Source organism: Flavobacterium sp., assembly GCF_041392005.1.
GTDB lineage: Bacteria > Bacteroidota > Bacteroidia > Flavobacteriales > Flavobacteriaceae > Flavobacterium.
Genome location: NZ_JAWKMX010000006.1, coordinates 1 through 57671, shown reverse-complemented (window position 1 = coordinate 57671; position 57671 = coordinate 1). Strand labels below are relative to the sequence as shown.

General features: G+C 32.1%; 47 protein-coding genes, 2 tRNA genes and 1 pseudogene (1 of these 50 running past the window's edge). 28 read left to right on the top strand and 22 right to left on the bottom strand.

Annotation, left to right across the window (positions count from 1 at the left end):
• Window positions 1-503: the end of a carboxypeptidase regulatory-like domain-containing protein gene (locus R2808_RS05025; protein ID WP_371269866.1), read on the top strand. The gene continues 2206 nt to the left of window position 1, outside the view; 503 of the gene's 2709 nt are visible here — the last part of the coding sequence; the start codon falls outside the window, past its left edge; the stop codon is at window positions 501-503.
• A gap of 47 nt (window positions 504-550) precedes the next feature.
• On the opposite strand, the gene R2808_RS05020 is transcribed toward R2808_RS05025, so the two are convergent.
• Together R2808_RS05020 and R2808_RS05015 are read right to left on the bottom strand one after the other, a co-directional pair.
• Window positions 551-712, bottom strand: coding sequence for a hypothetical protein (locus R2808_RS05020; protein ID WP_371269865.1), 162 nt, complete (start codon window positions 710-712; stop codon window positions 551-553).
• Window positions 709-2232 carry a GH3 auxin-responsive promoter family protein gene (locus R2808_RS05015; protein WP_371269864.1) on the bottom strand — a complete coding sequence of 508 codons (1524 nt, stop codon included), beginning with the start codon at window positions 2230-2232 and terminating at the stop codon, window positions 709-711. The genes R2808_RS05020 and R2808_RS05015 overlap by 4 nt, the downstream gene beginning before the upstream one ends.
• A 98-nt stretch (window positions 2233-2330) precedes the next feature.
• Here R2808_RS05015 and R2808_RS05010 point away from each other — a divergent pair, with 98 nt between their 5' ends.
• The gene (locus tag R2808_RS05010; RefSeq protein WP_371269863.1) at window positions 2331-3122 is read left to right on the top strand and encodes a DUF2797 domain-containing protein; all 792 of its coding nucleotides are present in this window, start codon (window positions 2331-2333) and stop codon (window positions 3120-3122) included.
• 7 nt (window positions 3123-3129) lie between these two features.
• On the opposite strand, the gene R2808_RS05005 is transcribed toward R2808_RS05010, so the two are convergent.
• From R2808_RS05005 to R2808_RS04980, 6 genes are all read right to left on the bottom strand, one after another.
• Window positions 3130-3564: an energy transducer TonB gene (locus R2808_RS05005; protein WP_371269862.1), complete on the bottom strand. Its 435-nt coding sequence runs from the start codon at window positions 3562-3564 to the stop codon at window positions 3130-3132.
• A gap of 10 nt (window positions 3565-3574) precedes the next feature.
• Complete coding sequence (locus R2808_RS05000) at window positions 3575-4399, bottom strand: thymidylate synthase (RefSeq protein ID WP_371269861.1); 825 nt, start codon at window positions 4397-4399, stop codon at window positions 3575-3577.
• Window positions 4400-4533: 134 nt separating this feature from the next.
• Complete coding sequence (locus R2808_RS04995) at window positions 4534-6204, bottom strand: NupC/NupG family nucleoside CNT transporter (protein ID WP_371269860.1); 1671 nt, start codon at window positions 6202-6204, stop codon at window positions 4534-4536.
• A gap of 12 nt (window positions 6205-6216) precedes the next feature.
• Window positions 6217-6843: a bifunctional nuclease domain-containing protein gene (locus tag R2808_RS04990; RefSeq protein ID WP_371269859.1), complete on the bottom strand. Its 627-nt coding sequence runs from the start codon at window positions 6841-6843 to the stop codon at window positions 6217-6219.
• A 119-nt stretch (window positions 6844-6962) separates the two neighbouring features.
• Complete coding sequence (locus R2808_RS04985) at window positions 6963-7931, bottom strand: electron transfer flavoprotein subunit alpha/FixB family protein (RefSeq protein WP_371269858.1); 969 nt, start codon at window positions 7929-7931, stop codon at window positions 6963-6965.
• 48 nt (window positions 7932-7979) lie between these two features.
• On the bottom strand, window positions 7980-8726 hold the full coding sequence (locus R2808_RS04980) for an electron transfer flavoprotein beta subunit/FixA family protein (protein ID WP_371269857.1): 747 nt from the start codon (window positions 8724-8726) through the stop codon (window positions 7980-7982).
• Between the two features lie 185 nt (window positions 8727-8911).
• Between R2808_RS04980 and R2808_RS04975 the strand changes: the two genes are divergently transcribed.
• The 3 genes from R2808_RS04975 (at window position 8912) to R2808_RS04965 (ending at window position 13011) form a co-directional block, all read left to right on the top strand.
• The gene (locus R2808_RS04975; RefSeq protein WP_371269856.1) at window positions 8912-9889 is read left to right on the top strand and encodes a pyruvate dehydrogenase complex E1 component subunit beta; all 978 of its coding nucleotides are present in this window, start codon (window positions 8912-8914) and stop codon (window positions 9887-9889) included.
• 66 nt (window positions 9890-9955) lie between these two features.
• Window positions 9956-12439, top strand: coding sequence for a DUF5686 family protein (locus tag R2808_RS04970; protein WP_371269855.1), 2484 nt, complete (start codon window positions 9956-9958; stop codon window positions 12437-12439).
• Window positions 12440-12480: 41 nt separating this feature from the next.
• Window positions 12481-13011 carry an inorganic diphosphatase gene (locus tag R2808_RS04965; RefSeq protein ID WP_371269854.1) on the top strand — a complete coding sequence of 177 codons (531 nt, stop codon included), beginning with the start codon at window positions 12481-12483 and terminating at the stop codon, window positions 13009-13011.
• Window positions 13012-13047: 36 nt separating this feature from the next.
• Here R2808_RS04965 and R2808_RS04960 read toward each other — a convergent pair whose 3' ends face one another.
• Window positions 13048-14829, bottom strand: coding sequence for a hypothetical protein (locus tag R2808_RS04960; protein ID WP_371269853.1), 1782 nt, complete (start codon window positions 14827-14829; stop codon window positions 13048-13050).
• Window positions 14830-14957: 128 nt separating this feature from the next.
• Here R2808_RS04960 and R2808_RS04955 point away from each other — a divergent pair, with 128 nt between their 5' ends.
• A complete protein-coding gene (locus R2808_RS04955; RefSeq protein ID WP_371269852.1) occupies window positions 14958-17522 on the top strand; it encodes a sodium-translocating pyrophosphatase in 2565 nt (854 codons plus the stop codon).
• Window positions 17523-17615: 93 nt separating this feature from the next.
• Entirely contained in the window at window positions 17616-18155 is a 540-nt protein-coding gene (locus R2808_RS04950) for an RNA methyltransferase (protein WP_371269851.1), read from the top strand.
• A gap of 20 nt (window positions 18156-18175) precedes the next feature.
• On the opposite strand, the gene R2808_RS04945 is transcribed toward R2808_RS04950, so the two are convergent.
• Window positions 18176-18343, bottom strand: a complete 168-nt coding sequence (locus R2808_RS04945; protein WP_371269850.1) for a hypothetical protein — start codon at window positions 18341-18343, stop codon at window positions 18176-18178.
• A gap of 159 nt (window positions 18344-18502) precedes the next feature.
• Entirely contained in the window at window positions 18503-19645 is a 1143-nt protein-coding gene (folK, locus tag R2808_RS04940; protein WP_371269849.1) for a 2-amino-4-hydroxy-6-hydroxymethyldihydropteridine diphosphokinase, read from the bottom strand.
• A gap of 115 nt (window positions 19646-19760) precedes the next feature.
• Here folK and sppA point away from each other — a divergent pair, with 115 nt between their 5' ends.
• Window positions 19761-21527 (top strand): signal peptide peptidase SppA, encoded by a 1767-nt coding sequence (sppA, locus tag R2808_RS04935; RefSeq protein ID WP_371269848.1) that lies wholly within the window; start codon window positions 19761-19763, stop codon window positions 21525-21527.
• A gap of 132 nt (window positions 21528-21659) precedes the next feature.
• On the top strand, window positions 21660-24278 hold the full coding sequence (locus R2808_RS04930; protein WP_371269847.1) for an AsmA-like C-terminal region-containing protein: 2619 nt from the start codon (window positions 21660-21662) through the stop codon (window positions 24276-24278).
• Between the two features lie 59 nt (window positions 24279-24337).
• On the opposite strand, the gene rsmG is transcribed toward R2808_RS04930, so the two are convergent.
• Complete coding sequence (gene rsmG / locus R2808_RS04925) at window positions 24338-24967, bottom strand: 16S rRNA (guanine(527)-N(7))-methyltransferase RsmG (RefSeq protein ID WP_371269846.1); 630 nt, start codon at window positions 24965-24967, stop codon at window positions 24338-24340.
• Between the two features lie 90 nt (window positions 24968-25057).
• Between rsmG and R2808_RS04920 the strand changes: the two genes are divergently transcribed.
• Window positions 25058-26152 carry a fatty acid desaturase gene (locus tag R2808_RS04920; protein WP_371269845.1) on the top strand — a complete coding sequence of 365 codons (1095 nt, stop codon included), beginning with the start codon at window positions 25058-25060 and terminating at the stop codon, window positions 26150-26152.
• Window positions 26153-26172: 20 nt separating this feature from the next.
• Entirely contained in the window at window positions 26173-27360 is a 1188-nt protein-coding gene (locus R2808_RS04915; protein ID WP_371269844.1) for a pyridoxal phosphate-dependent aminotransferase, read from the top strand.
• A gap of 35 nt (window positions 27361-27395) precedes the next feature.
• Here R2808_RS04915 and R2808_RS04910 read toward each other — a convergent pair.
• Window positions 27396-27468, bottom strand: a tRNA-Gly gene (locus R2808_RS04910).
• A gap of 28 nt (window positions 27469-27496) precedes the next feature.
• Window positions 27497-27569, bottom strand: a tRNA-Gly gene (locus R2808_RS04905).
• A 317-nt stretch (window positions 27570-27886) separates the two neighbouring features.
• Here R2808_RS04905 and R2808_RS04900 point away from each other — a divergent pair.
• The gene (locus tag R2808_RS04900; protein WP_371269843.1) at window positions 27887-29467 is read left to right on the top strand and encodes a murein L,D-transpeptidase; all 1581 of its coding nucleotides are present in this window, start codon (window positions 27887-27889) and stop codon (window positions 29465-29467) included.
• Here the strand turns inward: R2808_RS04900 and R2808_RS04895 are convergent.
• Window positions 29456-30211, bottom strand: a complete 756-nt coding sequence (locus R2808_RS04895; protein WP_371269842.1) for a murein L,D-transpeptidase catalytic domain family protein — start codon at window positions 30209-30211, stop codon at window positions 29456-29458. The genes R2808_RS04900 and R2808_RS04895 overlap by 12 nt on opposite strands.
• A 222-nt stretch (window positions 30212-30433) precedes the next feature.
• Between R2808_RS04895 and R2808_RS04890 the strand changes: the two genes are divergently transcribed.
• The 6 genes from R2808_RS04890 (at window position 30434) to R2808_RS04865 (ending at window position 39595) form a co-directional block, all read left to right on the top strand.
• A complete protein-coding gene (locus tag R2808_RS04890; RefSeq protein ID WP_371269841.1) occupies window positions 30434-32842 on the top strand; it encodes a DUF5916 domain-containing protein in 2409 nt (802 codons plus the stop codon).
• A 74-nt stretch (window positions 32843-32916) separates the two neighbouring features.
• Window positions 32917-34434, top strand: coding sequence for a 2,3-bisphosphoglycerate-independent phosphoglycerate mutase (gpmI, locus tag R2808_RS04885; protein WP_371269895.1), 1518 nt, complete (start codon window positions 32917-32919; stop codon window positions 34432-34434).
• Window positions 34435-34541: 107 nt separating this feature from the next.
• Window positions 34542-35213, top strand: a complete 672-nt coding sequence (locus R2808_RS04880; protein ID WP_371269840.1) for a TetR/AcrR family transcriptional regulator — start codon at window positions 34542-34544, stop codon at window positions 35211-35213.
• On the top strand, window positions 35210-36856 hold the full coding sequence (locus tag R2808_RS04875; RefSeq protein WP_371269839.1) for a peptidase domain-containing ABC transporter: 1647 nt from the start codon (window positions 35210-35212) through the stop codon (window positions 36854-36856). Before R2808_RS04880 ends, R2808_RS04875 begins: the two co-directional genes overlap by 4 nt.
• Window positions 36857-36861: 5 nt before the next feature.
• Entirely contained in the window at window positions 36862-38205 is a 1344-nt protein-coding gene (locus R2808_RS04870; RefSeq protein WP_371269838.1) for an HlyD family secretion protein, read from the top strand.
• A 4-nt stretch (window positions 38206-38209) separates the two neighbouring features.
• A complete protein-coding gene (locus tag R2808_RS04865) occupies window positions 38210-39595 on the top strand; it encodes a TolC family protein (RefSeq protein WP_371269837.1) in 1386 nt (461 codons plus the stop codon).
• Window positions 39596-39643: 48 nt separating this feature from the next.
• Here R2808_RS04865 and R2808_RS04860 read toward each other — a convergent pair whose 3' ends face one another.
• Window positions 39644-40918, bottom strand: a complete 1275-nt coding sequence (locus R2808_RS04860; protein ID WP_371269836.1) for an acetyl-CoA hydrolase/transferase family protein — start codon at window positions 40916-40918, stop codon at window positions 39644-39646.
• A gap of 112 nt (window positions 40919-41030) precedes the next feature.
• Here R2808_RS04860 and map point away from each other — a divergent pair, with 112 nt between their 5' ends.
• The 4 genes from map (at window position 41031) to R2808_RS04840 (ending at window position 43869) form a co-directional block, all read left to right on the top strand.
• Window positions 41031-41849, top strand: a complete 819-nt coding sequence (gene map / locus R2808_RS04855; RefSeq protein WP_371269835.1) for a type I methionyl aminopeptidase — start codon at window positions 41031-41033, stop codon at window positions 41847-41849.
• A 38-nt stretch (window positions 41850-41887) separates the two neighbouring features.
• Window positions 41888-42262, top strand: coding sequence for a GxxExxY protein (locus tag R2808_RS04850; protein WP_371269834.1), 375 nt, complete (start codon window positions 41888-41890; stop codon window positions 42260-42262).
• Window positions 42263-42397: 135 nt separating this feature from the next.
• A complete protein-coding gene (locus R2808_RS04845) occupies window positions 42398-43081 on the top strand; it encodes a DUF3667 domain-containing protein (protein ID WP_371269833.1) in 684 nt (227 codons plus the stop codon).
• 14 nt (window positions 43082-43095) lie between these two features.
• Window positions 43096-43869 (top strand): class I SAM-dependent methyltransferase, encoded by a 774-nt coding sequence (locus tag R2808_RS04840; RefSeq protein ID WP_371269832.1) that lies wholly within the window; start codon window positions 43096-43098, stop codon window positions 43867-43869.
• On the opposite strand, the gene R2808_RS04835 is transcribed toward R2808_RS04840, so the two are convergent.
• The 3 genes from R2808_RS04835 to R2808_RS04825 form a co-directional block, all read right to left on the bottom strand.
• Window positions 43866-44885, bottom strand: a complete 1020-nt coding sequence (locus tag R2808_RS04835) for an FAD:protein FMN transferase (protein WP_371269831.1) — start codon at window positions 44883-44885, stop codon at window positions 43866-43868. The two genes, R2808_RS04840 and R2808_RS04835, sit on opposite strands and share 4 nt — an antisense overlap.
• A complete protein-coding gene (locus tag R2808_RS04830; protein WP_371269830.1) occupies window positions 44860-45222 on the bottom strand; it encodes a Na(+)-translocating NADH-quinone reductase subunit F in 363 nt (120 codons plus the stop codon). The genes R2808_RS04835 and R2808_RS04830 overlap by 26 nt, the downstream gene beginning before the upstream one ends.
• A 91-nt stretch (window positions 45223-45313) precedes the next feature.
• Window positions 45314-47524: a T9SS sorting signal type C domain-containing protein gene (locus R2808_RS04825; protein ID WP_371269829.1), complete on the bottom strand. Its 2211-nt coding sequence runs from the start codon at window positions 47522-47524 to the stop codon at window positions 45314-45316.
• A 227-nt stretch (window positions 47525-47751) separates the two neighbouring features.
• Between R2808_RS04825 and fabD the strand changes: the two genes are divergently transcribed.
• From fabD to R2808_RS04810, 3 genes are all read left to right on the top strand, one after another.
• Entirely contained in the window at window positions 47752-48627 is an 876-nt protein-coding gene (gene fabD / locus R2808_RS04820; protein WP_371269828.1) for an ACP S-malonyltransferase, read from the top strand.
• A 73-nt stretch (window positions 48628-48700) separates the two neighbouring features.
• Window positions 48701-49678 (top strand): acyltransferase family protein, encoded by a 978-nt coding sequence (locus tag R2808_RS04815; RefSeq protein WP_371269827.1) that lies wholly within the window; start codon window positions 48701-48703, stop codon window positions 49676-49678.
• Window positions 49659-51182 (top strand): phosphoethanolamine transferase, encoded by a 1524-nt coding sequence (locus tag R2808_RS04810; protein WP_371269826.1) that lies wholly within the window; start codon window positions 49659-49661, stop codon window positions 51180-51182. The genes R2808_RS04815 and R2808_RS04810 overlap by 20 nt, the downstream gene beginning before the upstream one ends.
• Here the strand turns inward: R2808_RS04810 and galE are convergent.
• Window positions 51179-52192 (bottom strand): UDP-glucose 4-epimerase GalE, encoded by a 1014-nt coding sequence (gene galE, locus R2808_RS04805; protein ID WP_371269825.1) that lies wholly within the window; start codon window positions 52190-52192, stop codon window positions 51179-51181. The genes R2808_RS04810 and galE overlap by 4 nt on opposite strands.
• 42 nt (window positions 52193-52234) lie before the next feature.
• A complete protein-coding gene (locus tag R2808_RS04800) occupies window positions 52235-53362 on the bottom strand; it encodes a DegT/DnrJ/EryC1/StrS family aminotransferase (protein WP_371269824.1) in 1128 nt (375 codons plus the stop codon).
• Window positions 53363-53515: 153 nt separating this feature from the next.
• On the opposite strand from R2808_RS04800, the gene R2808_RS04795 reads away from it, so the two are divergent.
• The 3 genes from R2808_RS04795 (at window position 53516) to R2808_RS04785 (ending at window position 57392) form a co-directional block, all read left to right on the top strand.
• Window positions 53516-54775, top strand: a complete 1260-nt coding sequence (locus tag R2808_RS04795) for a 3-deoxy-D-manno-octulosonic acid transferase (RefSeq protein ID WP_371269823.1) — start codon at window positions 53516-53518, stop codon at window positions 54773-54775.
• A gap of 45 nt (window positions 54776-54820) precedes the next feature.
• Window positions 54821-56956 carry a S46 family peptidase gene (locus tag R2808_RS04790; protein WP_371269822.1) on the top strand — a complete coding sequence of 712 codons (2136 nt, stop codon included), beginning with the start codon at window positions 54821-54823 and terminating at the stop codon, window positions 56954-56956.
• A 169-nt stretch (window positions 56957-57125) separates the two neighbouring features.
• Entirely contained in the window at window positions 57126-57392 is a 267-nt protein-coding gene (locus R2808_RS04785; RefSeq protein ID WP_371269821.1) for a hypothetical protein, read from the top strand.
• Between the two features lie 52 nt (window positions 57393-57444).
• On the opposite strand, the pseudogene R2808_RS04780 reads toward R2808_RS04785, so the two are convergent.
• Window positions 57445-57671, bottom strand: a pseudogene (locus R2808_RS04780) (DUF1508 domain-containing protein); the annotation flags it as partial.

The following is a 57671-nucleotide window of genomic DNA, read 5'->3' as shown; positions in this document are numbered from 1 at the left end:
AGGCATCTGGCGGATTAAATTTGAACTGGAGTAAATTTAACAACATTCGTGTTTACAATACAGGAGATGAAATTCAAACAACTAAATCGTTTACGCAAAGCTACAACATAAGTTTTTCGACAAATTTTAAAGAATTGCCTAATCTTAGTTTAAAATATGCTTATACTATAAACGATAATTCTAGCGATATTTTTTATACCGATAATCCATCAATAGAATTAGAATACTACTTTTTAGATGCGTTTTCATTTGTTTCGGAGTATAGTTTTTATCATAATCAAAACAAAGCTAAAACAATCGATACCGAATACGATTTCTTATCGGCATCTTTATTGTACCAAAAGAAAGATAGCAAATGGGAATGGAAACTAGCGGGAACCAATTTATTAAATACAAAAGCATTAAATACTAACAGCTTTAATCAACTTGGTGGAACCAGTAGTTTTTCGAGCTACATTGTACAGCCTCGTTATTTAATTTTAAGTTTAAAGTATAATTTGTAAAAAGAATACGAGTAAAAAAGCTATCTTAAAATTTTAAGATAGCTTTTTTATGTTTCAGAAGTATAAATAGTACGTTTTTGAACAGCGTTTTGTTTCGTAGGTGTTTCTTTAATTTCGCATTTTCTATACGGTCCGCATTTGTATCGTCTTGGGCCACAAGAAGTAAAACCAAAACTAAAAATTAGAGCAATTATTATTATCTTTTTCATACTTGAAGTGTTTGCATTTTTAAAAGCTGTTCTAAATATAAACGGTCGTTAGACAAGCGCGGAATTTTATTTTGTCCGCCTAATTTTCCATTTTCTTTTAACCAATCGTAAAACAAATTGGTTCGAGCTACATTAATTTTTAACGGATTTAATGTCATATTATTATAACGTTTGGCTTCATAATCAGAATTTATAGCTTGTAAATTTTTATCGAGCAATGCCGAAAAAGAAGCCGTACAATGCGGAAAGGTTTTAAATTCGATTACCCATTCGTGTGCTCCTTTTTGTTTTCCCTCCATAAAAATAGGCGCAACAGTATATTCTAATACTTCGCAGGCTAACTCGCTACAGGTTTTTGCTAAAGCTTTATCGGTGTTTTCAACCATTAATTCTTCGCCAAAAACGTTTATATGGTGTTTTGTTCGTCCGCTTACTACAATTCGATACGGATTTATAGATGTAAACCGAATAGTATCACCTATTAAATAGCGCCACAATCCCGAATTAGTAGTAATCATAACAGCGTAGTTTTTATTGATTTCTACTTCGTTTAATGGAACAATTTTTTGATTAGCAGAACCAAAATTTTCCATTGGAATAAATTCGTAAAAAATGCCATAATCAAGCATTAATAATAATTCGTTAGAATTGTTTTGGTCTTGAATGGCAAAAAAGCCTTCCGAAGCATTGTAAATTTCGTAATAGCAAAAATTATCTTTTGGAAATAATTTTTTGTATTGTTCACGATAGGGTTCAAAACTTACGCCGCCGTGAAAATAAACTTCAGCATTTGGCCAAATTTCGAGTAAATTATTTTTACCCGTTGTTTCTAAAATGTTGTTAAGCAAAACCATCATCCAGCTTGGAACACCCGCTAAACTGGTTACATTTTCTTGTATGGTTTCGTTTATTATGGCAGGCAATTTGGTTTCCCAATCGCCCATAAGCGATACTTTATTACTTGGTGTAGAACTAAACTCTGCCCACAGTGGCATATTTTCGATTAATATAGCCGATAAATCGCCAAAAAAAGTGTTGTTGTTTTCGTAAAGCTGTTTGCTGCCTCCAAGCCGTAAACTTTTCCCTACAAAAAGTTGCGAGTTTTCGTTGTTGTTCAAATAGAGGCAAAGTAAATCTTTACTGGCTTTGTAATGGCAATTTTCTAAAGCTTCGTTACTTACAGGTATAAACTTGCTTTTTGCATTTGTTGTACCGCTAGATTTTGCAAACCATTTTATAGAAGAGTTCCAAAAAACATTTTGGTTTCCTTTTCGTGTTTTTTCAATTAACGGTTCAAACTCTTCATAGGTAAAAATAGGAATTCGTTGCGCAAATGTATCATAATTTTTTATACTCGAAAAATCGTATTTTTTGCCAATTTCCGTATTTTCGGCTTGTTTTAATAAATTCAATAATAGCTCATTTTGCACTTCGTGCGGATATTTTAAAAACAATTCAATTTGATGAATTCGTTTTTTTAAAAACCAAGAAGCTATCGAATTTATTATGGTTAATGGCATTTTTTAAATCGAAATTATGATTATCGTAACAAGAATGATAACTTTACCAAAAATACTATTTTTTTTTATTTTTAAAACGAAATCTTACAAAATTCAAAATGACTTATACGGCTACACTTCAAAAAATGCAAACAGAACAGGCTAATCCTATTCAGTATTATTTAGTGTTTAATGATAATTTTATACATTTTAATCAGCTTTTAAATACCAAAATTTCTATTGAATTTAAAGGTTACCAATGTTTAAATTGTGGGCAACCTAAAAAAATATTCAGACAAGGATTTTGTTACGATTGTTTTATAAGTAGTGCGGCAGTTGGCGATTGGATTATGAAACCCGAGTTGAGCACGGCACATCTCGAAATTGAAGATAGAGATTTAGCGTACGAAAAAAAAGTGCAATTGCAACCGCATATTACATATTTAGCACTTTCTAGCGAAGTAAAAGTAGGGGTTACTCGAAAAACGCAAGTGCCAACCCGCTGGATAGATCAAGGCGCAATACAAGCGGTTACTATTGTTGAGGTGCCTAATCGTTATTTGGCAGGAATAACCGAAGTAGCTTTAAAAGATTATTTTACAGATAAAACAAGTTGGCAAAAAATGCTAAAAAATGAAGTTTCCCATGCCGATTTATTAGCCGAACGCTTAAAAATTGAATCGGTTTTACCAGCAGAAGCAAAACCTTATTTTGTGAATGAACCCCAAGTAATTAATTTAGAATATCCAGTTTTACACTATCCTAAAAAAGTGAAAAGCTTGAATTTAGATAAAACGCCAACATTTACTGGAAAGTTAATAGGTATAAAAGGGCAATACCTTATTTTTGAAGATAATACTGTTTTTAATGTGCGTAGTTATGAAGGGTATGTGGTGGAGATTACAGTTTAATTCAATATTACGTTATTTTTATTGATATTGGATAAGTAAACTTACATCTAACAGGTTTTTTTCTTTGCAAGCCTGGAGTTAATTGCGGTAATTTTTTAAAAACCCTAACAGCTTCTTTTCTTAAGGCAGAATTTCCTCCAGTAACTTCAATTTCATCTACATTACCGTTTTGGTCAATAATAAAATATACAATTAATCTGGCTTTATAACCTTTTTTTAATTTTTTTGGAGTATTAAAGTTTATAGCAACATGTTGGTCGAGTTTTTTTTGAAAACAAGTAGTTTGCTTTGTTTTATCTATATCTTCACAGTTTGGAAATAGCGGAATTTGGTCAATAAAAGCCACAGGAATTTCTTCATTTGTATCAAGTGTTGTTCCTTTTTCCTGACAAAAAGTATTATTAATTGTAAATAAAAGAAATACTAAAATTATTTTTTTCATAAAATTCGGTTTAAACAGAAACTTGTCCTTTAATATGAGGATGCGGATCATAACCTTCTAAAGTGAAATCGTCAAAAGTGAAATCAAAAATATTTTTTACGTCTGGGTTTAATTTCATTGTTGGCAATGGGCGACATTCTCTAGAAAGTTGCAATTTTAATTGTTCAATATGATTGTTATAAATATGCGCATCACCAAAAGTGTGAACAAAATCGCCCACTTGTAAATTACAAACTTGTGCTATCATCATTGTTAATAGCGCATACGAAGCAATATTAAAAGGAACACCTAAGAAAATATCGGCACTACGTTGGTACAATTGACAGCTCAATTTTCCATGGGCAACATAAAACTGAAAAAAAGCATGACAAGGCGGAAGTGCCGCTTTTCCATTCGCTACATTTTCTGCAAATGAAACAGAAGTGTCAGGTAAAACCGATGGATTCCAAGCAGAAACTAACATTCTTCTACTATTTGGATTAGTTTTTAATGTTTCAATTAATTCGGTAATTTGGTCAATTTCTTCGCTATTCCAATTGCGCCATTGGTGCCCATAAACCGGACCTAAATCGCCATTTTCATCGGCCCAATCGTCCCAAATTTTAACGCCGTTTTCTTGTAAATAGGCAATATTTGTTTCGCCCTTTAAAAACCACAACAATTCATGTATAATCGATTTTAAGTGTAGTTTTTTTGTAGTAACCATAGGAAAACCTTCGCTTAAATCGAAACGCATTTGGTAGCCAAAAACACTAATAGTTCCCGTTCCTGTTCTATCGCCTTTTTGGTTTCCGTTTTCTAAAACGTGTTTTACTAAGTCGTGGTATTGTTTCATGTTTTTAAAGTTGAAAGTTAAAAGTCGAAAGTCGAATGTCGGGAGTATTAGGTTTCAAGTTAGTTTATATCTATTTAAAATTCCTTCATTTGCTAATTGCTTATAACTCAAAATTCAAAATTCATAACTCATAACTATCCAATAATCATCCCCGCAATTGTAGCCGATAACAGTGAAGCTAAACTACCACCAATAACTGCTTTTAAGCCAAATTCTGATAAGGTTTTACGTTGGTTTGGAGCAAGTGAACCAATGCCTCCAATTTGAATGCCAATAGAAGCAAAATTAGCAAAACCACAAAGCATATAAGTTGCCATAATTACCGATTTTTCATAAGTAAAATGAATATTGTTCGCAGCATTTTTTAATTCGGCAAGTTGTACATAGCCTACAAATTCTGAAGCGGCTAGTTTAATTCCAAGCAATTGCCCCATTAGCATCATATCTTCTTTTGCTACACCAATTAGCCACATTAAAGGCGAAAAAATAGTTCCTAAAATAGTTTCTAAAGTAAATTCTTTATAAGGAATGGCGTCATTGTTTGCTAAAAAACTATTTATTCCTGTCCAACCGCCAATTGTACTTAATATATGATTAATCATAGCAATAAAAGCGATAAAAACTAAAAGCATTGCTGCTACGTTAGCTGCTAATTTTAAGCCTTCGGTTGTTCCTGTAGCTATAGCATCGAGTACGTTTGAACCAATTTTGTCTTGCGAAACTTCCACATCGGTATTAATTTTTTCGGTTTGTGGGTATAAAATTTTAGAAACTACAATAGCACCTGGTGCAGCCATTACAGAAGCCGCTAATAAATGTTTTGCAAATTCTAATCGTAGTACAGGGTCGTTTCCGCCTAAAAAGCTAATATATGCCGCTAATACACCGCCGGCTACGGTAGCCATTCCACCTACCATTACAAGTAGAATTTCACTTTTGTTCATCTTTTCAAGATAGGCTTTAATCATAAGTGGCGCTTCGGTTTGTCCAAGGAAAATATTACCCGCAACCGATAAACTTTCGGCACCCGAAATATTTAACAATTTGCTTAGACCCATTGCCATTCCTTTAACTACTAGTTGAATTATTCCAAGATAAAATAACAAGGAAGTTAATGCTGAAAAGAAAATAATAGTAGGTAAAACTTGAAATAAAAATATAAAACCAAAACTTTCTACATTCATCATTCCTCCTAAGAGAAATTCGCTACCAGCTTTAGTAAAATCTAAAATTAGCACAAAAATATTTCCTACAAATTCGAATGCTTTTTTTATAAAAGATACTTTTAATACGCCTATTGCTAATAGCAACTGTGCCGTAAGACCAATGGCTACTGTTTTCCAGTTTATGGCTTTTCGGTTTGCGCTAAATAAAAAAGCAATTATAATTAAACTAATCATTCCTAAAATACCACGAAAAACACTACTTGTTGATAGACCTTGGTTTGGTACCAATGTAGCGGTTGTAGCGGTTGTGGGTTTTATTTTATTAGAAGCGAAAAAAGAATAAGCTTTGTTGCCTTTTTTTAGGGTTAAGGTAGAATCGGTTTTGGTTTCAATAACAAATCGTTTAGTGGGAGAATCGGAACCGTTTTCGAAGAGAAATAAATATTTGTCTTGCACCAAATAGTCGCCTTTTTGGTGTAAACTATCATTAGTTATTTGTAATTGATATGTTCCTTCTTCGCTTAATTCTAAATAATCGGAGTTAGAAGCGGTAAGTTGCCATTTTTTTTCTAATTCTTGTGCATTTGCCAAAAAGGTAAAGGCAAAAAGCAGCACTAAATTGATTGCTTTTTTCATCATAATTAAAAAAGATTAAGATTCTTTTTTTGAGATTTCGTCTCTAATTTTAGCCGCTTTTTCGTAGTCTTCATTTTGAACGGCTTGTTCTAACTTATTGTATAGTTCTTGTAAAGAAAATTGTTGGTAATCTTCTTTGGTATTGCTGGTTGTTTCGCTTTTAAACACTTCGGGTGTGCTTAATACGTCGTCTGTGTTTTCGTTTGTAGTAGTTTCTTCGGTAGGATTTATTTTTAAGTAAATTCCGGCTTTGTCTAAAATGTTTTTATAGGTAAAAATTGGCGCTTCAAACCTGATAGCTAAAGCAATAGCATCTGAAGTTCTAGCGTCTATTATTTCTTCTATTTTATCGCGTTCACAAATAATACTTGAAAAGAAAACACCATCTACTAATTTGTGAATAATAACTTGTTTTACAACAATATCAAATCTATCGGCAAAATTTTTAAATAAATCGTGTGTAAGTGGGCGTGGAGGTTTAATTTCTTTTTCGAGAGCAATGGCTATAGATTGTGCTTCAAATGCTCCAATAACAATAGGTAAGTTTCGTTCGCCATCTACTTCATTAAGAATAAGTGCATAAGCACCATTTTGGGTTTGGCTATAGGAAATTCCTTTTATAGTAAGTTTTACTAAACTCATACGTTTAATTCTTTTAAGATAGCTTTTAATAGAAACAAAGTGTCAAAAATAAAAAAAAGAGCCATCTAAACAAAGATAACTCTTATTTTCAATTTATTTTAATAATGAATAATTAAAAATTACGCATTATTTGTTTTAAAAGCTTTTAGTTTTTCAATTAATTTAGGTACTACTTCAAAGGCGTCGCCTACAATACCATAATCGGCTACTTTAAAAAATGGCGCTTCTGGGTCGGTATTAATGACTACTTTTACTTTTGAAGCGTTAATTCCGGCAATATGTTGTATAGCTCCAGAAATTCCTATAGCAATATATAGATTTGCTGCTACAGGCTTACCTGTTTGTCCTACGTGTTCGCTATGCGGACGCCAATCCATATCCGATACGGGTTTTGAACAAGCGGTTGCGGCACCTAATACTGAAGCTAATTCCTCAACCATTCCCCAGTTTTCGGGTCCTTTTAATCCTCTACCGGCCGATACTACTATTTCAGCATCAGCAATAGCTACTTTTCCTGTAGCTTTATCAACTTGAGTTACTTTTACTGCAAAATCGGCATCGTTTAAACTAGGTGTAAAATCTTCTTCTGAAGTAGTTGTTGGGTTTTCAGTTAAACCAAATGAATTTTTTGCTAAGCCTATTACTTTTATATCAGTATTAATTTCGGTAATATTAAATGCTTTGTTAGAAAAAGCAGTACGTTTTACTTGAAATGGACTAGTACTTACAGGTAGTGCTACTACATTTGAAGCAAAGCCAGCATTTACGTTTACAGCTACAAGTGGTGCTAAATAATTACCATCGGTAGTAGATGGAATTACAATTATTTTTGCAGTTTCTTTTTCGGCTGCTTGTTTCATAATATCGGCATAAGCTTTTGCATTAAAGTTTACTAATTTATCGTTAGTAACTTTCAAAACTTTGTTTACACCATAATTACCTAATTCGGCAGCATTGTTTGTGTTTATTGCAACTGCTGTTACAGTTGTGCCTAAAGAATCGGCAATTTTTTTTGCATAACTAGCAGCTTCGAAAGCTACTTTTTTTAATTTTCCTTCTGCTGATTCAGCATATATTAGTATTGACATGATTTTGAGATTTAAAAAATTGAAAGATTAAAAAAGTCGAAATTATAATTAAATAACTTTCGCTTCGTTGTGTAATAAATCGACTAATTCATCAATGTTGTCAGGACTAATCATTTTACAAGCCGATTTTGGTGCTGGTTTTTCAAATTTTACTGAGTTTGTTGCAGCAGCGTCAGCAGTTGGTTCTTTAACAGTTAATGCTTTAGAACGCGCCATCATAATACCTCGCATATTAGGTATGCGTAAATCTTTTTCTTCTACTAAACCTTTTTTTCCAGCAATTACTAAAGGCAATGTTGCTGTTAAAGTTTCTTTTCCGCCGTCTATTTCGCGAATTGCAGTTGCATCATTTCCATTAATTTCTAGTCCAATACACGAATTTACAAAGTTGTATCCTAATAAGCCAGCTAACATTCCTGGAACCATACCGCCATTGTAATCTAACGATTCTGTTCCAGCAATAACTAGGTCAAAATTACCTTCTTTTACTATTTCAGTTAATTGTTTCGCTACAAAAAAGCCATCTGTTGGTTTAGCATTTACACGAATGGCTTCGTCAGCACCTATAGCTAAAGCTTTTCTTAGAGTTGCTTCTACATCAGCTTCGCCAACTGTTACTACTGTAATAGAGGCGCCTTGTTTTTCTTTAAACCATACGGCACGAGTTAAACCATATTCGTCATTTGGATTAATAACAAATTGAACGCCATTTGTGTCGAAATGCGTATCATTATCTACAAAATTAATTTTTGAAGTAGTATCGGGTACATTACTTATACAAACTAATATTTTCATTATTTATAAATTATAAAGTTTATGATGGCTACGAAATTACAAAAATTAATCGTAAAAATAGTATGCGTGCATACTATTTTTTAATAAAAAATGCAATTACTATAACGATATCGTAATTTTTACTGCTTTAAGAGTAGAATTACTAATCAAAATTAGTATTTTTGCTTTCCTTTTAATTTAATATAATGAAAACAATACAGTTTAGAGAAGCCGTTTGCGAAGCAATGAGTGAAGAAATGCGCCGCGATGAGTCGATATATTTAATAGGTGAAGAAGTTGCCGAATATAATGGTGCTTACAAGGCGTCGAAAGGAATGCTAGACGAATTTGGACCGAAACGAGTAATTGATGCTCCTATTGCAGAATTAGGTTTTGCAGGTATTGCAGTAGGTTCAGCAATGAACGGAAACAGACCAATTGTTGAGTTTATGACGTTTAACTTTTCATTAGTTGGTATTGATCAAATTATTAATAACGCCGCAAAAATGCGTCAAATGTCGGGCGGACAATTTAACATTCCAATTGTTTTTCGTGGTCCTACAGCATCTGCGGGTCAATTGGCAGCAACCCACTCGCAAGCATTTGAAAATTGGTATGCAAATTGTCCGGGTTTAAAAGTAGTTGTGCCTTCAACACCGTATGATGCAAAAGGATTATTAAAATCGGCTATTCGCGATAATGATCCTGTTATTTTTATGGAATCGGAACAAATGTATGGCGATAAAGGCGAAGTGCCAGAAGGTGAATATACAATTCCACTAGGTGTAGCCGATATTAAAAGAGAAGGAACAGATGTAACTATTGTATCTTTTGGTAAAATCATTAAAGAAGCTTTACTTGCGGCTGAAGAATTAGCTAAAGAAGGTATTTCTTGCGAAGTAATCGATTTACGTACAGTGCGTCCTATGGATTACGATGCGATTTTAAATTCGGTACAAAAAACAAATCGTTTGGTAGTTTTAGAAGAAGCTTGGCCATTTGCATCGGTTGCTTCCGAAATTACATATATTGTACAAGAAAGAGCTTTCGATTATTTAGATGCTCCAGTTCAAAGAATTACAACTGCCGACACTCCTGCGCCTTATTCGCCAGAGTTATTAAAAGAATGGTTGCCAAATGCAGCTGATGTAATAAAAGCAGTAAAAAAAGTTATGTATAAATAAAAATTAACTTTCTTATATTTGAAACTTCATCAGTTAGCTGATGAAGTTTTTTTTTAAATAAAAACAATGATTAGAAACTTTATATTTTTCTTGTTCGTATCTACAATTAGTTTTTCGCAAACAAAAGTAGGTGGAAAAGTTGTAGATGAATCTGGCGAACCTTTGCCATTTGTAAATGTGTTTTTTAAAAACTCTAAAGTAGGTGTTATAACCGACGAAAAAGGAATGTTTTATTTCGAATCGCCAGAAACCTATTCTATTTTAGTAACTTCTTTTATGGGGTTCGAAACTAAAGAAATTCCACTAAAAAAAGGATTAAACGCTAAACTTAATATTGTGCTAAAAGAAAGCACAACAGAGTTAAGAGGAATTGCTATTTATTCTGGTAAAACGTCAAAAAAAGATAATCCTGCACTAGATATTTTACGAAAAATTTGGGCTCGAAAGCGTAAAAACGGCCTGCATATGTTCGACCAATATAAATACGACAAGTATGAAAAGGTTGAATTTGACATGAATACAATAGATAGCGCTTTTATGAATAGCAAGGTTTTTAAAGGAATGGAATTTATCTTTAACAATATCGACACCTCTAAAATTACAGGAAAAACCTATTTACCCATATTTATTAACGAAAGTGCAAGCGAAGTTTATGGCGATAATATCTTACAAAAAGAAAAAGAAATTTTAAAAGGAAATAAAAACTCGGGTTTTGGTCAGGGTGAAGGCGTTAATACTTTTATTAAAGATTTATATGCCGATTACGATATTTACAATAATTATCTTAAATTTTTCGATAAAGATTTTGTTAGTCCACTTTCTAGAACAGGAATTAATGTTTATAACTATGTGTTAAACGATAGTGCCTTTATCGATAATAAATGGTGTTATAATATAGTATATTACCCTAGGCGAAAAGGCGAACTTACCTTTAAAGGCGATTTTTGGGTTAACGATTCTACTTGGGCTATTAAACAAATTAATTTAGAAGCAAATAAAAGCGCTAACATAAACTGGGTAAAAGAAATTTATATAGAACAAGAGTTTGATGTTTTAAACGATTCTGTTTTTTTACTAAAACGCGATTATATGATGTCTGATTTTAGTATATCTAAAAAAGAAGAATCAAAAGGGGTTTATGGAAAACGTACAACAATTTTAAAAAATCATATTTTTAACGAACCTAAAGACGATAAGTTTTACCGAGAAGAAGTTAATTTTTACGACAATCAAGTTTTTAATCAATCTGATGAATTTTGGCAAGACAAACGATTTGAAAAATTAAGTAAAGACGAAGAAGGTATTTACAAAATGCTCGACACTTTAAAAACAGTACCCAAGTTTAAAAAAGTGTACAATTTAGCAACCATACTGGCTAGTGGTTATATAGAAATGGATAAATACAATTTTGATTATGGCCCTATTTTTTCAACCTTTGGATATAACGATGTAGAAGGAATCCGACTTAGAGCAGGAGGCAGAACTTACTTCGGGCCAAACGACAGATGGCGCGTACAAGGTTATACAGCTTACGGGTTTAAAGATGATAAATTTAAATATGGTTTTCTTGGTAAATGGATGGTTAATACTAAAAACAGGTTAATACTATCGTTAGGAAACAGAAGAGATGTAGAACAAATAGGAGTAAGCCTAACCACTTCAAACGATGTTTTAGGAAGAAGTTTTGCCTCGTCATCATTATTTTCTACAGGTATAAACGACAAATTAACGAGTGTTAACCTAACTACACTAGGTGCCGAAATAGAACCTTTAAAAAATGTAATGTTCCAATTGAATCTTTCGCACAGGCGTTTGCATTCGGCCTCTAGTACTTTTAGTTTAGATTATTATACCGATGCTGCAAGAACACAAATAGAAAGCGAAGTTAAACAATCGGAAATTAATTTTGTAGTAGAATATACTCCAGGAAGAAAAACAGTGGGTTATGGTGTAGATAGGCTGGAAGTAGATAACAATTATCCTCGATTTTTTGTTAGCTATAGCAACGGTTTTAAAGGAATAATGGAAAGTGATTTTGACTACCAAAAACTGCAATTGTTTTACAGACAACCAGCTTTAATAGGTGGTTTTGGGCGATTATTTACAACTTTTGAAGCCGGAAAAACATTTGGTAAAGTTCCCTTAGGACTTATGGGTATTATTCCAGGAAATCAATCGTGGTTTGTTATAGAAAATACGTACAATTTGCTAGATTATTACGATTTTGTTGCCGATGAGTATGCTTCACTTCATTTTGAACATCATTTTAACGGAAGATTATTATCTAGAATTCCAGGTTTACGAAAATTAAATCTTCGCGAAATTATAGGAATTAAAGGAGTTTATGGAACAGTATCTAACGAAAATAAATTACTTAATGCCTCTGGTTTAACCTATGTTTCACCAGAAGATATTTATTGGGAATATCATGCAGGAATAGGAAATATTTTTAAAGTGCTGCGAATAGATTGCGCTTGGCGTGGTAGTTATTTAGATATGCCAAATGCCCGAAAGTTTGCTGTTAAAGCTTCGTTTGGCTTTTATTTTTAAGAAGCTTATATTTGCACTCTTTTTTTTAAAATTTATATCCTATGACAATAGATAAAGTAACCACTTTTGATGTGCTTATTGAAATTCCTAAAGGTAGTAGAAACAAATACGAATACGATTTTGAACTCAAGAAAATACGTTACGATCGTATGTTGTTTTCCTCTATGATGTATCCTGCAGATTATGGTTTTATTCCTGAAACTTTAGCGTTAGACGGCGACCCGCTAGATGTTTTGGTTTTAGTAACCGAACCAACTTTTCCAGGCTGTGTTATGGAAGTAAAACCAATTGGTGTTTTTCATATGGCCGATGATAAAGGTCCTGATGAAAAGGTAATTTGCGTACCTGTTTCAGATCCTATTTGGAACAAACTACACGATTTATCCGATATTAATCCGCATTTATTAAAAGAAATTGAACACTTTTTTCAAGTGTATAAAGATTTAGAACATAAACAAGTAGATGTAGAAGGTTGGGGCGATGTAAACGAGGCAAAAGAAATTTTTGTAAAATGTTATAATCGTTTTCAAAATTTAGAAAATAAACCAGAAGGATTATTTAGTATAAAATAAAAAAAATCGGTTCTAAAAGAACCGATTTTTTTTATTTTAATTATCATTTAAATTTACTGCTTTAACCCAAATTTCATCAAAATATCGCTGATTAAATAAAGTAATTATTTCGTCTAAATTCTCAGTATAATGTAAATATACATAATTATACTGATTTGCTTCGTTGTAAAACATTTTAGCGGTAATATTGTTTTTATCGAGTATTTTTTTTACAAACCGATTAGCGTTTAGCACATTTCCAAAAACACCTACAACTAAATAATAGCCAGCTTTAACGTTAGCAACTCTAGTGTTTTCTACAGGATAATTTTCTATAAAACGTTTAATTTCTTGCGCATTTTCAGATGTGTAATTTTCTGTAGCAGTATTCGTATTTTTAGCAATAGTTGTGCTAGTAACTTTGGTATCAATTGGCGCTACGGTGTTTTGGTTTTCTGTAACAATAACGGTGTTCTTTGTAACAACAGTGTTACTTTTACTACTGTTTTCCATTTTAGTTTCAACAACTTCTTGTTTAATTATAGGTTTTTCTGTTGATTCAATTACCGGATCAACTGTTTTGGTTACTTCTTTTGTGTTGCTTAAACTTTCATTGGTTGTACTACTATTGGTTAGTTCTTCATTTTCTTCAACTTTAGCATAATCGGTTTCTTTAGTATCTGTGTTATTAGGCAATATGGCTACAAAGGTTTCATTAGGAAGAATCGCTTTTATGCTAAATCCTAAAAAATATAAGTACGTTCTATCGTATTTACTCGATAGTTTTAAAGTAGCTTTAGACGCATTGTTTGGAATAGGCGTGCTAAAGTCGTTTTGATAGGGAAACTGCATAACATCAAACCCTAATGTGTTTAAGCTATTTGGGTTTCGCGCAGAAAAATCTTCGTTTCCAATTGTAATAGAGCTACTAAAAAAATTACTATTTTCTTTAGCGGGGTTTACTAGTTTGTAAAAACGTTCGTCTAAATTGGTTTGTAAAGAAACATCGTCTCCTTTTAAATTATAATCGCCTTCTAAAGAAGCCATTGTAATATTTGTTTCTATAGTTCCTTGGCTAGGCGTTGTAAAATCGTCAATAGTAAATAAATTAGGTTCTTTAAAAATAGAAATAAATCCGTCTAATAAAGTAACTTGTTTGGTTGCTGTAGCATTTTCGTCTTCAACTACTACAAATAAACTCCAACCTCCAGAAACGCCTCCTTCTACAGTTCCTTGTGTTGCTTTTATATTGGCAACAGTATAAGTTCCATTAATCGATTTTTGTTTCGATAGTAAATCTGTAACATCGGCAAAAACAACATATGGACTATTGGTTATATAATCTTTCTTGTTAGAACCATCAAAAATAATTTTACCTTTAATGTCTATATAATTATTAGAATTAGGAAGTTTTAACTTTACCTTAGAAAAGTTGTTTCTGTTTTGATCAATAGGTTTATAATAATATTTTTGTTTTGCTTTGTTTTGAATGTATTCTACTTCGTTACATGGGTACGTTGCACTCCAGTATAAACCAGCAAATTTTATAGTGCTAACGGGAATAGTTACTAACAAATCGGCCGAGCTAGAACTAAAAGTAGAAGGATCATTATCAATATCAATATAATTCATAACAAACTCGTCATTTAGTTTGCTACTAGCGTCTTTAACGTTATAAGGAGTGTTGGCGTCGTTAGATTTATCAACTCTGTTTACAATACTGTTCGCTGCAAAAAACAAATCGCCTTTTACATAATCTTTATAGCGTACACTCAATTTTTCTTGAGCTGTAGAAAAAAACGAAAGTGTTACAAATAGTAAAAAGTATAAAAATTTCATAATAAGTTAATTTACTCAAAAATAAACATTTAAAAATAGTTGTAACCACAAAAAAAGCAATAAATTATATTTTTTTTATTAACAATTATTAACACTATATTTGCCAGACTTATTAAAAATTAATTTTTATGGAAAAAATGATAATTTACTTACCCATTGCACTGTCAATCGTAGGTTTACTATTTATGTTTATTAAAATGGCTTGGGTAAAAAACCAAGCAGCAGGAAGCGAAAAAATGCAAGGTATTTCAAAAGCAATTAAAGAAGGCGCTTTAGCTTTTTTAAATGCAGAATATCGATTGTTGCTCATTTTCGTAATAATTGCATCAATAGCACTTTTTGGAATTTCTTATATTGTAGATACAACTAGTTGGATGATTGTTCCAGCGTTCATTATTGGTGCTATTTTTTCTGCATTAGCAGGAAATATAGGTATGCGTATTGCTACCGATGCCAATGCGCGTACTGCCGAAGCAGCAAAAACTAGTTTACCACAAGCGTTAAAAGTATCGTTTGGTGGTGGAACAGTAATGGGACTTGGTGTTGCAGGTTTGGCAGTTTTAGGATTAAGTTTATTATTCCTTATTTTTATAAAAATGTTTGTAACTGGCGAAGGTTCATTTTATGATGAAATGACAATTGCCTTAGAAACACTTGCTGGTTTCTCTCTGGGAGCTGAATCTATTGCACTTTTTGCTCGTGTAGGTGGGGGAATTTATACTAAAGCTGCCGATGTAGGTGCCGATTTAGTAGGTAAAGTAGAAGCAGGAATTCCTGAAGACGACCCGCGTAACCCAGCTACAATTGCTGATAACGTAGGAGACAATGTAGGTGATGTGGCAGGTATGGGTGCCGATTTATTTGGCAGCTATGTTGCAACAGTTTTGGCAGCAATGGTATTAGGTAATTATCTAATTAAAGATATGTCGGTTACAGCACCATTTACAGATGCGTTTAATAATATGGGACCAATTTTACTTCCTATAGCTATTGCTGGAGTTGGAATTTTAGCTTCAATTATTGGTACGTTTTTAGTGAGAATTTCAAGTAACGATGCAAAAGAAGCACAAGTGCAAAAAGCACTAGACACAGGTAACTGGGGTGCTATTTTATTAACATTAGTTGCGAGTTGGTTCTTAATCGATTGGATGTTGCCAGAAACTATGAATATGAAGTTCTTTGGCGAAGGTTATAAAGAAGTTTCGTCATTAAACGTATTTCTTGCAGCTTGTATAGGTCTTGCAGTTGGCGCATTAATTTCATTTGTAACGGCATATTATACATCATTAGGTAAAAAACCAGTTTTAGATATTGTAAAAAATAGTTCTACAGGTGCAGCAACTAATATTATTGCTGGTTTGGCTGTAGGTATGAAATCTACTTTTGCTTCTGTTATATTGTTTGCTGCGGCTATTTACGGCTCGTATGCTTTAGCAGGATTTTACGGCGTGGCTTTAGCCGCTTCTGCAATGATGGCTACAACAGCTATGCAGTTGGCTATTGATGCTTTTGGACCAATTGCTGATAACGCAGGTGGTGTTGCCGAAATGAGTGAGTTAGATCCAGAAGTACGCGAACGTACCGATATTTTAGATTCGGTTGGAAATACAACGGCAGCTGTAGGAAAAGGTTTTGCAATTGCTTCTGCGGCATTAACAGCTTTGGCTTTATTCGCGGCTTATGTAACTTTTACAGGTATCGATGGAATTAACATTTTTAAAGCCGATGTTTTAGCAATGTTATTTGTAGGAGGAATGATTCCTGTTATTTTCTCGGCTTTGGCAATGCAATCAGTAGGTAAAGCGGCAATGGAAATGGTACAAGAAGTGCGTCGTCAGTTCCGTGAAATTCCAGGTATTATGGAAGGAACAGGAACGCCAGAATATGCAAAATGTGTTGATATTTCTACAAAAGCAGCGCTTAAAGAAATGCTTTTACCAGGTTTAATTACAATCATTACGCCTATCATTATCGGATTAGTATTTGGTGCAGAACCACTTGGCGGTTATATGGCAGGTGTATGTGTAAGTGGTGTTATGTGGGCTATTTTCCAAAATAACGCTGGTGGTGCTTGGGACAACGCAAAAAAATCATTTGAAGCAGGTGTTGAAATTAATGGCGAAATGACTTATAAAGGTTCCGATGCTCACAAAGCAGCAGTTACTGGAGATACTGTTGGCGATCCATTTAAAGACACATCTGGTCCATCAATGAATATTTTGATTAAATTAACGTGTTTAGTTGGTTTAGTAATTGCCCCAATTTTAGGTAACGGACACGGAGCCGCATCTCAAGGCGCTTGTTGCGATAACGATAAAAAAGAAATGCACTGTGCTGCTGATAAAAGTTGTGATTTGTCAGATTGTGCCACTATGACAAAAGAAGAATGTGCTAAAATGTGCGACGAAAAAGGTTGTTCAGAAGAATGTAAGGCAAAATGTTTAGCACAATATGATGAAAATGGAAAATATATTGGCGATAAAAAAGAACATGTTCACGGACCAAATTGCAATCATGGAGAAGAGCATACATTAATTGATGTACAAGTAAAAAAAGAAGATTTAGGTAACGGAAAAGTTAAAGCATCAGTACAAATTGCTAAAGAAGTAAACGGAGAAGAAATTCTAGAAGAACACGTTTTTGAAGGAACCGATTTAGAAGTACAAGCAAAAATTGACGCTTTAGCAAAATAATTCAATAGTAAGTTTTTCAATCTGAACTCGTTTCAGATTCTAAAAAACCTAACAGACTTTAAAAACCTGTTAGGTTTTTTCTATTTTTGCAGCATGAGAAAATTAGCCAACGAAGAACTAAACCGCATAAGTAAAGAAGCATTTAAACAAGCCGATAAAACACCAATAATTGTGGTTTTAGACGATATACGAAGTTTGCACAATATTGGTTCGGTTTTTAGAAGTAGCGATGCTTTTTTAATTGAAAAAATATATTTGTGTGGTATTACGGCAACGCCACCTAATAAAGAAATTCATAAAACAGCTTTAGGGGCAACCGAAACCGTTACGTGGGAATATCAAGAAAATGTACTCGATGTAATTCATCGGTTAAAAAACGAACAGGTAAAAGTTTTTTCTATTGAACAAACAGAAAATGCTATTATGCTGAATAATTTTCAAGTAGAAACGAACAAACGTTACGCGTTAATTTTTGGTAACGAAGTAAAAGGTGTTTCGCAAGAAGCAATTGACTTGAGTGATGGTGTAATCGAAATTCCGCAGCTAGGCAGTAAACATTCACTAAATATTTCGGTTAGTGCCGGAATTGTTATTTGGGATTTGTTTCAGAAAATTTTGGCGAAAAATAAGTAATAGTCTAGTTAGGGTTTTGTTTATTTTATAGAGTCATTTTTATCATCAATGAATTCCATTTTAGTAATAATTTCTCCAGCAAATTGATGGACTAAATCATATCCATTTCCAAGAGAGATATTTTTAAAAGGAATTTTATATCCATTTTTAGTCCCTTTCTCTTTTAGACTTGACAATGTAATTGTCATAATTTCCTTTTTTGTAGATTTTATATAATTCAAATTCTTCTCCAACATAATCATTATACCACGAACTTGGATGACCTTTTGAAATTATTTTGATGTATTTTTTTTCTACTAAATTTACTGTTTTATCCATATTTAAATGATATTTTACATAAACAACAGTTATACACTATTCTTCAACTTTTTATTAACTTCCTCTAAAACCGCTACATAATCTTCCTGATTATTCACAAAATCCAAATCCGAAACATCTAAAATTAAAACATTCAAATCGGGTTGTGTTTTAATATAATCAAGATAACCTCGATTAATTTTCTCTAAATAATCAGCAGGAATGTCTTGTTCGTAATTTCTACCACGTTTTTTAATATTTTCGAGTAAACGTTCTGTGTTTTGATACAAATAAATATACAAATCGGGTTTTGGCATTTCTTTATAAATAATGTCAAACATTGTTTTGTATAAGCGGTATTCGTCTTCTTGTAGTGTAACTTTAGCAAAAATTAACGATTTAAAAATATGATAATCGGCAACAATAAAATCTTTAAACAAATCAAATTGTGCTAAATCGTCTGTTAATTGTTGGTAGCGATCCGCCAAAAACGACATTTCAAGCGGAAAAGCATATCGCGCTTGGTCTTTATAAAATTTCGGTAAAAACGGATTATCGGCAAAGCGTTCTAAAACCAATTTAGCATTAAAATCTTCCGCTATTTTGCTAGAAAGTGTGGTTTTTCCAGCACCAATATTTCCTTCAATGGCAATATAATTGAATTTTTCTAATTGAATTTTAGCCAATGGATTTTCAATTTTAGCAAAAAAAGCACAAACAGAAGTATCAGTAGTAGTAGTTAATAATTCCGAAACCGATTTTTTTAAAATAGGATGTGTCCATTGCAAACCTAAATCGGCAAATGGTTGTAGTACAAATTTTCTGTTGTGCATTTTAGAATGCGGAACAATTAAATTTTTTTCGGTAATAATTTCCTCGTTACAAGCAATAATATCTAAGTCTAACGTTCGTGAAGCATAACCCGAAACGCGATTCCGAATTCTACCAAATTGCTCTTCAATACGCAACAATTCAGTTAAAATTTCAACCGCTGTTTTAGGTGTGTGAAGTAATAAAACCCCATTTAAAAAAGCATCGCCATTAAAACCCCAAGCGGGTGTTTCATAAATAGAAGAAATTTTTACAACAGTAGCCACGTTTTGATGAATTGCTAAAATAGCGTTTTCAATAATTTGTAAACGATTGTCTAAATTACTTCCAAACGAAATTAATATTTGATTTTGAGGTTTCATTACTGGCAAAGAAACAAACAATTTTATTGTTATCTAAATCAAAAAATAATTTTTTATGAACATGTAACAATTAAATACTATTACCTACTAATTGTTAAAATTTAAATTACATAAAATGAGATTTTTAGGAAATGTACTCGCAACTATTGTTGGAATTTTTATTTTCTGTATGCTGTTTTTTTTCGGCATACTATTATTAGGCGTTATTGCTGGCGGCGATAGCGAAACGGTTAAAGTTAAAGATAATTCGGTTATAGAACTCGATTTGTCAGAGGTTTCTCTAGACTATGCAGGGAAAGTAAATTTTAAAGATTTTAATTATTTCGAATCAAATCATAATGGATTAATAGATGTTATAAACGCTATCGATTATGCAAAAACAGACGATAAAATAAAAGGAATTTCTATTTTAAATAACTTCTCAACGTTAGGCTTAGCGCAAAGTAAAGCACTTCGTGATAAGTTAGAAGATTTTAAATCGTCAGGAAAATTTGTAGTAGCGTATTCTAATTATTTAACGCAAAGCGATTATTATGTAAACTCGGTGGCCGATTCGGTTTACTTAAACCCTGTTGGCGAACTCGATTTTAAAGGCTTGGCTTCTGAGATTTTATACATGAAAGAATTGCAACAAAAAACGGGTGTAAAAATGGAAGTTTTACGACATGGTAAATATAAAAGCGCTGTAGAGCCTTTTTTAACCCAAGAAATGAGTCCAGAGAATCGCGAACAAATTACAGTATTGTTAAACGAAGCTTGGCAAACTATTGTTAGCGATGTTTCTAAAAGTAGAAATATTTCGGTAGATTCATTAAATGCTATTGCTAATACATTAGGGGCACGCACACCCGAAATGGCATTGGCTACAAAATTAATCGATAAAATAGCGTATGAAGATCAATACCATGGTGCTATTCGAAAAAAATTATCGGTTAAAGAAGATGAAGATTACGAAACTGTAAGTATTTTAGATTATACTAAAAAAGTAGCTACAACAGCAACAGACTATACTAAAGATGATATTGTGGCTATAATTTATGCGCAAGGCGAAATTCAAGGTGGCGAAGGGGATGTAAACATTATTGGCGAAGGTTCTATAAAACGTTCATTAAAAGAAGCGCGCGAAGACGACGATGTAAAAGCAATTGTTTTACGTGTCGATAGTCCAGGCGGAAGCGCATTAACCTCTGAATTAATTTGGAGAGAAATTGAAATTACTAAAAAAGTAAAACCTGTAGTAGTTTCTATGGGTAATGTAGCTGCTTCTGGCGGTTACTACATTGCGTGTAATGCTAACAGAATTTTTGCCGAACCAAGTACCATTACAGGCTCCATAGGTGTTTTTGGAATGTTACCAAACTTTAAAGAATTAGCCGATAATATAGGCGTTAATGCAGAGCAGGTTACTACACATAACCTTTCAGCAGGGTATAGTCCTTTCGAACCAATAAACGAAGAGTACAAAACAATTGCATTAGAAAGCATTGAAACTATTTACACTAATTTTATTAATCGCGTAGCAACTGGCAGAAAAATGACACCAGAGCAAGTAGATGCTATTGCCCAAGGTAGAGTTTGGTTAGGAACCGATGCACTAAAAAATGGTTTAGTAGATGAAATAGGCGGACTAGACGATGCAATTACTTATGCTGCAAAGCAAGCTAAAACAAATTCTTACAGAATTGAAAATTACCCAGAATACGAAAAAGATTTCAACGATTTATTGGCACAATTTACAGGTTTTGCAATGTTTAAATCAGAAGAAATGTTGCTTAAAGAACAATTAGGCGAAGAAAACTATCAGGTTCTACAACAAATTAAAAAAGCCAATAAATTAAAGGGTGTACAAGCCATAATGCCTTATACTATAAAAATAAAATAAGTTATTTTAAGTTTTTGTATAAAAGCTGTTTCTATTTAGAAGCAGCTTTTTAATTTATAATTAACATAACTTACTAAAAATGGCAGTATTTTTGTAAATAAAAAACCCAATAGTTAGTAAAATAGTGTTAAAATGAAGAAATTTTTAAAATGGACAGGTATTACGCTTCTTGTTGTAATAATTGCTTTAGCAGCAGCTCCTTTTTTGTTTAAAGATAAAATAAAAGCAGCCGTTTTAAAAGCTGTAAACGAAAATGTTAATGCCAAAGTTTCTGTTGACGATGTCGATTTAAGTTTGCTAAAGAGTTTTCCTCAAGCCAATGTTTCGCTTACTAAAATTTGCATTGTTAACACAGCGCCATTCGAAGGCGACACTTTGTTTTATTCGGGCGAGTTAAACCTTAAAATGAGTGTAAAGGAACTTTTTAAAGACAGTAGCGAAACCATGAATTTGGAAAGTTTTGCGACCAAAAACGCTATTGTAAACGTTCATATAAATAAAGAAGGTGTAGCCAATTACGATATTGCCCTAAAAACAGAAGAAACCGAAGATAATTCAAAAAGCACACCATTTAATCTAAATATTCAAAGTTATGAAGTAGAAAATTTAAAACTAATATATTTAGACGAAGGTTCTGATATGAAACTGGTTTTAAACGAATTTAATCATACTGGAAAAGGAAATTTTGCAGCTCAAAAGCTCGATTTAGATACCAAAACCAACACCAAATTATCTTTTGATATGGGTGGCACTAACTACATGAAAAATGTAGCACTAAATCTTGATGCCGTTTTAGGAATAGACCTCGATGCGATGAAATTCGAATTTAAAGAAAACAAAGCATTAGTTAATCAATTACCTTTAGAGTTTAATGGTTTTTTACAAATGGTAGAAGACGGACAGTTGTATAACCTTACATTCAAAACGCCAACTTCCGATTTTAAAAATTTTTTAGGATTAGTGCCAGAAGTTTACGCAGGAAATATTAATCAAGTAAAAACAACGGGCGAATTTGCTGTTTCGGGTAAGGTTAATGGTAAATTAACAGAAAAAACCATTCCAAAATTCAATGTTCAGTTACAATCAAATAACGCTTCATTTCAATACCCCGATTTGCCAAAAGGTGTAAAAAATATTGTAATCAACACGCATATTGTAAACGAAACAGGCGCAATGAACGATACGTTTGTTAATCTCGATAAATTATCGTTTGCTATCGATCAAGATGTATTTAATGCAAGTGCTACAATCAAAAATTTTATGCAAAATGCGCTAGTAAACGCCAAGCTAAACGGAACAGTTAACCTTGCAAACGTTACAAAAGCGTATCCTGTAAAATTGGAAAAACCATTAACTGGAATTTTAAAAGCCAATGTTACTACAAAGTTCGATATGAATTCGGTTGAAAAAAGCCAATATCAAAATATCGAAAATTCGGGAACAATGAGCTTAACAGGTTTTCAATATGAAGGAGAAGAAATGGCAAAACCTTTTAAAATTAACGAAACAGCAATTACATTTAATCCGAATCATATTAGTTTAAATTCTTTTGATGCCAAAACGGGCGATAGCGATTTAAAAGTAAGTGGAACGTTAGATAATTTTTACGGATTTTTATTTAAAAACCAAGTTTTAAAAGGAAACTTCAAATTAAATGCTACTAAATTTGTAGTAGCCGATTTTATGGCGCCAACTACTAAAACATCGGCCGAAACAGGTAAAAAAACAACCGAAGCTGTTAAAATCCCATCGTTTTTAGATTGTAGTTTAACCGCAAATGCAGCAACAGTGGTGTACGATAACCTTAACTTAAAAAATGTTTCGGGTAACTTGGTTATTAAAGATGAGGCGGTTGCTTTAAGCAATTTAAAAATGGACGTTTTTGATGGAAGCATTGCTTTAAACGGAACTGTTTCTACAAAAGGAACAACGCCAAAATTTAATATGAATTTAGGTTTAAATACGGTAAACATAGCGCAATCGTTTACAGCTCTAGATATGCTTAAAAATATTGCACCAATTGCAGGTGTAATTAACGGAAAATTAAATTCAACTATTAATGTCTCGGGTGATTTAACACAAGATATGACACCCGATTTAAAAACACTTTCAGGCGATTTATTCGGACAACTATTAGCTACAAGTATAAATGAGAGTAACTCGAAATTATTAAATTCGTTAAGTTCTAATGTTAAATTTATTGATGTAAATAAATTAAATTTAAACGATGTAAAAGCGGCATTAACCTTTAAAGACGGACGAGTGGCTTTAAAACCTGTGGCCCTTAAATACCAAGATGTTGGTATTACACTAGATGGAACACATGGTTTTGATCAAAGTATGGCCTATAATGTTACGTTCGATGTTCCTGCAAAATATTTAGGAACCGAAGTAAATTCGTTATTAAGTAAGTTATCGCCTAGCGATCAACAAAAAGTGCAAAATATACCAGTAACCGCTAATTTAACAGGAAGTTTTACAAATCCATCAATAAAAACTGATGTAAAATCGGCTACGACCAATTTGGTGAACCAATTAGTTGCTATGCAAAAAGACAAATTAATTGATAAAGGAAAAGATATTGTAGGAGGCTTGCTGGGCGGAGGAAAAAATACTTCACAAAACACCAACGCTACTGAAACCGATACTACAAAAACCACAACTACCACTAATCAAGTAAAAGATCAGGTAAAAGATGGTGTTAAAGATGCTTTAAATGGTTTGTTTGGTAAGAAAAAGAAGAAAGAATAATTTCTTAATTAATAGTTACAATAACTAAAAAAAGGTTGGTTCTAAGAACCAACCTTTTTTTATGATTTATACTTTAATGGAAGATGCACTACTTTTTTAGTTTCAAAGAAATCTTCAGTAAAAAAATCGGCTAAATTATACTGTGTGGTTTTTTTATAAATGGACAATTCTTCGGTTAAATCGCCACCTTTTAAGTATAAAATTCCGTTGGCTAACTCGTGATTTTGTTCTTTTGCAATTTTACCTTTTATCCATTTTACAAAATCGGGCATGTTGGTAACAGCTCTACTTACAATAAAATCGAATTTTTCGGTAACTAATTCGGCTCTTTTTTGCTCGGCTTTTAGGTTTTGCAAACCTATAGCAGTAGCAATTTCATTTACCACTTTAATTTTTTTAGCAATAACATCTATTAAATAGAACTGTGTTTCAGGAAATAAAATGGCTAGTGGAATACCTGGAAATCCTCCGCCTGTTCCCACATCCATTACTTTAGCATTTGCGTTAAACGTAATAACTTTTGCAATTCCTAGAGAATGTAAAACATGACGCAAGTATAATTCTTCTATATCTTTTCTAGAAATTACATTTATTTTAGCGTTCCAGTCAATGTATAAAGGGTATAATGCCTCAAATTGTTTAATTTGTTTTTCAGATAAATTTGGGAAATATTTTAAAAGTAATTCCATATTTTAAATTTTCAACAAAAGTACAGTTTTAAACAACATTTTTTAGAATAATTGTTACCTTTGAAAGCATAATTACAGAATTAAAATAAAATGAATAAAACAACACCCATTTTTGCAAAAAAAGATGCTTCTAATTTTTTTAGAATTCTTAATAAAAGAGTGAATACTTATTTTAAAGAAAACAATTTAAAGAAAACAGGAAACTGGCGCCTTCACTTTAAAACATTTGTTATGTTTACTTTGTTTTTAGCTCCTTATTTCTTTTTAATTTCTATGAATATGCCTTTCTGGGTATATTTACTACTTAATGTGGTAATAGGAGTGGGTATGGCTGGAGTAGGAATGAACGTAATGCACGATGGCAACCATGGTTCGTATTCAGAAAAAAGTTGGGTAAACAAAATAATGGGCGGAAGTATTTATATTTTAGCAGGAAATGTTTACAACTGGCAAGTACAACACAATGTTTTACATCATACTTATACTAATATTCACGGGCACGATGAAGATTTAGATGCTGGAAAAATTATTCGTTTTACGAAACAAGCAAAGTGGCATCGCTTTCATAAATTTCAGCATTATTATTCTATTTTTTTATACGGTTTATTAACGTTTAACTGGGCAATTACTACCGATTTTTTACAAATGAAGCGTTACTTAAAACGCAAACTTTCATACGGAGAGTTTAAAAAACCTTCTGTGCAATGGACAACATTAGTTATAACTAAAGTAATTTATTTTTCCATTTGGTTAGTTGTGCCAATGCTTATGGGAATTGTTTGGTGGAAAGTGTTGCTCGGTTTTGTGGTAATGCACTACACTGCCGGGTTAATATTAAGCATTGTGTTTCAATTAGCTCACGTAGTTGAAGATACTAAAAACCCTTCGCCAAATGAAGAAGGCGAGTTAGAAAATACTTGGGCTGTTCATCAATTGTTTACTACGGCTAATTTTGCACCTAAAAATTGGCTTATAAATTATTATACTGGTGGTTTAAACCATCAAATAGAGCATCATATTTTTCCAAATATTAGCCATATACATTATAATAAAATTGCAAAAATTGTAAAGGAAACGGCTAAAGAATGTAATTTACCGTATTACGAATTTAAATCGACTCGTTCGGCTATTCTATCGCATTTTAAACACTTAAAAGAACTTGGAAAAAAACCTCAATTAGCATAATTAAAAACAATACAACAATAATGAACGCTGTTTTATCTGAAAGAATAAACAATTTAGCTGTATCGCAAACTTTAGCAATGGCAGCTTTAGCAAGAGAGCTTAAAGCACAAGGAAAAGATATTATTAGTTTAAGTTTAGGCGAGCCCGATTTTAATACTCCCGATTTTATTAAAGAAGCAGCAAAACAAGCTATAGACGATAACTTTTCTACATATTCACCTGTAGATGGTTATGCCGATTTAAAACAGTCCATTAGTGCTAAGTTTAAACGCGATAATAATTTGGACTATAAACCTTCTCAAATTGTGGTGTCAACTGGAGCTAAACAAGCACTTTACAATATTGCCCAAGTTATGTTAAACGAAGGCGATGAGGTAATTTTGCCAGCACCATATTGGGTAAGTTATTATGAAATAATAAAACTGTCTGGAGGTGTTCCTATTGAAGTGCCTACTTCTGTAGCTAGTAATTTTAAAATTACACCCGATCAATTAGAAAATGCAATTACACCTAAAACAAAAATGATGTGGTTTAGCTCGCCATGTAATCCATCAGGTTCGGTTTATAGCGAAGCAGAGCTAAAAGCGTTAGCCAATGTGTTAAAAAAATATCCTAGCATTTATGTGGTTTCTGATGAAATTTATGAACATATAAATTATACAAATAGTTATTGCAGTATAGGCGCTATTGACGGAATGGAAAACAATACTATTACCGTAAATGGTGTTTCTAAAGCTTTTGCAATGACAGGATGGCGAATAGGCTATATAGGCGCACCAGAATTTATTGCTAAAGCTTGTACAAAAATACAAGGACAAGTTACTAGTGGTGCAAATTCTATTGCACAAAGGGCTACAAAAGCTGCAGTAGAAGCCGATCCTTCCGTTATTAATTATATGGTAGAGGCATTTAAAAATAGAAGGCAATTAGTATATAATTTATTATCGGAAATTCCTGGTTTTAAACTAACCTTACCCGAGGGTGCTTTTTATTTTTTACCCGATGTTTCGGCCTATTTTGGCAAAACAATTAAAGGAAAAGAAATAAAAGACGCTAACGATTTTGCTATGTTTTTATTAGCCGAAGCAAATGTTGCCACTGTAACAGGAGAAGCTTTTGGAAATCCTAATTGTATTAGGCTTTCGTATGCTACTAGCGAAGAACTCTTGAAAGAAGCAATAAAAAGAATTAAAGAAGTATTACAATAAAAAAAGGCTATTGAAAAATAGCCTTTTTTAGTAAGAGCGGGAGACGAGGTTCGAACTCGCGACATTCAGCTTGGAAGGCTGACGCTCTACCAACTGAGCTACTCCCGCAATAAAATTTATTTCCAGTAAGATTAAGAGCGGGAGACGAGGCTCGAACTCGCGACAACCAGCTTGGAAGGCTGGAGCTCTACCAACTGAGCTACTCCCGCATTACAAAAATTACTTTTGTGGGTGCAAATATACTTTAAAAGAATATTGAAATGCAAATTTTTTTATTTTTTTTCAAATTCTTAATATAATCTTTTAGCTACTCTATGTAACTGTCTCATAATTATTCACTTTGTGGTTTTAATATTTCTGTACAATTTATTAAAAGCAATTTTTTTTATGTTTTTAAGAAAAAATACTAGTAAAAAATGTATCTTTAAGGGTAATAATACAAAAGCTATTTCTAAAATAAGCTACCTTTGGCACATAGTTTGCTACAAGCGGAGTAGCTTTAATTTGTTTAAGATTTTGTAACTATATGCTAAAAAAACTACTTTATATTTTTACAGTTGTAGTAATAATATATTCTTGTAAAAAGGAAACACAACAAACTTCCGATGCGGAAAAGGTTTTTTCTAGCCAAGTACAATTCTATAAAATACCAGAAAACACATTAAAACTATTAAACGATAGTTTACAATTGTATTATAAAAAAAACAATAACGAACCGCTATGGAATTCATTTAAAAATAGACAAGATTTAATTAATGAAATTAATAACTGTTTTGCAGATGGTTTAAACCCTGATGACTATTATTATGAAAAAATTAAGTTATTAGAAACCAATAGAAATCAATTATCAGAAAATGAATTAATTGCTTACGATACATTGCTAACATCTGCGTATAAAAAATTAGCTACGCATTTGTATAGTGGAAAGCTAAACCCTACCAAACTTTATAACGATTGGGATTTAGGCAAAAAGCGAATAGCCTTATCCGATACGCTTATAAACACTATTGTAAAAGAAAATATTCCACTATCATTTAAAAATTTACGGCCTAATCATTCTATATACATTGCTTTAAAAAAGAGTTTAGCCCTTTTAGAAAGTTATCCTAACGATACGTTTAAAAAAATTTCGATTGCTAAAAAAATAGAACTCAATGACACAGTTGCAGATGTAATTTCTATAAAAAAACGTTTACGCTATTGGAATGATTATACTGTAAACGACAGTGTTTATACATCTGTTTACGACAGTATAACGTATTTAGCAATTAAAAAATTTCAAAAGCGACATGGTTTAAAACCCGATGGGGTAATAGGAAAAGGTACTATAGAAGCATTAAACTATTCAAAAGAAGAACGAAAACATCAAATTATTGCTAATTTAGAACGATGGAAATGGTTTCCTAGAAATTTTGGAAACGAATATGTAATTGTAAATTTACCCGATTATTCATTAAATTACGTTATTAATAACGATACAGTTTCACACCATACAGTTGTTGTAGGTAAAAAAAGCCGTAGAACACCTATTTTAATCTCGAAGATTTCAAATTTAGTGTTTAACCCTACTTGGACTGTTCCACCAACTATCATAAAAGAAGATTTAACACCAGCCGCCACTAAAAACCGCAATTATTTTAACCGCAATAATATGGTAATTATAAATCGTTCTGGCGATACTATTTCGCCCGCAAATTGGAATCCGGAGTTGGCTAAATCGTATCGTTATGTGCAGCGGCCAAGTGCCAACAACTCGTTAGGTTTGGTAAAATTTAATTTCCCTAATAAACGTTTGGTTTATTTGCACGATACCAATCATCGTAATTATTTTTCTAGAGAAGATAAAGCCTTAAGTTCGGGTTGCGTTCGTGTCGAAAATCCGTTCAATTTGGCCGAAAAAATATTAGTTCAAGAAGATAAAGAATTTTGGAATAAAGCAACAATAGATTCTATTTTGATAAAAAAGAAAACAAAATCAGTAGCAATTAAACACGCTATAAATGTTTATTTGTTGTACTGGACGAGTTGGTCTAATAAAGATGAATTAATTTTTAGAGATGATATTTATGCACTTGATGAAAAGTTATACAAAGCACTACGAAACTAATTTCGATTTTTGCACATAACTTCTCGATGGATGATAAATAAATAAAACCGATTTGTTTTTTATTACTTCTATCAGTTTATCGCTAACCGCATACGAAACAGCTGGGCAACCATAGCTTCTGCCAAGACGTTTGTTCTGTTTAATAAAAGTGTTCGATACATAATCGGCTCCATGAATAACCACTGCTCTTTGGCGAGCATTGTCGTTAATTCCGTATTCTAAGCCATCTAAACGTAGCGAATTTCCGTGTTTTCCTTGATACGATTCGCCAGTTAAATAAAACCCTAAACTACTTTGATACGATTCTGAAGTATTCGAAAATTTTGTAGCAAATTCTTCTCCAGAGTTTCTGCCGTGTGCTACTAAAGTTTGCATAATTACTTTTTGCAATTTCATATCAATAACCCACATACGTTCTACATTAGATGATAAACTAAAATCAACAAGCGTTAATATTTCGTTTTCTATTTTTCCTTGTTTTCGTAATTGCTCATAGCCTTCAAAAGCTTTTAAAAAACTTTCAAATTTTGGTAACGAATACTGTGTAGCCTCAATGTTGTCGTAAAATAACTTACAGTTAGCTTCAAAAGAAGCCACTTCTTTTTTTGCTAATAGTTTGGGTTTCGAAACACTATCTATTACAGTAGTGTTTTCTGTTGTTTTTAATGGTATTTCCTTTTTTATAGAAATAGTTGATAATGATAAAAAACTTAAAAGTAAAAAAGATAAAATTTTGTAAGTCATTGGTAACTAGAAGTGTGTTTTTTATTTTGCAAGTGCCAAATATATTTATTTTTTCTTACCAAACAAATTTTTTATTGCTGTTTTCGTATAAATAAATAATAAAACTTGCTTTTTTAACAGTTTTGGTTACTTTTTTTTATCGAGTATTTATTTTGTAAAATACTGTTTTTACTTAATCAATCAAAAATCACTTTTAGTATATTTGTAAAAATATGCTCCCGAATGTTAACAAAGTTATTTTATTCCATTATTTTCTTTTTTGTTTCGTTTGTATTGCTCAGCCAAAATGAAAAGAAAAAAATTGCAGCTAGCAAAACTACAAGTACTATAACTATTGATGGCGAGCTACTCGAAAACGACTGGCAAAATGCTGATGTTGCTTCTAATTTTATAATGTTTGATCCCGATAACGGCAAGCCAATTCCTGATGAATTTAAAACAGAAGTAAAAGTTTTATACAATGACGATGCTGTTTATATAGGTGCTGTTATGTACGATAATGAGCCTTCGAAAATAATGCGCGAAATTACCGAAAGAGACGATTTTGGGAGCTCCGATTTTTTTGGAATTTTTATAAACGGATTCAACGATGGGCAACAAGATTTTAGATTTTTAATAAACGCTGCAAATGGCCAAGCCGATTGTGTAGCCACAGACCAATCGGGAGAAGACTATAGTTGGAATGCTATTTGGCTAAGCAAAGTTAAAATAACCGATTTTGGCTGGGTTGTCGAAGTTAAAATTCCGTATGCCGCATTGCGTTTTTCTAACGAAAATAAGCAAATATGGGGCATTAATTTTATGCGAGAAATTAGACGAAAACGACAAAAATTTACTTGGAACTATATTAACACGCAACTAGGAACTATTATTCAACAAGCAGGTGTTTTGTCGGGTATAGAAAATATAAAAACACCAACGCGATTATTTCTTATTCCGTATGCGTCTGGTTATGCTTATGCCTCATCTACTCAAAAAACAGCTACCGAATTTAAAGGCGGATTAGACGTAAAATACGGTATAAACGATGCGTTTACACTTGATGCTATACTAATTCCCGATTTTGGACAAACCAAGTTTGATAATGTTGTTTTAAATTTAGGACCATTTGAACAGCAGTTTAACGAAAACCGTCCGTTTTTTACCGAAGGGATTGAACTTTTTAGTAAAGGAAATTTATTGTATTCAAGAAGAATAGGTGCAGTTCCTAATTTGGCTATTAATTTAGAAGAAAATGAAACCATTTCAGAAATGCCTTCGACTATAAATTTGTTAAACGCACTTAAAATTTCGGGACGCGATAAAAATGGGTTAGGTGTGGGTTTTTTAAATGCCATTACCGAAAAAACAACAACTACAGCTTATAATAGTGTTGCAAATACAAAACGTGAAGTAGTAGTTTCGCCTTTAACTAATTATAATGTAACGGTTTTAGACCAGCGGTTTAATCAAAATTCATCGGTTAGCTTAATTAATACGAATGTTACACGAAACGGAAGCTTTAGAGATGCTAATGTTTTAGGTATTTTGTTCGATTTAAATAATAAAAAAAATTCATTCAATTTTTCGGGCGATATGAAAATGAGTTCGGTGTACGATGCTACTAATACTTCAGGTTACAACACGTCGTTGTTTCTTGGCAAAACATCTGGTAAAATTCGCTTTTCATCAGGTGTTAATTATATTTCTGAAGATTTTGATAATAATGATTTAGGTATCAATTTTCAAACCAACTTTACTTCGTGGTATAGCAATGCTAATTATCGAATTTTAAACCCAACCAAATGGTTTAATACGTTTAGGGTAAACTTAAATTCGTATTTTGAATATAATAATACTACAGGCAGAATACAATCGAGTGAGTTTAATGTTAATGTAAATTCAACCAATAAGAAAAATCATTTTTTTGGTGGCGGTCTTAACTATAATCCATTTCTTCAATACGATTATTATGAACCACGACAAAATGGTCGTTATGTAATTTTGCCCGAATATTTTTATGGTTGGTTGTACTTTTCTTCTAATTATAATTACAAATTTGCTATAGACGTAAATCCATATACTACAATAACTTCTGAAAACGGAAGATACAGTTACGGTATTACCATTGGTCCAAGATACCGTTTTAGTAATAGATTAAATGTAATAGTAAACTTCGATATTTTTAAACAATTTGACAATGTAGGTTTTATCGATTCAGATGCGGCTACTATTTATTTTGCAAAACGCAATAGAGATACTTATACGAGTTCTGTTTCGAGCAAATATTCTATAAATAGCAATATGAATTTTAATCTTACAGTTCGTCATTATTGGTCCTATGCCGAAAACAATTCATTTTTTGCACTTGAAGATAACGGAACGTTAACAGCAACCAATTACACAGGCAATAAAAATTCTAATTTTAGCACGTGGAATTTAGATTTATCGTACTCGTGGTGGTTTGCTCCAGGTAGCCAAATTTCGGTTTTATACCGCAATAATGCCAATACTTTTTCAAGAGAAATAAACAGAGATTTTGGAAAAAATTTCAATACATTATTAACCGATAATCTTAACCATGTTTTTTCAATAAGCGTTCGGTATTATATCGATTATAATCAAGCTAAAAATTGGTTTAAGAAAAACTAAAACGTTTTCGTAATTTTTACTAGTAAAAAATAGCATAGGCTAACATTTTATTATCTTTGTAAAAACCAAAAATGATGAACAAAAAAGTTATTTTAATGATACTTGATGGTTGGGGAAAATCGCCCGATCCAAAAGTTTCTGCTATCGATAATGCACAAACTCCTTTTATAGATTCGTTATATACAAAATATGCAAATGCCCAACTTAGAACCGATGGTTTAAACGTGGGTTTGCCCGACGGACAAATGGGGAACTCGGAAGTAGGACATATGAACTTAGGTGCTGGACGCATTGTTTACCAAGATTTAGCAAAAATTAATTTAGCGGTTGAAAATAAAGCCTTGCAAAACGAAAAAGTTTTGTTAGAAGCCCTACAATATGCCAAAGGAAATAACAAGCCTGTTCATTTTTTAGGATTGCTTTCCGATGGCGGCGTTCATAGTCATACGTCACATTTACGCGGATTGTTAGATGTTGCGGTTAATTTTGGTTTAAACGATTTATTTGTACACGCTTTTACCGATGGTCGAGATGTTGACCCAAAATCGGGAGCATTATACTTAGAAGATTTAAATAATTATTGTTACAATAAGCCTGTAAAATTAGCTTCTGTAATTGGTCGCTATTATGCAATGGATAGAGATAAACGCTGGGAACGCATAAAACTAGCTTACGATTTAGTGGTTAATGCAGAAGGAGAGCCAAGTAAAGATGCGGTTTTGTCTATTTTAGAAAGTTACAAAAACGAAATTACAGACGAATTTGTAAAACCAATTGTAATGGTAAACGAAAATAACGAACCTGTTGCCAAGATAAAAGATGGCGATGTTGTTATTTTCTTCAATTTTAGAACCGATAGAGGTCGTGAACTTACCGAAGCCTTATCGCAAAAAGATTTTCACGAGCAAAACATGCACAAGCTCAACTTGTATTATGTTACCATGACAAATTACGATGAAACCTTTAACAATGTTAACGTAATTTACGATAAAGACAATTTAACCGAAACTTTAGGAGAAGTTTTAGAAAAAGCAGGTAAAAAACAAATTCGTATTGCCGAAACCGAAAAATATCCACACGTAACCTTTTTCTTTTCGGGCGGACGCGAAGAACCTTTTAAAGGCGAAATGCGAATTTTGAAAAATTCTCCAAAAGTAGCAACCTACGATTTACAACCCGAAATGAGTGCCTACGAATTGCGCGATGCGTTATTACCAGAATTAAACAAGCAAGAAGCCGATTTTGTGTGTTTAAACTTTGCAAATGGCGATATGGTTGGTCATACAGGTGTAATGGAAGCGGCTATTAAAGCTTGCGAAGCTGTAGATGTTTGTGTAAAAGATGTGGTAGAAACAGCATTAGCAAATGGTTACACCACACTTTTAATTGCCGATCACGGTAATTGTGAAACCATGATTAACCCAGACGGTTCGCCAAATACAGCACATACAACAAATCCTGTCCCATTAATTTTAATAGACCCTGATAGAAAAATAATTCACAACGGTGTTTTAGGCGATATGGCACCTACTATTTTAGAAATAATGGGTGTGCCAAAACCAGATGCTATGACGGGTAAATCGTTGTTATAATAGAAAGCTACTTTTAGTAGCTTTTTTTAGTGTATTTTCTAAAATAAAAGTTAAACTATTTTAAATTAATAGTAATACTTTTATATTTGCATAGTGATACTTTATTTATGGATAAAATAATACAAAATTTACAGTTTACTATTAACGATAAATTATTTGTTAAAGATCCAGAAACCTCTAGTTTGGGTAAAAAAATATTGCAAAACAGTATTACCTTAATTGATGAAATTGGTTTCGAGGCTTTTACATTTAAAAAATTGGGCGAACAAATAGGTTCTAATGAAAGTTCAATTTATCGTTATTTCGAAAATAAACACAAATTACTCATTTATCTTTCTACGTGGTATTGGTCTTGGGTAGAATATCAGTTAGTATTTAGTACTATGGGTATAAAAAATCCAGAGGAAAAGCTAAATGAAGCACTTAAAATAATTACCAAAAAGGTAGAAAACGATAAAAACACAACGTATATTGATGAAGCAATATTACATAGAATTATTACAGCCGAATACACCAAAACTTTTTTAACAAAAGATGTAGATGCTGAAAATAAAGAAGGGTATTTTGTAGTTTACAAGCGGATAATTGTTCGGTTAATTGAAATGATAGAAGCTGTAAATCCTAATTATAATTATTCTAAAAGTTTGGCATCTTCTGTGGTTGAAGGTATTTTGCATCAGCGTTATTTAAAAGAACATTTTACCTCGATAACCAATTTAACTGAGAAAGATTGTTTGTTCGAATTTTATTCCGATTTAGTTAAAAAAGCACTACAATGAAACCCATACAACGTTTAAAAAACCTAGTACAGTTAGATAAAAAAGATTTTTATCAAATTATAATTTATTCCATTTTTAGCGGATTAATTAGTTTAACGCTTCCGTTAGGTATTCAATCAATCGTTAATCTTATTCAAGCTGGGCAAATATCTACCTCTTGGTTCATATTAGTGTTAGTAGTGGTTATTGGTGTAATACTGGTAGGTGTTTTTAAAATTATGCAGTTTAGAATTTCCGAAAATTTGCAACAAAAAATATTTGTTCGATCGTCGTTTGAGTTTGCTTATCGTTTTCCTAAAATTAAATTCGATCAGTTTTACAACCAGTATTTACCAGAGTTAGCCAATCGGTTTTTCGATACAATTTCTATTCAAAAAGGAATTACAAAATTATTACTCGATATTTCAAGTGCTGTTTTACAAATAGTGTTTGGTTTGGTATTACTTTCATTATATCATCCGTTTTTTATAGCTTTTGGTATAATTTTAACCTTTATGCTATACATAATTTTTAAAGCAAACTATGTTTCGGGGTTAGAAACCAGTTTAAAAGAATCGAAATACAAATATAAAGTGGCACATTGGATACAGGAAATTGCTCGAAATCACATCAGTTTTAAAAACAAAAACCTGTTTCAGTTTGCTTTACAGAAAAATGATGATTTTGTTTCAAAATATTTAACCAGTAGAGAACAGCATTTTGCCATTTTGCGCCGTCAATTTATACAACTAATAGGTTTTAAAACCTTAATTACAGCCGGATTATTAATAATAGGCGGTTTGTTAGTAATTAACCAGCAAATGAATATTGGTCAATTTGTTGCTGCCGAAATTATTATTCTAACCATTATTACGGCTATAGAAAAGCTTTTTGGCGGATTAGAATTGTTTTATGATGTGTTAACTTCATTAGAAAAAATAGGTGGTGTTGTCGATTTAGAAATGGATAATGCACTACAAAACGATAATTACAACATAGAAGAAAATTATTTAAATATTAGATTAAATAATGTGTCATATAAATATCCTAAGGCAAAAAATTTAATTTTAAATAATGTAACGTTTACTATTAAACAAGGCGACAAGATAGTTTTAAAAGGTGCTAACGGTTCTGGTAAAACAACTTTTGCCCGAATTATTGGTAAAATAGTAGAGCCAACTAGCGGAAATTTATTTATTAACGATAGTAACGCAAAGAGTGTATATAATGAAGATTACCAAAGTAAAATAGGCTATTTTGCATCAGACACTAGTTCATTCGAAGGAACAATTTTAGAAAATTTAAAGCACAACACAAAAGCCATAACTAAAGCCGAAATACAAAAAGTTTTAGAAATTGTAAAATTAGATAACTATATAAAATCGTTGCCAAATGGTTTAGAAACAATGCTTTATACAAATGGCAGTCAAATTAATTCTTCGGCAATTCAAAAAATAGTATTAGCACGAATTTTATTAATGAAGCCGAAACTTATAATTTTAGAAGATGCTTTAACCAAAATTGATGCGAACCAAGCAACAGAAATTTTTAATTATTTGTTAAGTCCAGAAAACCCAGCAACAGTTATTCTTATTTCTAATCAACACCTAAGCCACAAACAGCTTAAATATGTCGAATTAATTAATGGTCAACTAATACAATAATTATTATGCTTAATATTACTAATAATAGAATAGATCATTTACTATCGTTATCAAAATATAAATCGAATACGGTTTTTACCAAAAAAGAAACCTATTTGGTCATCAGAAAAATTATTGCCATTGTAGGTATTATTGTTTTAATATTTCTTTTTCTTCCATGGACACAAAACGTAAGTGGTTCTGGTTTTGTAACTACGTTAAAACCTTATCAACGGCCACAAACCATACATACTGCAATACCGGGTAGAATTGAAAAATGGTACGTGCAAGAAGGCGATTTTGTAAAAAAAGGCGATACTATTTTGTATTTATCAGAAATAAAAGAAGATTATTTAGATCCTAATTTAATTGCCAATACTGATAGCCAAGTAAAAGCAAAAGAAAATGCAGCAAATTCGTACGAATTAAAAGCAAAAACTCTCGATTTGCAAATAAATGCTATCGAAAACGAGAAACAATTAAAACTAAAACAAGCCCAAAACAAACTTGAACAAGCTCATTTAAAAGTCAAAACCGAAACAGCCGATTTAGAAGCGGTAAAAACGCAACTAACAATTGCCGAAACCCAATACAATAGAACCATTGCTTTGCAAAAAGAAGGCTTAAAACCAATGACAGCTGTAGAAGAAAAGCGTATAAAATGGCAAGAAATGCAAGCCAAACTTGTTACACAGGAAAACAAATTGCTAGCAAGCCAAAACGACGTGCTTAATGCAACTATGGAAATTAACAGAATACAAGTAGAATATAACGAAAAAATAGCAAAAGCAAATGGCGATAAACAAACGGCATTAAGCTCTAAATTTGATACCGAAGCACAAGTAAACAAACTTAAAAACCAATATACCAATTATCAAATACGAAGCGGTTTGTATTATGTAACAGCACCGCAAGATGGTTATGTAAATAGAGCACTACAATCGGGTTTAGGCGAAACTATAAAAGAAGGAACTTCCGTAGTAAGTATTATGCCCGCTAATTTCGAAATTGCAGTTGAAACCTACATCAATCCTATCGATTATCCGCTAATTCATAAAGGCGAAAAAATTAGAGTTTGGTTCGATGGTTGGCCTACAATTGTTTTTAGCGGTTGGCCAGGTATATCCTACGGAACTTTTGGTGGTATTATTGTTGCCAAAGAAAATTTTATTAGCGAAAACGGAAAATATCGTATTTTAATTGCCCCAGACCCAAACGATAAAGTATGGCCTAAAGAATTAAGTATTGGCGCAGGAACACATACTATGGCGCTACTTGATACGGTGCCTATTTGGTTCGAAATTTGGAGAACTTTAAACGGCTTTCCACCAAATTTTTATAAGCCTACAACAAGCGAAACAAAAAAGTAAAACCATGAAAAAAATAAAACTTTTATTCGTTTTCTTGTTCGTACACATTGTTAGTTGGAGCCAAGAAATAACAAATGAACTAACTTATGAAGAATATATAGGCTATGTTAAAAAATTCCATCCACTTGTAAAACAAGCTAATTTAAAAATAACCGAAGCACAAGCTAAATTAATGAAAGCTCGTGGCGCATTCGACCCAAAAATAGAAGCAGACTATAGTGAAAAACAATACAACAATAAAGAGTATTATAGTGTGTTTAACAGTAGTTTTAAAATTCCAACTTGGTACGGAATCGAAATAAAAGCAGCTTTCGATAACAGCGAAGGTATTTATGTAAATCCAGAAAACACATTGCCTAATAATGGACTCACTTCGGTGGGAATAACAGTGCCCATTGGCCAAAATTTATGGATAAATGAACGAATGGCCGAATTAAAACAAGCAAAATACTACCAAAATGTGGCACAAGCCGAACAGCAAATGCTAGTAACTGAAGTTTTGTATCAAGCATCAATAAGTTATTTGCACTGGAAGCAAAGTTTCGAAGAAGCTAAACTTTATTCGGAATACTTAGAAAATGCAAAAATTCGTTATAACGGAATTGTAAAAGCCATTGAGCTAGGCGATAAACCAACTATCGATAGTGTTGAAGTAGGTATAACCTTAAACGCAAGAAAACTAAGTTTAGAAAAAGCTAATTTAAAATTATTTAAAGCACGTTTAGAAGTTTCTAATTTTTTATGGACGAACGATAATACACCTTTAGAAATTAGTGAAAATTTACATCCGGAAGATAATTTAGAGGAAACACTTCCAAATCTTTTAAATATTAAAAATAGTAATGAAATTTCAGTTGAAAATGCACCAAAACTAAACGCATTACAAAATAAAATAGAAATTTTTAAAGTAGCTAAAAGCCTGCAAGCAAATAAACTTTTACCCAAACTTGAAGCTAGCTATAACTATCTTTCCGAGCCAAGTGCTTTCGATAATTATAGATTTGACGATTATAAAATAGGTATAAATTTTTCGTTTCCACTTTTTTTAAGAAAAGAAAGAGCACAATTAAAACTTGCTAAAATTCAGCTTCAAGATGCCGAGTTTAGTTTTTCATTTGAAAAATTAAATATTCAAAATAAAATTGAAGCGCAAAAGCAAGAAATTAATTCGTATAAAAAACAATTAAACATTAATAAAAAATTAGTAGCAAGTTATGCTACTATGCTTTCTGGCGAAGAACGCTTGTTTCAAGTAGGCGAAAGTTCGGTTTTTTTATTAAATTCAAGAGAAAATTCATTAGTAAGTTCGCAGCTTGCTACTATTTCTCTAGAAAATGCTTATTTAGTAGCTTTTCTTAATTTGTACAAAACGTTAGGAAAACCCGAATAAAAAATCCTGATTTAAATATCAGTACTTTAAATTTTAAAAATATTTTTTTTAAGAGTTTTTAATCATTTCAAAATATTCCCGTTCAATGCGTTCTTGATGCGTTGGATGCGCAATTTTAACCAATTCCTTTACACGCTGATGCAAGGTTTTACCATATAAATCGGCAATTCCGTTTTCAGTAATAATATATTGTACGTGAGAACGAGTAGTTACAACTCCTGCACCTTGTTTTAAATAAGGCACAATTCTACTTTCGCCACGTTTTGTAATTGATGGCAACGCAATTATGGCTTTTCCGCCTTTACTTAGCGAAGCCCCACGAATAAAATCCATTTGACCACCAACACCCGAATACATACGACCACCAATTGAATCGGCACAAACTTGCCCCGTAACATCAACTTCTATAGCCGAATTTATAGCTACCATTCGATCGTTTTTTCGAATGCGAGCCGTATCATTTACCATTGACGATTCTTTCATTTCAATAAACGGATTGTCGTTTACAAAATCATACAATCTTTTAGAGCCAATTAAAAAAGTTGCCAGAGCACGACCACGAAGTGTGCCTTTATAATTACAATTAATCACATCTTTTTCAATCAAATCGATAACACCATCAGAAAACATCTCGGTATGTAAACCTAAATCTTTATGATTTTTCATTTTGCTCAATGCCGCATTAGGTATCGAGCCAATACCCATTTGAAGGGTACTTTTATCTTCAATTAACGATGCAATAAAACCACCAATTTTTTCTTCTTCTAAAGAAAACGGAGCTTGATTATGTGCATGAATAGGCGTATTCACTTCAACCAAATAATCAATTTCAGAAACGTGTAAAATTCCGTCACCAAAAGTTCGTGGCATTTGCTTATTTACTTGTGCTACCACAATTTTCGCATTTTCAATAGCGGCAACAGTAGCTTCAACTGAAACACCTAATGAACAATAACCATGACTATCGGGAGGTGAAACATGAATAAAAGCGACATCAAGTTCTAAAATTCTTTTTCTAAACAAATGGGGCAATTCACTTAAAAAAACAGGTGTGTACGATCCATTTCCTTCTTTAAGTGTATGACGAACATTTTTACCTATAAAAAAAGAATTCACATGAAAGCTATCGCGTAATTCTGGATTAGCATATCGTGCTTCTCCTTCTGTATGAAGATGACAAATTTCTACATTTTTTAATTCAGATGCCCTATCAGTAAGTGCGTTTGCTAATAGTGTTGGTGTTGCAGCCGCCGCTTGTAAATAAACGCGGTCGCCATTTTTTACAATTTTTACGGCTTCTTCAGCAGATACATAGTTACTCATTTCCTAAAATTTTAGGCAAATTTATTTCGAATGAATTTTGAAAAAAATGATATTAGTCAGAATCTAAATAAAAATAATAAAAATTGTACTTTTGTCCTTAGAAATTACCGTTATGATTATTATAAAAACAGCAGAAGAAATTGAATTAATGCGAGAAAGTGCCTTAATTGTTTCAAAAACATTAGGAATGCTTGCTAAAGAAATAAAACCCGGAGTTACTTCTTTATATTTAGACAAATTAGCCGAAGAATTCATCCGCGATTATGGCGCGGAACCTGCTTTTTTGGGTATGTATGGTTTTCCAAACTCGCTTTGTATGAGTCCAAACACACAGGTTGTACATGGTATTCCTAATGAAATTCCGCTACAAGATGGCGATATTATTTCGGTAGATTGTGGTGCGCTAAAAAATGGTTTTTATGGCGACCATGCCTATACTTTTGAAGTTGGCGAAGTAGCACTAGAAACTAAAAAATTACTACAAATTACCAAAGAATCATTATACATTGGCATAAAAGAAACCAAAGTTGGCAATCGTGTAGAAGACATTGGTTATGCCATTCAGCAATATTGCGAAAAACATGGTTATGGCGTAGTTCGTGAGTTGTGTGGACACGGTTTGGGCAGAAAAATGCACGAAGACCCAGAAGTGCCAAATTATGGAAAACGTGGTCGTGGAAAAAAATTAGTTAATGGAATGGTCATTGCCATAGAACCGATGATTAATATGGGAACTAAAAACATTAAGCAACACAAAGACGGTTGGACAATTACAACTGCAGATGGTAAACCTAGCGCACATTTTGAACATGATGTTGCTATTGTTGATGGTAAACCCGAATTACTTTCTACATTTGCCTATATCTATGAAGCTTTAGGGATTACTTCTAACGAAGAAGATGGATTACGACAAAAACCATTGATTTTATAGCACAGAGATACACAAAGTGAAAAAAGAATCTCAAAGAGATGGACAAAATTAATGATTTATCATATAAAATAATTGGATGTGCAATTGAAGTACACAAACATCTTGGACCAGGACTTTTAGAATCTGCTTATGAAGAATGTTTGTTTTTTGAATTAAAAAATGTAGGTTTACAAGTTGAAAGACAACTAGCATTACCAATAATTTATAAAGAAATAAAATTAAACCACGGATATAGAATTGATTTGTTAGTTGAAAAATCTATTGTTGTCGAATTAAAAACAGTTGAATCTTTTACTGATGTTCATTTTGCTCAAATTTTAACTTATTTAAAGTTGGGAAATTATCCTCTTGGCTTACTCATTAATTTTGATTCAAAAATTCTAAAAAATAATATAAAACGATTTATACTTTAAAAACTTAGTGAATCTCTGAGTTATACTTTGAGATTCTTAGTGTAGTACATTATGATTTGCAAATCTTGTAAAAATAGCATCTCCAAAAATCAAAATTTCTGCTCAAATTGTGGTGGAAAAATTGTTCATGACCGTTTGTCATTAAAAGGTACTTGGGAAGAATTTATTGGTCCATTTTTTAGCTGGGATAATAATTTTTGGCGTACCTGTATTGATTTATTTAAAAACCCAAAAGATGTTTTAGAAGCCTATATTTCGGGAGCACGAAAAAAATATTTTCAACCATTTTCCTTTTTAATTTTATATGCCACTATTGCCGTATTGTTTTATAAGTTTTTTCCTTACGATATTGGCGAATTCCAAGAAGGTTTTAATAAAGGCTATCAATCTACCGGCGGAAAAAATCCTGCTTTTGATGTAAAAGCTTTTTATGAAAATATGTTCAATTATTATAATTTTATAGTTATTGCTACCGTTCCTTTTTATGCTTTAATTACCTATATTACTTTTATAAAAAAAGGAAACAATTATTCCGAACATTTGGTATTCAATTGTTATTTACACACAATAATTGGTTATTTTTCAATGCTATTACAGCTGGTGTTTTTAAATATTTTTCATTTACCAAATACCATGTTTTATATACAAATACTGTTTTCAATAGTTTATAGTATTTACGTTTTTAAAAAACTGTATGCTTTAAATACAAAACAAATACTAATTTCAACGCTGTACTTTTGGTTATTAGCAATTGCATTTTTTATTTTCTTTTCGCTTATAGCTGGTATTTTTATTTTTATTAAAATAGCATTGAAATAAATGATATGTACTGCATGAAGAAACTTTTTAAATTTATATTAAATACTATTCCTCGACCTATATTAATTCGGTTGAGTATTATTATACGTCCAATTATTGCATTTTTTTTAAAAGGAAAAAAATACACCGACCCTATTGATGGAAAAAGTTTTCGAATGTTTTTGCCGTATGGCTATGGTAATCAACGGAATAATGTGCTTTCGCCAAGCACACTTTCTTTAGAAAGACATCGATTGTTATGGTTGTATTTACAAAATGAAACCGATTTTTTTACTTCATCAGAAAATAAAAAAGTGTTGCATTTTGCCCCAGAACAAGAGTTTTATAAACGTTTTAAAAAACAAAAAAACATAACTTATACCACTACTGATTTATTGTCGCCATTGGCCGATGTAAAAGCTGATATTTGTAATTTACCTTTTGAAAATAATTCGTTTGACATTATTTTTTGCAATCATGTTTTGGAACATATTCCAAATGACACCAAAGCAATGCAAGAATTGTTTCGGGTTATGAAACCAAGCGGTTGGGGCATTTTTCAAATTCCACAAGATTTAACTCGTGATACTACATTTACAGATGATTCGATAACTAATCCTAAAGAACGTGCCAAAATTTTTGGTCAATACGACCATGTTCGCATTTATGGTCGCGATTATTTTAACAAACTTAGGAGTATTGGTTTTGAAGTGGAAGAAGTAGATTACACAACTACACTTTCAACAGAATTGGTTGAAAAATATTGCTTGGCAAAAGGAGAATTACTTCCGGTTGTATATAAAAATTAATCTAAAATAAGCTGTTCAAAATTTTTAGTAGTAAAAGTCTGCAAGTTATTGTTTTCATCAACATATAAAATCAAAACTGATAATTCTGAATGTTGTTTTGCAAATATTTTTCCTTCGTCTAAATTCATAACCATAAAAGCAGTAGCATAACCGTCTGCTAACACACATTTTGGGGCTAAGACCGAGACACTTAAAATATTACTTTTTTGTGGTTTGCCCGTTTTTGGGTTAATAGTATGTACAAATTTCTTTCCTGTAATTGAATCAATAATTACTTTTCTGTAATTTCCTGATGTAGCTAAACTTAAATTTTCTAGTTTTACCGTATGAATTAATTTTCGTTCTTGCTTTGAATTTTGCAATGGATCATCGATACCTACTATCCAATTTTTGTTTTTAATAGTGTTTTTGCCTAATGCAAATAATTCGCCTCCAATTTCTACAATAGCGTTATTTATTCCTTTTGCTTTTAAAAATTGAACAACTACATCAACAGAATAGCCTTGCGCTATGGCATTAAAATCGAAATAGGTTTCTGCGTGTTTTTTGCTAATTGTTTTATTAGCATTGAGTTTTACTTTATTAAAACCCACAAAAGTGAGCAAACTATCTATTTGCTTTTGGCTTAGGTTTTGATGTTGATGATTAGGACCAAAGCCGTAAGCATTTACCAATACGCCAATAGTTGGATCAAATAAACCATTAGTTTCTAGATAAATTTTATTGGAAATTTTAAATGTTTCTTCAAACCAATTATCGATAACAACTGTACTATCGCCTGCATTAATTTTTGAAATTAACGAGTTTGATTGATACGTTGATAATGAATTATCGAAAGCGGTTAATAATGAATCTATTTGTTGTTTTTTTACGAGTTTTTGTTCTGCAATATATTTTATATTGTATGTGCTGCCTTGTGCTTCGCCAAAAATGGTAAAAAATTGGTTTTCATTCTTGCTTTTACAAGAAAATAGGATTAAAACAAGTACACTACAATAAAACTTGGTAGCCTTCATAATTGATAATATAATCGGAAGTTGTATAAACTGGTAATTCAAAATCATCTGCATTGGCAATGCCAACACCTGCAAAAAGAACGCGTGCTTTTTTTTCTTTAGCATGATTAATAAACGTTTCCATAAAAACCACGTCATAATCGGCAGGATTTTGAGGATAAGTAACCACTTGAACCATTACAAAGTACAATTTGTTTTTTTTATCGACACAAATAAACTGCGGATGTTTTTTTAATTGACTATTAATGGCAATAAATTCAAAACCCTTTGTTTCCAAATCTTTACCCACATGGTTCATGGCAATTTGATGCAATTCTTGCAAACTTAATTCTTCCATTACGCAAAGGTAATTAATTAGTTTTTATCTAATAAAAAAACCGTCTCGTTTTGTAACGAGACGGTTAGCTTATTTTAAAAGTAGGTTGCTATTACAACTTCACTTTTTTAGTTGTTTTACCATTTTCGGTTTCAATTTCAACTAATACTACTTGGTTAGTAGCGTTTACTTTTTCTACTGCAAACTCAGAAGTGTTTATATTAGCTTGGCTAAATAATTTTCTTCCTTGAATGTCGTAAACTGTAACCGATTTTAATAATTGGTTACCTGTTGAAATCATTATTTGATGGTTTTGTACATACACAATAGCATCTGCAGTTACTACTGCTGTTTCTGCTTTTAAATTGTTTTTGTACACTAGCGAAAAGCGTGCATCAAACTGACCTTCGCCCGATGTAAATGTATAGGCACTTGTTTTAATATCGTGAATTACATTTAATTGTTTATCCCATAAATAAATAGCTTGGTCGGTAAACAAACCATCTACGTGGTCTAAAGCAATGGTGTAGTTTCCTGCTGTAGCTGCTACAAAGCCTAAGGCTACTTCATCGTTATCATCAAACGGTAATGAACGACCTTGAATTACATACTCAGCAGTAGCATTATCAATTAGTGAATATAAATTAGATGCCGCTGTTGATAGTAATTTACCGTCTATTGCCGTGTCAACACCTAAAGTAGCACCTGTCATATAAGCCACCATCATTTGGTTGTGGTTTAATGAGCCGTTACCAAAATTTAACCAAATTCTGTTGCGTTCAACTGTATTAGTTGTTTTAAAGAACTGTCCGCTATTTGTATTCATACGTTGTGCGTTGTTAAACACCGCATTACCTGCTGTAGTAGCTTCTACAAAGAAACCTTGACCTATTTGAATTTCGCCATTTGGAACAACCGAACTATTATCGGCAGTAGTAGTGCCTGCGCCTCCTGCTAAGGTGTAAGAAGCATAGTTGTTTTGGTCGTATGTTCCGCCTGTAGCTTGGTTCGATTGGTTTTGGTGTGTCCAGAAATAAAGTGTGCTAATACCTGTAGCCGCATTATCGGTTAAGAACGTATCGGCGTCAATTGTAGAAGCGTAAGGATTACCTAATAAATTAAATCCACCGCCTGAACCTACTGTAACAGGTACAGAAACATCTCCATTAAATGGAACTCCTGTAAACTGTCCGTTATGAACAACCGCAACTGTTGGCGTAGCTTGTTGTGTATTATCGGCACGAATGCTGTAGCCTGTTCCTTCTGCAAAACTGTTGTTTACAGGATCTGCGTTTGCCCATGCACCAGCAGATTCGTTATAGCTGTAGAAACGTTGCCATAATGTATTTGGCGAAAATGCCATTAAGTTTTGACCCGATACTGGTGAACTCCAATATGTGTAATCTAACCAAAGCATTGGCTGACTATTGCGTTTTACGGTAATGTTTCCTACGTTAGCAACATCTTGATTTTGAACTAAATTAATATCGTTTTCTAAGGTTACACTAGCAGCAGCATCAACAGTTATAACACCGTCAATAACTAACGTACCAGAGTCGAAAACAACTGTTCCGCTTGCAACATCTAAACTACAAGCCTCGAAACCTGCTCCTGTATAATTACCTGCAATAACTGCTTTTTGATCGGCTACTGGTGCACTTGGAGACCATGAAGAACCATCCCATGTGTGAGTTACTGAACAAGAAGGTGCATCAACATTTACAACGATATTGTCTAAACGGTTGTTACCACTACTACTTGATGCGCCGGACACAGTAAGTCTAATATAAACATTCGTTTGATTATCAACTGCATTAATGTCTGTTAAATCAATAGTTTTAACTGACCAAGTTGAAGAATTAACAGCTGTATTAGCTACAGAAATAGTAGTAAATGTGCTACCATCAGTACTCCATTCCCAAATATGTGTACTGAAGCCAGTACTTGTCCCTCTTGTAGCAAAACTTATAATAGGATTATATAATCCTAGTGTTGAAAAGGTAATGATAATTGCATTACCATTTGCAGTATCATTAGCTAATGCTAACGCTTTCCCTGAAACAGCAGGTGTTCTTGGGTCGTTATTTGTAGTTCCCGCAAAAGAAGTTATTTGCGTATTTGATGCAGAAGAAGCCCAAATAGAAGAACCATTTGTTCCGTCAGCATAAATTGTGCCTGTTCCTAAATCTGAGGCAATAACTGTTGGGGTATCAGGTGAAGCAGCTAAATTATCAAATGTCCATGCTGCTATTTGTTGTTGTGCATTGTTTTTGTTAGTCACAAAAATTAAACAAAACACAAATAAAAAAGTTATTTTTTTCATTTTAAAAATTTTAAATTTTATACAAAATTATTCTTTTTTTATAAATAAATTGATAAACCATATTATAACTAACAATTTCATAACATAAAAGAAAATTTTATACACAAATTAGCTTTAAAATTTATTTTTTCGTAATTAATTGTGTAAGAAATTCAATTGTTAAAAGCAAATTCATTTAGATAAAAAAAAATAGTACTTTTGTTACAACAAATTAGAAATTAAATTACATGAAAGCATATGTTTTTCCTGGGCAAGGAGCTCAATTTACTGGAATGGGTAAAGATTTATATGAAAATTCTGCTATTGCCAAAGAATTATTTGAAAAAGCCAACGAAATTCTAGGTTTTAGAATTACCGATATTATGTTTGAAGGTTCTGCCGAAGAATTAAAAGAAACAAAGGTTACACAACCTGCGGTTTTTTTACATTCTGTGGTTTTAGCTAAAGTTCTTGACGTAAAACCCGATATGGTTGCTGGGCATTCTTTGGGTGAATTTTCGGCTTTGGTGGTAAACGGTGCTTTAAGTTTTGAAGATGGGTTACAATTGGTTTCAAAGCGAGCAATGGCTATGCAAAAAGCCTGCGAAATTACACCATCGACAATGGCGGCTGTATTGAATTTAGACGATGAAACCGTAGAAAATGTTTGTGCATCGATTGATGGAGTAGTGGTAGCTGCCAATTACAATTGTCCGGGTCAATTGGTAATTTCTGGAGAGTACAAAGCGGTAGAATTGGCTTGCGAAAAAATGAAAGAAGCTGGTGCAAAACGCGCCTTGATTTTACCAGTAGGTGGCGCTTTTCATTCGCCTATGATGGAACCGGCCCGCGAAGAATTAGCCGCAGCTATTGAAGCAACTACTTTTTCAACACCAAGTTGTCCGGTATATCAAAATGTAACGGCAAATGCGGTTTCAAATCCTGAAGAAATTAAGAAAAACTTAATTGCACAATTAACAGGAGCCGTAAAATGGACACAATTGGTTAACCAAATGATTGCAGATGGCGCAACAAGTTTTACCGAAGTTGGTCCAGGAAAGGTTTTAGTTGGATTAGTAAATAAAATAAACAAAGAAGTGGAAACTATTTCGGCTTCTTTGTAAAACTTTGATATATATTTAACATAAAAGTCGAGGTAGTACTTCGACTTTTTTTATATTTGAAATAAAGTAGCGTATGAACAGATTAGACTGGGTAGATCAATTAAAAGGTTTTGCTATTTTTTTAATGGTGTATGCTCATAATTTTCCTATTACAGAAAAATATATCTATACTTTTCATATGCCACTATTTTTAATTGTTTCTGGTTTTTTTCTTTCCCAAAAAGGCTCAATAAATGCAGTAAAAAAACGATTTAACACTAGTATTGTTCCTTATTTTATTTGGGCATTTTTATTATTTATTTTTTGGGTAGTAATTGCAAAAGATATTGGCGAGAGTAACAAACTTAATTTATCTATAACCAAAAATTTTATTGGAATTTTTTATGCACAAGGTAACAGAGAATATATGGATTGGGGAATTCCGATGTGGTTTTTACCTATGATTTTTGTGTCGTTTTGCATGGTATTATTATTACAGCGTTTTGTAAAGAACGATTATTTTAGGCTTTTTGCTAGTTTTATATTAGCTTTAATAGGATGTTCTGTAACAGTAGCCCTGCCTTGGAGTGTTAATGTAGCATGTGTTAGCACTTTTTTTATTATTTTTGGAAGTTTATCCTTTAAAATAATAGAGCATTTGCATTTAAAGACAGCAATTTTTTTAAGTTTAATTTTTATTACACTTCATTTTTTTGTGTATCAAGAAAACTTTGTGAAAATTGATATGTATCGATCAACTTATGGACATTTTTTAATTTTTGTTGCAGTGGCATTATTAGGTTCATTTGGTTTTATATTATTTTTTAAAGCGTTTCCTATATTTAAATTTTTAGGTTATATAGGTAAATATACGATTGTTATTTTAGCATTACAGTATATTTCTTTAGCAGCAATAAAGCTTTTTTATATGTTTGTATTAAAATATGAAAATTTTAATTTTAATGAAACTCAAATCTTTATCAATGCAATATTTCAAATTGTACTACTTATCCCTGTTTTTTATTTTGTAAACAAATATTTTCCTTTGTTAAATGGAGGTTTTAAGAAATAAATTAAGCGCTTTTCAATTTCATTTAATACTAAATATAGTTTTTGGTGTTTTTATTACACTATCATCATATATTTATACGCCAATTTCGAGTTTTAAAGATTTTATCTTATATGTTTGTCATTTTTTATTACAGCAGTTTTGTTGCTTTGGCTTTCTTTACATACTATCGTTAAACCGTTTTGTTTTTAAAATTTGTTTTCCTATACTTTTTATAGTATTATCAATAGCTTCATTTTGGGCTTTTACTATGGATATAAGTTTTAGCGATGGAATAGTACAAGCAACAATTGAAACAAAACCCGATATTGTTCTAGATTTAATAAGCATTCCACTTATTTTATTTGTTATAATTTCAGTTGTTATAGTATTATTTATTTTAAAACTTTATAGTAATTTAGAAACTAAAAAAAATAATATACTACTTTTAATTTTTGCTGTTATCGCTATTGCTATGTTATTTATAGTTGATAAAACAAGAAGTAGAACATTAAGCAGTCGACTGCCTTTTAATGTTTTTTTTGAATTGGTTAATTATTTTAATAAAAGTGATTATTCTTACTCAAAAATTAACACTAAAATTAATGCTGATAATAAAAATCTTAATGTATATCTAATTTTAGGCGAAAGTGTTAGAGCAGACCATTTTAGTTTAAATGGCTATAGCCGATTAACAAACCCATTGCTTGCACAGCAACAAAACTTAATTTCGTTTTCAAATGCTTACACTTCTTTTACTTACACAGCAGGTAGCATACCTCAAATATTAAGTAACAAATCGGTTTATGACAGTATTAAAAATGCACGAAACTATAATATAATCAACATTTTAAACCAATCAGGAATAGAAACCTTTTGGATTGGTAATCAAACTCCAGAAAAAAGCTACAATAATTTTATAAACGATTGTAAAAACAGGTTATTGATAGATCCTTTGCATTCGGTATTTAGCTATAATAAGAAGTCTGATTTAGCTTTGTTACAATATTTGCCTAATGTTCAAAATAGAAAAGGCAATGTGTTTTCAATATTTCACACTATAGGAAGTCATTGGTATTATGAAAACAGATACACTAAAGAATTTAGAAAATTTTGTCCTACAATAACAAGTAAAAATATTCCATCAAATACAAGGCAGGAAATGATTAATTCATACGACAACACTATTGTATTTTTAGATTATTTTTTAAACAAATTTATTGAGAAAGTAAAAAGTAAAAATGAAAATGCAATTATACTCTATGTTTCAGACCATGGAGAGCTTTTAGGAGAAAATGGTAAATGGTTACACGGCTTGTCGGGTAATGAAAAAGGACCTAGAAACCCAGCAGTTCTATTTTGGTATTCTGACATTTTTAAAGAGAAATATCCTAATGAGATTAAATTTTTAGAAAGTAAACAAAAAAAGCAATTTACACTAGATGCAGTTTATCACACTATTTTAGATTTATATAAAATAGAAACTTCGTATTATAATAAAAAGGAGAGTTTACTCTATAATAATTAACGTCTAATTTTTTGCTCCCATTTCCAAGCACTTGCCAACGCTTCTTCTAATGTTGATTGAGCTTTCCAGCCCAAAACTGAATTGGCTTTGTCGGTATTGGCAAAGGCTTCAATAACATCTCCTTCGCGTCTTGCAACTATTTTATAAGGTAATTTTGTGTTAGATACTTTTTCAAAAGTGGTAATAACTTCTAATACTGAACTTCCAGTGCCAGTTCCTATATTAAAAGTTTCAACTTTTTCTGTGTTTTTGTTTTCTAATAATCGTTGTAGAGCAACTACATGCGCTTTTGCTAAATCGACCACATGAATATAATCACGTATTGCTGTTCCATCAGCTGTTGGATAATCATCGCCAAAAACCGAAAGTTCTTTACGTAATCCAATGGCTGTTTGTGTGATAAAAGGCACTAAATTTTGTGGAATGCCAATAGGTAATTCTCCAATTTCGGCCGATGGATGAGCACCTATCGGATTAAAATAACGCAGCAAAATAGCATTAATAGTAGTTACTTTAGCAACATCAGTTATTATTTCTTCGCCAATTTGCTTGGTATTTCCATAAGGCGACATTGCTTGTTGCACAGGTGCATTTTCAGTAATAGGCATTGTTGTTGCTTGACCATAAACCGTGCAAGATGAACTAAATATGAAGTGTGTTTTTTGTTTTGCCTGAAGCTCTTGTAATAAATAAACTAATGTATTTATATTATTTTCGTAATATAACAATGGATTTTCTACACTTTCGCCAACAGCTTTACTTGCAGCAAAATGGATTACACCGTTTATATCTTGATATTTGACAAATAAATCTTGAACCGATTTTTTTTCACGCAAATCGATATTTTCAAAATGTGGTTTTTTTCCAGTAATTCTCTCAATGCCGTCTAAAACTTCAAGAGAAGAATTCGATAAATTATCAATAATAACTACATCAAATCCTTCATTTTGTAGTTCTACTACAGTATGTGAACCTATAAATCCTAATCCACCTGTAACAAGTATTTTCATTTTTTATAGCTAACAACTAACAGTTTTAAACTGTCAACTTAATTAAACGTATTCTAAAACCGAATCAGTAATAAATTTAATTTGGTCGTCTTCTAATTCGGTATGCATTGGCAAAGCAATTACTTCATCACATAACTGATTGGTTATTGCAAAATCGGCTTCGTTATAGCGAGCATCAGCGTAGGCTTTTTGCTTATGTAAAGGAATTGGATAATAAATTGCACACGGAATTCCTTTTTCTTGTAAATGTTTTAATAAACCATCACGTTTTCCGTTTAAAACTCGAAATACATATTGATGAAATACATGGCAATCACAATTTTCGCAAATGGTAGGAACCCATAAATTTGAATTCTTACCTAATATTTCAGAATATTTTCTGGCAGCTTTTTGTCTTGCTTTATTATAGGTGTCTAAATGCGGTAGTTTCGCTTTTAATACGCCAGCTTGAATACTATCTAAACGTGAGTTTACACCTACCACATCATGATGATAACGTTCGTACATACCATGATTTACAATACCTCGTAGTGTATGTGCTAAAGCATCATCATTAGTAAAAATGGCACCGCCATCGCCATAGCAACCTAAATTTTTTGAAGGGAAAAAAGACGTAGCACCAACGTGCCCAATGGTTCCTACTTTTTGTTTTTTACCTTCTTTGTTAGTGTAATCTGCACCAATTGCTTGTGCATTATCTTCAATTACATACAAATTGTGTTCATTTGCAATTTCCATAATGGCATCCATATTTGCTGCACGACCAAATAAATGAACAGGAACAATTGCTTTTGTTTTTGGGGTAATGGCTTTTTTAATTGCTTCAATTGATATGTTCATATTGTGTAAATCAACATCAACCAAAACGGGTGTTAATTGTAGCAATGCAATTACTTCAACGGTAGCAGCAAAGGTAAAATCGGCAGTGATAACTTCATCGCCAGGTTGTAAGCCTAGTCCCATCATGGCAATTTGCAAAGCATCAGTACCGTTAGCGCACGGAATTACATGTTTTACACCTAAATATTTTTCTAAATCGGCTTGAAACTGGTGAACCAAAGGTCCGTTGATATATGTATTTGTATCTAAAACCTCTTGAATTGAAGCATTAACTTCGTCCTTTATTTTATCATATTGACTTTTTAAGTCAACCATTTGTAGTTTTCTCATTAAAAAATAAGTTTAAAAGTTTAAAGTTAAAAAGTTTAAGGTTGCGGTTCCTTTATTTTCACTCTTAACATGAACAAAAATAGTCAATAATTGATTAGTTGGCAATGAATTTTCATAAAGAAACTGTATTTTCGCAATAGATATATTACCAATATGTTATTTCTATACAATTTAGTAGTCGTTTTAGTGTCACAACTTTTGAAGTTTGTAGCCCTTTTTAGTCCAAAAATGAAACTTTTTGTAAACGGAAGAAAAAATGTTTTTACAATACTTCAAGATAAATTACAGCCTAGTGATGATGTTATTTGGTTTCATGCAGCTTCTTTAGGCGAATACGAACAAGGTTTACCAGTAATTGAAAAAATAAAAGAAAAATTTCCAACCTATAAAATCGTTGTCAGTTTTTTTTCACCTTCAGGATATGAAGTTCGAAAAAGCAATAAAATTGCAGATGTAACCATATATTTGCCGTTAGACACTAAGAAAAATGCTAAAAAATTTGTTGCGTTGGTTCAGCCTAAAATGGCATTTTTTATAAAATATGAATTTTGGCCCAATTATCTTAACGAATTAAAAGAACAAAAAATTCCAACCTATTTAATTTCGGGAATTTTTAGAAAAAACCAAGCCTTTTTTAAATGGTATGGCGGTTTTTACAAAAAAGCACTTTCCACATTCGAACATTTTTTTGTACAAAATGAAAATTCTAAAGAATTGATACAATCGTTAAGTTTTCAAAATGTAACAGTGTCTGGCGACACTCGTTTTGACAGGGTTGTTACCATATTAAATAGCGACACTTCGTTGCCATTTATTGAAACCTTTATTAATAATAAAACAACTATAGTTGTAGGAAGCTCATGGCCTAAAGATGAAGATTTATTAATTCAATATATAAATAATGCAGCTGATGATGTAAAATTTATAATGGCTCCACATAATATTAAGGAAGAACAAATATTGAATTTAAAATTAAAAATAAATAAATCAACTGTTTTATACAGCGAGTTTATAAGTTTAAATCAAACCGAACTACAACTTCAAAACTATAATGTTTTTATTATTGACACCATTGGTTTGCTTACAAAAATTTATAGCTATGCCGATATTGCCTACGTAGGTGGCGGTTTTGGCAATCCAGGTGTGCATAATATTTTAGAACCCGCAACCTATGGTGTACCAATTGTAATTGGTTCAAATTATTCCCATTTTGCAGAAGCAACAGCATTAGTTAATTTGGGTGGTTGTATTTCAATTAACAATCAATCTGAATTAAATAACACCTTTGATTTATTGCTAAACAATCTTGATGAAAGAAATGAAAAAGGCCATATTTGCGAAACATTTGTGCAAATAAACAAAGGCGCTACAGACAAAATTGTAAGTTATATTATTCGCAAAAATTCGCTTTAATTTTTTTTTAAATTTGTGTATCTTGCAGCACTAAACACAAATATTATGCGAATTTTTAAATTTTTACTACTGTTTATTGCAGTACCCTTATTTGCGCAACAAGGTGGCATGTGGATTCCAAGTATGCTAAAAGGTATGAACGAAACCGAAATGCAACGCCTAGGAATGAAAATGACAGCCGAAGATATTTACGATGTAAACCAATCGAGTTTAAAAGATGCTATTGTTCATTTCGATGGCGGTTGTACATCTGAAATTATTTCGCCTAAAGGATTACTTTTAACCAATCATCATTGCGGATATGGCGAAATTCAAAGTCATTCTTCTGTAGAGCACGATTATTTGCAAGACGGTTTTTGGGCAATGAGCCTTTCGGAAGAATTACCAAATCCAGGCATGGTAGCAACTTTAATAGTTAGTATTAACGATGTTACAAATTCGGTTTTAGAAGGTGTAGCACAATTAAATTCGGAAGCAGAAAAACAAAAGAAAATACAAGAAAATATTTCAAAAATTCAAACTACTTTTCCAAAAGAAAACTGGCAAGAAAACCAAATTAAAACGTTTTACGAAGGTAATCAATATCTATTATTTGTAACCGAAACGTTTAAAGATATCCGTTTAGTTGGCGCACCACCAAGTGCTATAGGGAAATTCGGTTCCGATACAGATAATTGGGTTTGGCCACGTCACACAGGCGATTTTTCATTATTTAGAATTTATGCAGGCAAAGACAATAAACCAGCAGCATATTCAAAAGATAATGTTCCGTACACGCCAAAACATTTTCTTCCTATTTCATTAGATGGTGTTGCCGAAGGCGATTTTACCATGGTGTTTGGTTTTCCAGGTAGAACACAAGAGTATTTGCCATCGTTTGCTGTTGAGCAAATTGTAAATTCCTTAAATCCAGCAAAAATAGAAATTAGAGATGCAGCACTTAAAGTACAAGACGGCTTTATGCGAAAAGATAAAGCAATTAAAATTCAGTACGCTTCAAAATATGCTCGTGTGGCAAATTATTGGAAAAAATGGATTGGCGAAAATCTAGGTTTAAAAAAGTCAAATGCTATTCAACTTAAAAAAGAATACGAAAACGAGTTTTCTAAAAATGTTGCTGCAAAAGGAAAATCAGCCGATTATGGAAATTTACTTTCTGATTTTGAAAAATACTATAACCAAATAAACGATTATGCTTTAGCGCGCGATTATTTTGTTGAAGTGGCACTTAGAAACACCGAATTGTTAAGTGCAGGGTTTCGCTTATATCAATTAGAACAAGTGTATAAAACAAAGGGCGAGCAAGCTTTTAACGATAGAAAAAACAATACAATTAAAGGCTTAGAAAGTTTTTACAAAGATTTTAATGCTACAGTTGATAAAAATGTATTCGAAAAACTGATAACACTTTATGGTCAAAAATCGCCGTTAATTCCTAGCGAATTTAAAACGATGGATTATGCTAAAGTTACTAATGAGGTTTATGCAAAATCGAAATTAGCATCGTATAGCGGCGTTCAAGAATTATTAAAAGGCGATGCTAAACAAGTTTTAAAAAAATTAAACAAAGACAAAGGCTTTATATTGATTAAGAAAATGGCCGATAATTACTTTACTAATATTGGTCCAAAATACGATGAAATAGATTTGCAAATTAGTGCTTTGCAGCGCGAGTATATGAAAGCCCAACTCGAAATGTTTCCAAACGGACGTTTTTTCCCAGATGCTAACAGCACTTTGCGTATAACTTATGGTCAGGTAAAAGGTTATAGCCCAAGCGATGCGGTTTATTATGAACCTGTAACCCATTTAGAAGGTGTAATGGAAAAATACGTACCAAATGATTACGAGTTTGATGTGCCAGAAAAATTGATTCAATTAATAAATACTAAAAATTACGGGCAATATGCTGCAAAAGATGGAAAAATGCCAGTTTGTTTTATTGCAACCAATCATACAACAGGTGGAAATTCAGGAAGCCCAGCTTTAGATGCACATGGAAATTTAGTAGGATTAAACTTCGATCGCGTTTGGGAAGGTACTATGAGTGATATTCATTATGACCCAGCAATATGTAGAAATATCATGGTCGATATTCGATATGTTTTATTTATAATTGACAAATATGCAGGTGCAAAGCACTTAATTGATGAAATGCACTTGGTTTATCCTAAAAAATAAATAAAAAAATATGCTTTATTTTTATTTTTATTGGCTTATAACCCACTGATTATAAGGATTTCTAAAAAAATAAAAAATATTTAAAAAAAAAGTGTAAAAATATTTTGTCAAGTTAAAAAATTTATATCTTTGCTACGAATTAATAATTAACCTTTTATAATTTAGTAAGATGAAAAAAGTTGTTTTAAGTTTAGCATTAGTTGCTATGATGTTTGTATCTTGTAAAGAAACTCAAGAAAATGCTGAAGCTGCAGGTGAAAATATGGAAGCTGCTGCAGGTGAAGCTGTTGACGCTACACAAGAAGCTATGGAAAATACTGCAGACGCTGTTGAGGCTGCTGCTGATTCTACAGCTGCTGCGGTTGAAGGTGCTGCTGTTGATGCTGCTAATGCGGTTGAAGGTGCTGCAAATGATGTTAAAGATGCAGTTAAGTAATTAATACTACTTACCTTAAAAAAATAATCCCGCACTTGTTGCGGGATTTTTTTTATGCAGTTTCGTCAAAAATATTTGGTAGTACTGAAAAATCTAAAATTTCAGCAGCAACTGTGCTGCGCATAATTTCATCAATTCCTTTTTGTAATAGCAACTTTGTAGAATATTTCCTACTTATGGCTAATTCTTTTTGGTTTAAAATAATTTTGAAATAAAATTTACCGTTTCCCGATTTAAATTTCATGAAAATCAAATCGGGTAGATGTCTTTTAATATATT

Coding starts and splice junctions, on each gene's coding strand:
- R2808_RS04900 (WP_371269843.1), top strand. CDS start 27,887: ATGCTAAAAAAACTACTTTATATTTTTACAGTTGTAGTAATAATATAT.
- R2808_RS04850 (WP_371269834.1), top strand. CDS start 41,888: ATGGACAAAATTAATGATTTATCATATAAAATAATTGGATGTGCAATT.
- R2808_RS04920 (WP_371269845.1), top strand. CDS start 25,058: ATGAATAAAACAACACCCATTTTTGCAAAAAAAGATGCTTCTAATTTT.
- R2808_RS04980 (WP_371269857.1), bottom strand. CDS start 8,726: ATGAAAATATTAGTTTGTATAAGTAATGTACCCGATACTACTTCAAAA.
- rsmG (WP_371269846.1), bottom strand. CDS start 24,967: ATGGAATTACTTTTAAAATATTTCCCAAATTTATCTGAAAAACAAATT.
- folK (WP_371269849.1), bottom strand. CDS start 19,645: ATGAAACCTCAAAATCAAATATTAATTTCGTTTGGAAGTAATTTAGAC.
- gpmI (WP_371269895.1), top strand. CDS start 32,917: ATGAACAAAAAAGTTATTTTAATGATACTTGATGGTTGGGGAAAATCG.
- R2808_RS04990 (WP_371269859.1), bottom strand. CDS start 6,843: ATGAGTTTAGTAAAACTTACTATAAAAGGAATTTCCTATAGCCAAACC.
- R2808_RS04895 (WP_371269842.1), bottom strand. CDS start 30,211: ATGACTTACAAAATTTTATCTTTTTTACTTTTAAGTTTTTTATCATTA.
- R2808_RS04835 (WP_371269831.1), bottom strand. CDS start 44,885: ATGAAGGCTACCAAGTTTTATTGTAGTGTACTTGTTTTAATCCTATTT.
- R2808_RS05015 (WP_371269864.1), bottom strand. CDS start 2,232: ATGCCATTAACCATAATAAATTCGATAGCTTCTTGGTTTTTAAAAAAA.
- R2808_RS04995 (WP_371269860.1), bottom strand. CDS start 6,204: ATGATGAAAAAAGCAATCAATTTAGTGCTGCTTTTTGCCTTTACCTTT.
- R2808_RS04930 (WP_371269847.1), top strand. CDS start 21,660: ATGAAGAAATTTTTAAAATGGACAGGTATTACGCTTCTTGTTGTAATA.
- R2808_RS04950 (WP_371269851.1), top strand. CDS start 17,616: ATGAGAAAATTAGCCAACGAAGAACTAAACCGCATAAGTAAAGAAGCA.
- fabD (WP_371269828.1), top strand. CDS start 47,752: ATGAAAGCATATGTTTTTCCTGGGCAAGGAGCTCAATTTACTGGAATG.
- R2808_RS04970 (WP_371269855.1), top strand. CDS start 9,956: ATGATTAGAAACTTTATATTTTTCTTGTTCGTATCTACAATTAGTTTT.
- R2808_RS05000 (WP_371269861.1), bottom strand. CDS start 4,399: ATGAAACAATACCACGACTTAGTAAAACACGTTTTAGAAAACGGAAAC.
- R2808_RS04810 (WP_371269826.1), top strand. CDS start 49,659: ATGGAGGTTTTAAGAAATAAATTAAGCGCTTTTCAATTTCATTTAATA.
- map (WP_371269835.1), top strand. CDS start 41,031: ATGATTATTATAAAAACAGCAGAAGAAATTGAATTAATGCGAGAAAGT.
- R2808_RS04785 (WP_371269821.1), top strand. CDS start 57,126: ATGAAAAAAGTTGTTTTAAGTTTAGCATTAGTTGCTATGATGTTTGTA.
- R2808_RS04815 (WP_371269827.1), top strand. CDS start 48,701: ATGAACAGATTAGACTGGGTAGATCAATTAAAAGGTTTTGCTATTTTT.
- R2808_RS04965 (WP_371269854.1), top strand. CDS start 12,481: ATGACAATAGATAAAGTAACCACTTTTGATGTGCTTATTGAAATTCCT.
- R2808_RS04800 (WP_371269824.1), bottom strand. CDS start 53,362: ATGAGAAAACTACAAATGGTTGACTTAAAAAGTCAATATGATAAAATA.
- R2808_RS04875 (WP_371269839.1), top strand. CDS start 35,210: ATGAAACCCATACAACGTTTAAAAAACCTAGTACAGTTAGATAAAAAA.
- galE (WP_371269825.1), bottom strand. CDS start 52,192: ATGAAAATACTTGTTACAGGTGGATTAGGATTTATAGGTTCACATACT.
- R2808_RS04955 (WP_371269852.1), top strand. CDS start 14,958: ATGGAAAAAATGATAATTTACTTACCCATTGCACTGTCAATCGTAGGT.
- R2808_RS04865 (WP_371269837.1), top strand. CDS start 38,210: ATGAAAAAAATAAAACTTTTATTCGTTTTCTTGTTCGTACACATTGTT.
- R2808_RS04960 (WP_371269853.1), bottom strand. CDS start 14,829: ATGAAATTTTTATACTTTTTACTATTTGTAACACTTTCGTTTTTTTCT.
- R2808_RS05020 (WP_371269865.1), bottom strand. CDS start 712: ATGAAAAAGATAATAATAATTGCTCTAATTTTTAGTTTTGGTTTTACT.
- R2808_RS04880 (WP_371269840.1), top strand. CDS start 34,542: ATGGATAAAATAATACAAAATTTACAGTTTACTATTAACGATAAATTA.
- R2808_RS04985 (WP_371269858.1), bottom strand. CDS start 7,931: ATGTCAATACTAATATATGCTGAATCAGCAGAAGGAAAATTAAAAAAA.
- R2808_RS04860 (WP_371269836.1), bottom strand. CDS start 40,918: ATGAGTAACTATGTATCTGCTGAAGAAGCCGTAAAAATTGTAAAAAAT.
- R2808_RS04790 (WP_371269822.1), top strand. CDS start 54,821: ATGCGAATTTTTAAATTTTTACTACTGTTTATTGCAGTACCCTTATTT.
- R2808_RS04830 (WP_371269830.1), bottom strand. CDS start 45,222: ATGGAAGAATTAAGTTTGCAAGAATTGCATCAAATTGCCATGAACCAT.
- R2808_RS04945 (WP_371269850.1), bottom strand. CDS start 18,343: ATGACAATTACATTGTCAAGTCTAAAAGAGAAAGGGACTAAAAATGGA.
- R2808_RS04890 (WP_371269841.1), top strand. CDS start 30,434: ATGTTAACAAAGTTATTTTATTCCATTATTTTCTTTTTTGTTTCGTTT.
- R2808_RS04840 (WP_371269832.1), top strand. CDS start 43,096: ATGAAGAAACTTTTTAAATTTATATTAAATACTATTCCTCGACCTATA.
- R2808_RS04915 (WP_371269844.1), top strand. CDS start 26,173: ATGAACGCTGTTTTATCTGAAAGAATAAACAATTTAGCTGTATCGCAA.
- R2808_RS04825 (WP_371269829.1), bottom strand. CDS start 47,524: ATGAAAAAAATAACTTTTTTATTTGTGTTTTGTTTAATTTTTGTGACT.
- sppA (WP_371269848.1), top strand. CDS start 19,761: ATGAGATTTTTAGGAAATGTACTCGCAACTATTGTTGGAATTTTTATT.
- R2808_RS05010 (WP_371269863.1), top strand. CDS start 2,331: ATGACTTATACGGCTACACTTCAAAAAATGCAAACAGAACAGGCTAAT.
- R2808_RS04795 (WP_371269823.1), top strand. CDS start 53,516: ATGTTATTTCTATACAATTTAGTAGTCGTTTTAGTGTCACAACTTTTG.
- R2808_RS04870 (WP_371269838.1), top strand. CDS start 36,862: ATGCTTAATATTACTAATAATAGAATAGATCATTTACTATCGTTATCA.
- R2808_RS05005 (WP_371269862.1), bottom strand. CDS start 3,564: ATGAAAAAAATAATTTTAGTATTTCTTTTATTTACAATTAATAATACT.
- R2808_RS04975 (WP_371269856.1), top strand. CDS start 8,912: ATGAAAACAATACAGTTTAGAGAAGCCGTTTGCGAAGCAATGAGTGAA.